Raw genomic sequence first — 55096 nt, forward strand, 5'->3', positions numbered from 1 at the left:
TTCGAGGTTCCGTACGGCTCCCGCCTCGGCGAGGGCCATCACCGTGGCGTCGGGGTCGCTGCTGCGCAGGCGGACCCGGTCGCCCCGGACCTCCAGTCGCCGGACGCCGGGCAGGCGGCCGAGCCAGGCCACCTCGCCTCCGGCGGTTACGCTCACGGTGGTCAGCGCGACCACTCGCTTGATCTCCGCGCTGGTGCCGTCCGCGACCACGCGCCCACAGTTGATCACGACCACGCGGTCCGCCTGCTCGTCGGCCTCGTCGAGGTAGTGGGTGGAGAACAGGATGGTCTTGCCCTTGGTGGCCAGGCCGCGCATGCCGGCCCAGAACTCGCGCCTGGCCTCGACGTCGAGAGCGGCCGTCGGCTCGTCGAGGACGATCAGCTCGGGGTCCCCGATCAGGGCCATGGCGAACCTGACCCGCTGGGCCTGGCCGCCCGACAGCTTGTCCACCCGGCGGTCGGGGAGATCGGTGATCTGCGCCAGGGCGAGCACCTGGCCTAGGGGGAGGGGAGCGGCGTACGTGCCCCCGGCGAAGGTCAGCAGCTCCCGGACGGTGACTCTCGGGATCAGCCCGCCCTCTTGGGGCATCGCTCCCACCTCGCCCAGCCGTACGGCACGCTCGGGGCCGTGGCCGAACAGGGAGACCTGCCCGGAGTCGGGCGGGACGAGGCCGAGCAGCATGCTGATCGTGGTCGACTTGCCCGCGCCGTTCGGCCCGAGGAGGGCCACCGTCTGGCCACGGGGGATGGTGAGCGTAAGGCCGTCCACGGCTCGCACCGGCCCGAAGTTCTTGGTCACCGAGGTCAGTGACACAGCGTTGCTGTCCATGTCCGCAACGGTAGAAAGGCGCGATCATCGCCAGTAGATCCAACGATCCAGCCTTGGGTGGGACAAATGTCCCACCCCTGTGATCTACGTTGTAAAGGGCATCCGCTTCAACGGATCCACCCCAGAAGAACCACCAAATCGACAGACAGGAGAGCACCGGCCGATGGCCGGTGGTCACCTTGCCGGCCTGTTTGAGGGTTTAGGCGGATGGACTTCGGCAGAAAGCTCGAAAGTCTCACTGGAGTGTTCAATGAGAAATTGAAGGCATGGATGCCAGCGAAATGAAGCGGTACGTCTGCGGGGCTTTCGACGGGGTCAAGGCCATCGAGAGCTCCGGCGACACGTTCTTCATGTACGACCCAGACGGTGATCTCCCTGCCGAGCGTCAGCTCCCGTTCGTGACGATCGTGACGGGCGATCACTACGACACCGTCTCCAAGCTGAACAGGCCAAACGCCTACCGGCTCAACATCGGGCTGACCAAGGCGACGTACGCCGCGTGGTTCGGCGCCGCGCCCACGCGACGCGACGCGGACGGCGTGCTGGATACGGGGTTCGACCATGCGGCGGTGGACACGGTCATGCCGCATCCGATCTATGCCTCACAGCACTGGGTGTGCGTGGTGAATCCGGGCGAGGCGACGCTGGAGACCGTCCGGACGTTGCTGGCCGAAGCACATGGGTTCGCGGCTCGTAAGTACGCCAACCATCAGGCTCGGCACGAGCACGGACCAGAGGAGGTCAATTAGTCCGGGAGCTTGGCGCCAGTTTCGTTCCGATGTTCCGCAACCCCGATCCTCGTCCGTGATTCACGCGTGTCCGCGCTCGTGGGCTTGGCCGTGGGTTCGGGCCCGGTCGCCCGTTTGGCGCGGCGTTCCACCAAGGCGGTGAGGAGCTCGTCCCATCGGGCGCCGATGACGTCGAGGTCGTAGGCCGCGGCGGTCTCCAGGCCGTGAGCGGCGAGCCGGCCGCGCAGTTCCTCATCCTCGATGACCGCGCAGATGGCGTCGGCCATCGCGTGGATCTTCCCGGGTTGGACGAGCAGCCCGTCGTGACCATCGGTGATCAGCTCGGCCGGGCCGGTGGGGCAGTCGTAGCTCACCACCGGGACGCCCTTGCTCATCGCCTCCAGGACGACCAGCGGCATGCCCTCGCGCCGGGAGCTGAGCACGAACATGGACGCCTTCTCCAACTCGGCCCCGACGTCCTCGACGGAGCCCTCCAGGAAGACGCGATCGGTGAGGCCGCGCCTGCCGATCGACTCCTGGAGCTTCGCGCGGCGCGGGCCGTCCCCGAAGATGCGCAAAGTCCAGTCGGGGTGCCGAGCCGCGACGTGGGCCCAGGCGCGGATCAGCAGGTCATAGCCCTTGACGTGGCTCAGGCGGCCTACGGTGACGGCGGTCTTGTCCGTGAGAGGGGACGGGCCGCCGCCGAGGCGGGTCACCGCGTTCGGGATCTGCGCCAGCACGGCCGGCCTTTCCCGTAACACGCGCTCGTAATCCCGCAGGTCGGCCCGCGTCAGCGTGACCAGGGCGTCGAGCCTGCCGTACCGGCGGCGGATCCGGGCGCGCACCCCCGGCTCGTGAGAGGCGAGGTTGGCGTGCTCCTGCCCGATCGTGATGATCTCGGGCGGGGCGACCCGGGCGGCGATCAGGTTGAGGCCGGGCCTGGTGGTGATGAGGATGCCCTGGCGGCGTGAGCGGATGTAGCGGACCACTTTCAGGTCGGACCGCAGGGAGAACCTGTGGTAAGCCGCCTCGTCCTTCGGAACCAGCCTGCTGGGGAAGCGCGACAGCAGACCTCTACGCCTGGGCAACCGGTCGTCCAGGTAGCGGATCCGCACTCCAGGCGGAACGGGGAAGAACGGCGTCTCGCGTTCCCGCACCACGCTGACGATCTCGACGTCGTGGGTGCGGGCGAGGTGTCCCGCGAGGTTGAACACCGTCCGGATCGTGCCGCCCATGCCGTTCGCGTGGAGCAACAGGATGCGGACCTCGCGGCCGCTGCGCGGCGGCGCGGTGCGGGCTCGGCGCCGGTCGCGGGCCTCGAGTGCTTTTAGCAGTCCCTTGGCGAGCGCCTTGGCCGGTGCACGCAGCACGGCACGGCGTGAAAACGACAAATCATGCCCCGTTCATGTAGTCGTCGGTCCCCCTTTCCTGTGACGTGGCAGACAGCGTGGATGTTGTTGTGATCTGGATCACACGAGGCGCCAGATGGTGGTGCGCTTGCGCGGGGTGTCTTCCAGGGGCGCCGGCACGGTATGGACGCCGACGCGTTCGAAGCGGTCCGCGGGCAGGTAGGAGCACCCTCGCTCCGGATCGCCGACCAGGACCACGCCCCGGGCTCGCTCCAGGAACGGCATGACCCGGCGGGCCAGCGGCTTCTCGTAGAAGACGTCCCCCGCGAGGACGACGTCCTCGGTGGCGGTGCGGCCGAGCAGGTCCCCTTCGACGAGCGTGACGGTCACGCCGTTGGCGCGGGCGTTCAGGGCGGTCGCGGCGAGTGCGTGCGGGTCGATGTCGTTGGCCGTCACCCGGGCGGCTCCGGCGAGGGCGGCGGCGATGGCCACCAGGCCCGATCCGGTGGCGAGGTCGAGGACGGTCCGGCCCCGGACCAGCTCGGGATGGTCGAGCACGTGCCGCGCGAGCGCCTGCCCGCCCGCCCACGCGTAGGCCCAGAACGGCAATCGCCCCGTCCGCTCCCAGATGGCGTACAGCTGGCCGTCCCGCGCCTCGCCGCCGGGGTCATCAGGGGAGTCCTCGTCGTCGGGCTGGTCGCCGGATGCTTCGCGGCCAGCCGGCGGGGGAGGGAGGGAGGGAGTCTGGTGCAGGAGGATCTCCGGCACGTACGGCACAGCCGCGAGCCTGGTGTGCGCCCGGACGAAGTCCTCCACGCCTGCCGATGGTATCGGGGAGGTCCGGGCCGGCGGGGAGTGACGCGACGAGTTGGGGGTCACTCCTCGATCGCGCCGCCCACGGCTCGCAGGTGTTCGCGGAAGGTGAGGGAAGGCGTCTCCCGGCGGCGGGCGAGGTAGGAGTCGAACCGCACCTGGCCGCGCAGGGAGTCGCCCGCGCGGATCCGGTCGGCTTGGCGTCGCTCGGTGTCGCGGATCTTCTCCGCGAGCCTGAAGAGGTCCGCGGCGCGGGCGGCGGGCACGAAGAGCACGCCGTCGTCGTCGCCCAGGACCAGGTCGTCACGGCTGACGGTCCAGTCGCCCACGGTGGCGGAGTCCATCGCGTCGTGGGGACGGGGATCGAGGCGCAGCGGGCCGGTCGGGATCGCTCCCAGGCTGAAGACCGGCAGTCCGATGGCTCTCATGTCGGCCGTGTCGCGATGCAGCCCCCAGATCACGATGCCCGCCAGCCCGGCCGCCTGAGCCTCCAGGACGACGAGATCGCCGACGCAGGCTTCGTCGAGCCGTCCGCCGTTGTCGACCACCAGCACGTCGCCGGGCTCCGCCCGTTCGAACGCCTCCAGGAAGACGTCGACGCTGCCGGCGTGCCGGGCGGGGGACGCACGCCCGATGAGGCGGCCGCCGGGCACCACGGCGCGCAGGAGCGCGGGCCCGCAGCGCACGGGGAGCTGAGCGCGAATGCAGGCGTCCGCCAGGTGGGCGGTGGTCAGTGTGCCGAACCGCCGCCGAAGGTCTTGCTGATCCATGCCGCGTTTTCCTCCCGCCCGTGCCCTCTGACGCTTCATTGTCCGTGAGGCCCTCGTCGAGGGAAACCGGTATCGGCTAGGGGTCACAGAAGGGTGAGCTGCTCCGGCGCGGAGGCCCTGGTGGGCCGCGGGCGCTGAGGGATCCGGCGGGCGTCGTGAGAGCTCGACCGGCCGATGCCGTACCGCTGGGCCAGCGCCGCGACCTCCTGGGCGAGCCGCTCCTGGTATGCCTTCGGGGCGTAGGCGCCCCTGCCGTACATCTCCATGTAGCGGGGGACGAGCCGGGGGTGCTCCCTGGAGAGCCACGCCATGAACCACTCCCGGGCGCCCGGGCGGAGGTGGAGCGCGATCGGGGCGACGTAGGCGGCGCCGGCCTCGGCGATCCGCCGTACGGTCTCCGACAGCATGGCGGGGGAGTCCGTCAGGTAGGGGAGGATCGGGGCCATCAGCACGCCGCAGCGGATGCCGTGCTCGGTCAGGGCGGCGCAGACCTCCAGCCGTTTGCGCGGGTGCGGTGTGCCGGACTCGACCGCGCGCCACATGGCGTCGTCGACGAAGCCGACCGAGACGGCGGTGCTGACATCGGTCACCTCGGCCGCCTGGGTGAGCAGGTCGAGGTCGCGCAGGATGAGGGAGCCCTTGGTGAGGATCGAGAACGGGTTGGCGGCGTCCCGCAGGGCGGTCAGGATGCCGCGCATGAGCTTGTATCGCCCCTCGGCCCGCTGGTAGCAGTCGACGTTGGTGCCCATCGCGATGGGCTGCCCGGCCCATCTGGGCGCGGCGAGCTCCTTGCGGACGAGCTCGGCCGCGTTGACCTTCACGATGATCTTGGAGTCGAAGTCCTCGCCCGATCCGAGGTCCAGATATTCGTGCGTTTTCCGGGCGAAGCAGTACGTGCAGGCGTGGCTGCAACCCCTGTAGGGGTTGATGGTCCACTCGAACGGCACGCGGCTCTGGCCGGGGACGCGGTTGATGACCGAGCGGGCGTGGATCTCGTAGAACGTGATGCCCCGGAACTCCGGCGTGTCGAAGGTCCTCGTCACCGCCCCGCGCGCGAAGAGCGGGAGGGCCTCGTCGCGCTGACCGTGATCGGTCAGACGCAGATTGTCCCAGCGCATGACATGATTAGAACGCGAGTTCGATGAAGATCGCAACTCACAACGCGCGGTAAATACCGGGTCTTGGATACGGCTAATGATCTTCATGGTTGGGCAGAACGTCGGCACACACCTTGCGTCTTGGGAGAGGTGCCCCATGGCCTGGTCGCAGGACGAAGAGCGGATGCTGGCGATGATCGAGCGGCACCTCACCGATGAGGACCCGAGACTCGCTGCCAGGCTCGAGTCGTTCAACGAGCGGGTGGAGCGTCGGCAGCGCGGGCGGCGCCGGGCGGCCGGCCGCGCCCGCCAGTGGCCACGCCGGTCCACCTTGATCATCGTGGTGAGCTGGCTGTTGATCGCCACGTTGATCGCCACATTATTGATCATGGCTCTCCGCAACGACGCGGCCGCGTTCCCGATGTAGAGACGACCTGGACGTACGGCGGGGCCATGGCGAGGGCAGCCGCCCGGACGAGACTGTCCGCAAATTGGTAAAGACTTTTAACTTGTTTTTCGTTAAAGCTCTTTACTAAAGTGCGGGGCATGCACAGCAGCCATGCCACCCTGAGCACCCTGCGCGAGACCAATGCCGCTGTCGCGCTGGAGGCGATCCGCAGGGATCCGCCGCTCTCCCGGGCCGAGATCGCGCGGCGTACCGGCATGACCAAGCCCACCGTGAGCAGCGCGCTCGACCTGCTGATCGCGGCCGGCCTCGTCAGGGAGACGGAGCCGCCCGGGAAGACCCACTACGGCGCCGTCTACTTCGCCCCCGCCGCGGACGTGGCCTGTGTGCTCGGACTGGACATCGGCGGCCGCTTCGTCAGAGGCGCGCTGGCCGACCTGGACGGCACCATGCGGGCCAGGCACGACGTCCGGATAGGGGATTCGGCGCCGGAGACGGTCATGGCGGCGATCACCCGGATCAGGGACGAGTTCGCCGAGGACGTCCCGATCGAGCTGGTCGTGGCGGGAGTCCCCGGAGTGGTGGACCCCCAGGAAGGGATCCTGCGCGACAGCAACCCGCCCGAGCTGGAGGGGTTCGCGATCGTCGCCGAGCTGACCTCGGCGCTGGGGGTCTCCGCCGTCGCGGAGAACGACATCAACCTGGCCGCTCTGGGGGAGCAGGCCGCCGGGCACGGGCGGGGGGTCAACGACTTCGCCTTCCTGTCCGTCGGCACCGGCGTCGGCGCGGGGCTGGTGCTGGGCGGCCGCCCGCACCGCGGCCACAGCGGCGCCGCCGGTGAGATCGACAACCCTCCGCCGGGTAGCCTCGTGGCCCCCGACAGCCCGTCGGCCGACGCGCTGCTCGGCTGGGCGGCCGATTGGGCGGCGGAGGCGGGCTCGTCCCTGCGCATTACTCCCGAGGACATCTTCGCCGCCGCCCGGCAGGGCGACGAGCTGGCCCGGCGGATCCTCGCCGAGGAGGCGCGGCGCATCGCCGTACGGGTGGCCGACCTCGCCCGCGTCGCCGACGTCGAGCTGGTCGTGCTCGGCGGCGGCATCGGGCTGGCCTGCGCCGAGATCCTGCCCACGATCGAGGCCGCGCTCGGCGGCCTGCTCCCGCGCCCGCCCAGAATCGCCGTCTCCGGCCTCGGCGACGCCCCCGTACTGGTCGGCGCTCTCGCACGCGCGTCGCACCTCGCCTGGCGCCAGGTCGCGACCCGCCTCATCGCCGAGGCCACCGCCACCCGCACCCCCCAACACAAGGAGGCAGTCACATGAAACTCCGAGCCGCAGGGCTTGCCCTGCTCACCCTCACCGCGGTCGTGTCCTTAGCCGGCCCCGCCGCGGCGGCCGACGACCTGATCGCCGGGCACGACTGGAGCCACTTCGCGGGGGCGAAGGTCCAGCCGGACGGCGTGCGGATCACCCCGCTCGACCGCAGGATCGTCGACGTGAACGGCACAGGGGGACAGGCCGATCCGCCGGTCAACCTCCGCGGGCCGCGGCTGAAGGCCGACGGCGACTTCCGGGTCACCGCCGTCATGGACGGCGTCGGCGACAAGGGCGCGTACCTGCAGCTCTACGGCGGCGTCCCGATCATCTACGACGAGTGGCGGCAGGAACCGGCGTCGCTCCGCCTCGGGGTGAAGGGCGGGAAGCTCACGGTCAGCCTCTGGAACGGCGGCTCGGACAAGCCCGCGACCACCAAGTCGTACGGGTCGGGCCTGTCCGGGCGGGTCACCGTGGAGGTGCGCGGCGTCGGCCAGACCTTCAGTTTCTACGCCAACGGCGCCAAGGTCGGCACGCTCGGCAACCCGGGCATCTTCAAGGGCCTGATCTGGTTCGGGGCGGACGCAGAGGTGGGCGGCGGCTGGACGCTCGTCTCGCTGACCGCGCAGGGGGAGGGCGGCGACAACCTGACCGTCGCCGACGCCCCCGCGCTGGCCCAGCCGGTGCTCGCCGACTCCCTGCGCAGGCGCGCCGCCGCCCTGCCCCGTCCGATCGACATCGGCGCGGCCCTGGCGAGCGCCCCGCTGTTCGCCGACGCGGGCTACCGCGCGCTGGCAGGCGGCCAGTTCGACATGCTCACCCCGGAGAACGACTTCAAGCCGCAGTTCGTCCAGCCGCGTAAGGGCGTCTTCACGTTCGAGGACGGCGACGCGCTGGTGGCCTTCGCCCAGGCGAACGGCATGAAGGTGCACGCGCACACGCTGGTGTGGCACGAGGCGCTGCCCGCCTGGATGCGGCAGAACGCCACCAAGCAGACCATGTTCGACCACATCGACGCCGTGGCCGGGCACTTCAAGGGCAAGGTCGCCGAGTGGGACGTGGTCAACGAGCCCATGTCCGACGAGGACGCCGACTACACCAACGGCCACCAGGGCCTGCGCCCCGAAAGCCCCTGGTTCAAGTCGATGGGCGAGCAGTACATCGACCTGGCCTTCCAGCGTGCCCACCAGGTGGACCCGGGCGCCAAGCTGTTCCTCAACGAGTACGGCGCGGAGGCGAACGGCGAGCGCTGGGACGCGCTGTACAACCTGGTCAAGCGGCTCAAGCAGCGCGGGGTCCCGATCGACGGCGTCGGGTTCCAGAACCACGAGTACGAGGCGGGCGACCGCGTTCCCGCCGAGACCTTCCGCGCGCACGTGAAGAAGCTCGCCGCGCTGGGCGTCGAGGTCCGAGTCTCGGAGATGGACGTCCTCGTGAGCTCCAGCCAGCGCAAGATCCAGGCGGACGAGATCGCGGGCAAGCTCAAGGTCTGCCGCGAGGAGCCCACCTGCACCAGCTTCACCACCTGGGGCTTCACCGACAAGTACGGCTCGACCGCGGACGTCGGCAGCTACCCGCCGGCTCCGGGTGACGCGCTTCCCTGGGACTCCGCGCTGAAGCCCAAGCAGGCCTACACCGCGATGCTCAACACCCTCGGCTGACCTTTTCAGCGATTCATTCCACGAACAGTCCCCGGGCCGCCGTCGTTGTCGCGGTCGTTGTCGCGCGCGAATCCTCGGGCCGACCCCTCTCCACCCCCCTTTGAAAGGAGCCCCGGCATGCGAAAAACACTCGCAGGGGCGGCCCTGCTCGCCGTACTCATGACAGGATGCGCGGGCGCCCCGGCGAGCGGGGGCGGCGCGGCCTCCGGACAGCCGGTCACCATCACCTTCTGGCACGGCTGGAAGCAGCCGCACGAGGTGAAGGCGATCGACGAGAGCCTCGCCAGATTCAGGAAGCTCCACCCGGAGATCACCGTCAGGACGGTCTCCAACGTGGCGGACGACAAGATCGTCCAGGGGATCAGGTCGGGCAACGGGCCCGACGTGGTCTCCTCGTTCACCACGGACAACGTGGGGCAGTTCTGCCTTTCGGGGGCGTGGCTGGACCTGGCTCCGTTCCTGGCCAGGTCCGGCGTGGACGTGGAGAAGACGTTCCCGAAGCCCGCGCTGGAGTACACCCAGTATCGGGGCCGGCGGTGCGCGCTGCCGCTGCTGGCCGACGCCTGGGGGCTGTTCTACAACAAGAGGGCCTTCGCCGAGGCGGGGATCGCCCACCCCCCGAGGACGCTGACCGAGCTCGAGGAGGACGCGGTCAAGCTCACCAAGCTCGGCCCGGACGGCGAGATCGAGCGGCTGGGCTTCATGCCGGACTTCCGCGCGTACGAGCAGAGCCCGGGGCACCTGCTGGCCAACTGGAAACCGGCCTACTTCGACGCCCAGGGGAAATCGAACCTGTCGAGGGACCCGGTGATCCAGCGGTTCTTCGCCTGGCACGACCGGTTCGTCAAGGCTCTTGGCGGCTTCGAGAAGCTGGAGAGGTTCCGCGGCACCATGCCGGACGAGTACAGCCCGCAGAACGCCTTCCAGACCGGCAAGGTCGCCATGCAGCTCGACGGCGAGTGGCGGATCGCCAACATGATCGAGGACAAGGTCGACCTCGACTACGGCACCGCGCCCTTCCCCGTCCCCGACAGCCAGGCCACCAGTTACGGCGGCGGCTTCCTCACCGGGACGATCATCGGAATCTCCAGGACGAGCAGGCAGCAGAACGCGGCCTGGGAGCTGGTGAAGTTCCTGACCACCGACACCGACGCGCTGGTGGCCTTCGCCGGTGCCATCAGGAACGTCCCGTCCACCTACGCCTCGCTTGAGGCGTTCAAGGCCGACGAGGGCTTCAGGACCTTCATCGACATGTTCACCAACCCCAACAGCACCGCCACCCCGGCCAGCCCGAACGGCGGCGCCTACATCCAGGCGTTCGACGAGTTCGGGTTCAGGCAGGAGGCGGGCAAGGTGCCCGACCTGGCCGCCGGGCTCGCCGATCTGGACAGGCGCATCGACACCGACATCGCCCAGGTCGGCCCTCGATGAGGTGGCGCGCTCTGGCGTTCCTGTCGCCGTGGCTGCTCGGGGTGGCGATCTTTCTGATCTACCCCCTGGTAGCGACGATCTGGTTCAGCTTCACCTATTACGACCAGTTCAACCCGCCGGTCTGGGTCGGCCTGCGCAACTGGGTCTACGTCTTCACCGAGTATCCGCCGTTCTGGCAGGCCCTGGGCAACACGCTCTGGTTCGTCGTGATCATGGTGGCGCTGCGGGTCGTCTTCGGGCTCGGGCTCGGGCTGCTGGTGACCAAGGTCAAGCGAGGGGCCTCCATCCTGCGGACCGTGTTCTACCTGCCCTATCTCGCCCCGCCCGTGGTCGCCACGATCGGTTTCGTCTTCCTGCTCAACCCGGCGACCGGTCCGGTCGACCAGATCCTGGGAAGCCTGGGACTGCCGGAGCCCAACTGGTTCGGCGACCCGTCGCTGGCCAAGCCGTCCCTGACGCTGCTGGCCATATGGGGCGTCGGCGACCTGATGCTGATCTTCATGGCCGCGCTGCTGGACGTGCCCACGTCGCTGTACGAGGCGGCCGAGCTGGACGGCGCCGGCGCCTGGCAGCGCTTCAGATTCATCACGCTGCCGACGATCCGCCCGGTGATCCTCTTCGCGGTGATCACCGGCGTGATCGCCACCGCGCAGTACTACACACAGGCGCTCATCGCCGGCGCCATGGCCAGCGGCATCCTGCCGGGCTCCGGCAGCAGCTTCGAACCGGGCTACCCCGACGGCTCCACGCTGACCGTGCCGCAGCTCGTCTACAGCCTGGGATTCCAACACTTCAACACCGGGGCGGCGTGTGTGATGGCGCTGGTGCTGTTCGCCGTCTCGATGGGGCTCACCGGCTTCCTGCTGCGCCCCAAGGCCGGACTCGTGGACGCGGGAAGGACCTCATGAGGCGCTCGCTCACCTGGGTCGCCGTGCACAGCCTCGCGATCGCGCTCGCCCTCATGTTCCTGGCGCCGCTGGTCTTCCTCTTCCTCGCCTCGGCGATGAGCGACGAGCAGACCCTCGGCCCGGCGCTGTGGCCGCGGAGCTGGCACTTCGAGAACTACGCCGAGGTCTTCGCCAAGGACGACTTCGTCACCTGGTGGCGCAACACGCTGATCTACGCCTTCGGCGCCACCGCCGCCATGCTGGTCTCCAGCGTTCCGGTCGCCTACGCGATGGCCAGGTTCCGCTTCTGCGGCGAGCGGGTGGCCATGCTCCTGCTGGTCGCGGGCATGATGCTGCCGCCGCAGGTGACCATCGTGCCCCTCTACCTGGTCTGGGCGCAGCAACTCCACCTCAACGGCACCCTGTGGCCGCTGATCCTGCCGCTGCTCTTCGGCGACGCGTTCTCGATCTTCCTCCTGCGCCAGTTCCTCATGACGATCCCGCAGGAGTACTTCGACGCGGCCAAGGTCGACGGCTGCGGCGAGCTGCGAACCGTCTTCAGAGTCGTGCTGCCGATGGCCAGGCCGGCGATCGCCGCCGTCGCGCTGTTTCAGTTCTTCTTCGCCTGGAACGACTACTTCGGCCCGCAGATCTACACCAGCGAGAACCCGGGCGCGTGGACGTTGGCGTACGGCCTGGCCGGCTTCAACAGCGCCCACTCCGTCCACTGGAACCAGACGATCGCCGCCACCCTGCTGGTCATGGCGCCCGTGATCGTCGTCTTCTTCTTCGCCCAGCGCGTCTTCGTGCAGGGCGTCACACTGACGGGAGTCAAGGGATGAAGGTCGCCGAGGGCGGCACGGCTCGCACCTCCGAACTGGTCGGCGGGACCGCCATGGGCGGTCTGATCCCCGGGGCCGTGCTGGCCATCGACGCGGGCAACAGCAAGACGGAAGTGGCTCTGGTCTCGGCGGCCGGCGAGGTCCTGTCCTGGGTCCGCGGCGGCGGATTCCAGCCGCACGGCCCGCTGCTGGGCCACGCCATCGACCTGATCGAGGATCTGGTCATGCGGGCGACGGGGGGTCGCGCGGCGGAGTACGTCTCGGCCTACCTCGCCCACTGCGACCTGCCCGTGGAGCGCCGGCGGCTGTGCGCCGCGATCTCCGTACGCCGCTGGGGGCGAGGCCTGACCGTCGACAACGACACCTTCGCGATCCTGCGGGCGGGCTCGCCCATGCCCTACGGCGTGGCCGTGGTCTGCGGCGGCGGAATGAACTGCGTCGCCGTGAGTCCCGACGGGCGGACGGCCCGCTATCTGGCATTGGGCCGGCTTTCGGGCGACTGGGGCGGTGGGGAGTTCCTCGGCGAGGAGGTGCTCTGGCATGCCGTACGCGGTGAGGACGGGAGAGGCACGCGCACCGGGCTCCAGGAGGCGACGACCGCGCACTTCGGGCTGCCAAGCGTGGAAGCGGTGTGCGTCGCCATCCATCGGGGGGAGCTGGACGGGGCACGGCTGCACGAGCTGGCGCCGCTGCTGTTCCGGGTGGCCGACGCGGGGGATCCCGTCGCGGGCGGGCTCGTGGAGCGGCTCGGGGTGGAGGTGGCCACGATGGCGGCCGCCGCCGTGCGGCGGCTGGACTTCCAGGGGCGGCGCATCCCACTGGTGCTCGGCGGCGGTGTCCTGCGGGTTGGGCACCCCGAGCTGATGGCGCACACCGTCAGGGCTCTCGCCGAGACGGGCCTGGATGCCGACGTGCGGATTCTCGCCGAGCCGCCGATCGCGGGAGCGGCTCTTCACGGCATGGACGTGCTGGGCCACGGGCCCGCCGCGGAACGCCGCCTGCGCGCCGCCCTCGCCAATGGCAGCCCGGCCGACGTCTGACGGTGGGCCTGACGACTGACGGTGGGCCCGACGACGAGGTCCCCGCCGCCGTCGACGAGCGTGCGGGCCGCGCTCCGCGCGGGGGCGAGCGGGCATGGCTCGTGGCGATGACGCGCGCCCGCCTCGAGGTGGGTTAGATGGAGGCTCGTTCCAGAGCGTCAGTGGGGAGCCGTATGCCCGGGGTCGTGTCGTCGGCGGCGGGCGCGGCCGCCGTGTCCGCTGTGGCGCCCGCTGTGGTCCTGGCCGCGGCGCTGCTGCACGCCGTATGGAACGGGCTCGCACACGGCATCAAGGACAAGCTGGCCGGCTTCACCTTGATCAACCTTGCCTACACCGGATGCGGCGCCGTGATGGTCTGCCTGACGCCCATGCCGGACCCGGCGGCGTGGCCGTACATCGCCGCGTCGGCCGTGTCGCAGGTCGTGTACCAGGTTCTGCTGCTGCGGGCCTACCAGCTCGGCGACTTCGGCCAGATGTACCCGATAGCCCGCGGCACATCACCGCTGCTCGTCGCCGTGGTGTCCACGACCGTGCTCGGCCAGGCTCTGCCGGCACGGGACGTCGCCGGGGTGGTGGTGATCTCATGCGGCCTGGCCGGCCTGGCGCTGGCGGACGGGATACCCGGCCGGGCTCAGCTGCCCGCGCTCGCGGCCGCCGCCGGGACCGGCGTGATGATCGCCTTGTACACGATCGTCGACGGCACAGGGGTGCGGCACTCGGGAACGGTCACAGGCTACCTCGCATGGCTCTTCCTCTGCCAGGGGCCCGTTCTGCCGTTGATCGCGTGGGCGCGGCGAGGCCGCTCCCTCCTCGGGCAGCTGAGACCCGTGTCCGGGCGCGGCCTGACCGGCGGCCTGCTGTCCCTGCTGGCGTACGGGCTCGTGGTCTGGGCCCAGACCCGCGGGAACCTGGCCACCATCGCGGCCCTGCGCGAGACGAGCATCGTCATGGCCGCGGTCATCGGCACGCTGGTATTCCGGGAAGGCTTCGGCTACCTGCGCGTAACGGCCAGCGCCACCGTCCTGGCGGGCATCGTCGTCCTGGAGCTCGCCCACCCCTGAGGGGCGTCGGCGGCCCGGGACGCCGGGCGGCGTCAGTTCGACAGTGCGGAGAGCTTTGACGCCAGCCATGGGCGGATGACGGGGAGGACCTGGTCCGGCTGCATCGCCCGCATGTGATCGAGGCCGTCGAGGACACGCACATCCCAGCCGAGGCCTTCGAGCTCGGCGCGGTGCTCCAGGATCGGTCCGGCGATGTCCACTTGGGTGTTTCCCCACCTGGGTCCGTAGTCGATCCGGTCGGCTGATCCGGCGAAGCACAACCTGGGGCAGGTGATCCGGCTCTGGGCGGCCCGGTCGTCGAAGCGCTGAAGTGCCTCATAAAGCGTGACGAACTTTGAACCTGTCACTCAGCCCGGCGACGAGAGAATGGCCGAGTGACGGGTCGGCGCCCCACTTGCGCATCTCCTCGGCCTGCGGGCCCTCGTCGCCGGGCTTGGGATTCACCGGCAGCAGGACGACCGGTCCCGCTCCGTGGATCTCCATCTCGATCACGCGTCCGTCATGGAGCGTCGCGGCTGGCATCGAGCGTCCTCCCATGGTGTTCCGTAAGACTTTTCCGGTGCCGGCGGGGCGTCACGGTGGAGGCGAGGCGTCACGGTCACAGAGTCGAGGTCAGCCGAGGGACTTGAGGAAGTGAGCGGCGACGGGGGCGGCGACCTCGCCGCCCATGCCTCCGGCCTCCACCACGACCGCGAACGCGAGGTCACCGCGGAAGCCGATGAACCAGGCGTGGGTCTCGATCTTCCCGTTGCTGACGAACTCGGCCGTCCCGGTCTTGCCGGCGGTTCCGGAGGGGAGCCCGGCGGCGTGGGCGGTGCCCTTGGTGACGACGGCCCTCATCATCTGGCGCAGCGGTTCGGCGACCCCGCTGGGGAGTTCCTTGGGGGAGGCCTTCTGCTTGAGATCGGGCACCAGCGTGGGGGGCCGCCAGCTTCCGTCGGCCACGGCCGCCGCCACCGTCGCCATCACGAGCGGGCTGGCGAGGATCCTGGCCTGGCCGAACGCCTCGGAGGCGAGCTCGGCGTCGCTGGTGGCCTTCGGCATGCTGCCCTTGGCCGCCGGAACCCCGATGTTCAGCGGCTGGTTGAAGCCGAAGCCGGTGGCCAGGTCGTACAGCTTCCGCGCGCCGAGCTTGGAGGCGGCCAGCGGGGCGAAGGTCGTGTTGCACGAGTGGGCGTAGGAGTCGAGGAACGTCAGCGAGCCGAACGACTCGTGGTCGGAGTTGCGGATGTCCAGCCCGCCGACGTTCGCCTTCGTGGGGCAGGAGACCTTGTCGGAGGGGGAGAGCCCTTCGGCGAGCAGCCCGGCCGCGGTGATCGTCTTGAACGTGGAGCCCGGCGGATACTGGCCGGCCAGCGCCCGGTTGAAGCCGCCCTGGTTGTTCACGACGGCGAGGATCTCGCCCGAGGAGGGCCGGACGGCGACCAGGGAGGCGATCTTCTTCAGGTCGCGCACCGCGTCGGCGGCCGCCCGCTGCACCCGGAGGTCGAGGCTGGTCCGCACGTCCTTGCCGGGGGAGCCCTCGATGGTGTGCAGGGTCTTCTTCTCGGAGCCGGCGACCTGGATCTCGGTGGTGGGGGTGCCGGCGAGCTGCTTCTGGAAGGTCTGCTGCAGGCCCTCACCGGCGCCCACGGCGTCGCCGACGTGGTAGGCGGCCCCGAGCCTCTTGACGTCCTTCGCGGTCGCCTTGTCGAGGTAGCCGACGAGCTGCTGGATCGAGCCGCCCACGTCGCCGCCGTCGATGCGGTCGCCGTTCGCGTCCGTGATCGCGGCGCGCTGCGGCCAGGTGGTCTTGAGGGCCAGGTGCTCCGGGCCGGTCAGCGCGGGGTGGACGGCCTGGGGCGACCAGTCGACCTTCCAGTAGTGGTCCTTGACCTTGAGCTTCAGCTCGCCCTGATAGGTCCAGTCGCCGACGTTCTTCAGCGTGGCGGTGGCGGAGTAGGCCGCGGTGGCGCGGTCGTTCACCGGCGCGCTCACACGGAGCCCGGTCACGGCGACCCCGGTCGCTCCGAGGTTCTTGGTCAACTCGGCGTACGCGGCGTCGAAACCGGGGGACGGCGTCGCGAGCTCGGCCTTCATGGCCGCGAGGTCACCGCGCGTCCAGGCCGCGGTGAAGCGCTGAGCGGTCTCCTGCGGCGTGCCGCGCGTGTGCAGCACGTAGTAAGCGCCTCCGGCGGCGGCCCCCGCCACCAGCACGGCGGCGGCCGACGTGATCGCGACGGTTCGTCCTCGAGGCACGCGCACCCCCCGGTGTCATTGTGTCGGCTCAGCGATCTCATGAGTCCGGTGTGACAGCCGGTATGAGAGCGTTGGACACCGCAGAGCCTAGCGCGGGTGAATCGTCACCCCCACATGGTGAAGACGCTCACGCGGCGCCCTTGACGCTGGCGGCGTACTTCGGGACGTAGTCCTGGCCGGACAGGCCGCGGATGGCCTCCATCACCCGGTCGGTGACCTCGCGGCGGTCCCGGGCCCTGGCGGCGTCGCCGGTGAAGGTCATCGGAGCGCCGAGCCGTATGCCGATGCGGTGCAGCCGCGGCACCGATCTCCCCGGCGGCAGGACCTTCTCGGTGCCGAGCATCGCCACGGGGATCACCGGGGCACCCGTGGTCAGGGTCAGCCACGCGACGCCGATCTTGCCGCGGTAGAGGCGGCCGTCGGGGGAGCGGGTCCCCTCCGGATAGATGCCGAACAGCTCGCCGGACTTCAGCACGTCGACCGCCGTGTCGAGCATGGCCTGCGCGGCGGAGGCGTTCTCCCGGTCGATCGGCATCGTGCCCATGCCGCGCATCCACAGGGCGGTCAGCCGGTTGCCGGTGAAGTACTCGTTCTTGGCGACGAACCGCACCGGCCGGGGAAGCAACGCCGGGAGGACGAAGGAGTCGAGCACCGAGAGGTGGTTCGACGCGAGGATCGCCGGGCCGTGCGCCGGAACGTGCTCGCGGCCCTCGATTCTGGGCCGCCACAGTAGGCGCATCATGGGAACGCTGACGATCTTGGCGGTGCGGTAAAGCACGGGCTCTCCTCCGAAGGGCGTTGCAGACCCACCCTAGGCCGCGCCCGCGCCCGTCACGGTGTGCGGCTCGTGCAAGTCCGCATCCTCCCTTTTTGTACGGCTCCGCCAAGCGCGCCATGTGGGAGAGGCGGGCATGATTCCGGGGCGTTGGAATAAGCACCCCCTGGAGTCCGTTAAGCTCAGTGTGACCGATGTGGTTTGTGTCCCCCGGGCCGCAATTACCGCCTTCACGGAATACCGTTCGGCTGGAGCCGTGTTGTGCATCTCGCCGAGGAGGCGACCGCCACATCGGTCCTAACGTGGGACGCCCCGCGAGACCCAGTGTCTCGCGGGGCGTTCGTCATTGCGGGTGCCGTTCCGGCGCTTGGGCGGAATGCGCAGCGGGCGCGGTGGCGGTCGGTCCATCCGGCCCGCCGGCCGGTTTCATCCGACCCGCTGAAGTGCCTTCTCACGGCGCTCGGCGACACGCGAGCCGGACTCTCGCCGTGCCATCCGGCGCAGCATGATCGGCGGCACGACCAGGCCGAGCAGCGCCCAGGCCCCCAGCACCCCGGCGGTCTCCAGGTGCCGCCAGGATCCGCCTATCTCAACGGCGGCCGCGGGGTCCGGGAGCAGGGCCGCACGCATGCCCAGGCCCAGCCAGTAGACCGGGAAGACCTGGGCGATCCATTGCAGCCACTCCGGCATCGCGGTGATCGGGTAGAAGATGCCGGAGATCGAGATCAGGCCCATGACCGGGAGCGACAGGTAACCCGCGCCGCAGGGGCTGGAGATCAGCGACCCGAGGACGGCTCCGAGAGGCTGGGTCGCCAGGAGCCCCAGGATCAGCACCCAGGCCAGGGTGAGCCAGGAATGGAGACCACCGACGTCGAGTCCGTCGACGATGAGCAGCCCGGGGCCGAGGAGGATCGCCAGGTACGCCAGGACGGTCCCGGAGACGGTGACGAGCTTGCCGGTGAAGTAGCCGCGTATTCCTCCCGGGGTGGCCCTGGCACGCAACAGGGTGCCGTCTTCCCGGTCCGCGGTGAGGTGCTGGATGACGAGGAGCATGCCGAGCGCGATGAACATCCCGAGAACGCTCGGAAGGATCAGCGCGCCGAGGGTGAATCCGCCGGCTCCGACGCTCCTGTCCCGCAGGAGGAAGATGGCCACCAGCGTCGCCACGGGCCAGAACAGGTGGCCGAGCAGTTCGGTGCCCGTTAAGGATTGGCGTAACTCGATGAGGCCGCGGGCGAAGCCCGCGCGGAGCGCCGTCACGGCCGGGGTCATCGGGCCACCTCTTTCAGGTTGCCGGTCTCCGCTGCTCGGCTCAGGCCGGATTCGGCCCGGTGCACCAGGGAGAGGTAGGTGTCCTCCAGCGACGATCGGCGGACTTCGAGGTCGGCGACGGCCTCGCCGTACTGCTTGAACAAGTCGAAGACGAACCTGGTGGACTCGCTGGTCGATCGCGCGAACCGCTGCCCGCCGCGGGTCCAGCGCACCTCGTCCTCGCCCGCGATCTGCCGGGCGAGTTCCTCGGCCGTGCCGTCGGCGACGATCCGCCCACCGTCGAGGATCAAGATCCGTCCGGCGAGCTTCTCCGCCTCGTTGAGGTCATGGGTGGTGAGCAGGATCGTGGTCTCGTCCTCCCGGGCGAGGCGGAGCACGAGGTCATGGAAATCACGCCGGGCCTCCGGGTCGAAGCCCGCGGTGGGCTCGTCGAGGAACAGCAGCTCGGGACGGCCGACGATGCCGATCGCCACGTCGAGCCGGCGCCGCTGCCCGCCGGAGCGCATCCTGACCTCCTTCGCGGCGTGCTCGGTCAGGCCGACCGCGGCGACCAGCTCGTCGGGGTCCCATGGCCGCTTGACGAGCGCGGTGGAATACCGGTGCCGCACCAAGGGGCATTGCTCGCGTAACGCGGACATGGTTGACACGTTCGTGCAACGGGTGATCCTTGCCCGGTTGTCTCGTGACGACGTGAGCGATCTGCTTCCCGGCGTAGACGCCAGCGTGGACGTGACCGCGCTCCGCGAAGAGTTGGCGATGCTCAACCAAAGCGAGGTCGAGCTAGGTCTGTCGGTCGCGCGCCGCACGCTCAGCACGACCGTTGCGGAAGTGGCCCAAGCGGAGATCGACAAGCGCCGTTCGGAGATCCACGCCGAACTGAAGAGCGCCACGGCCGAGAGCCCGCTTGCCGAATTCGCGACCACCGACGACCCCGCCAGGACGTGGAAGGGCCTGACGTTGGGCCGTAGGCGTGAGATCGTGCGCCTGTTGGTGACAGTGACGCTGCTTCCGGTCCGGGGACGGCCCGCAGGTGGGGAGATCGACCCGGACAGCGTGCGTTTCGCGCCGGTACCCGCCCAAGCGGCGTGACCGCAACGCCGAAGGGGCATCCCCGCCAGCGTTCACGGCGCAGGTGCCCCAGGTGGTTCCGCTACTTGTTCAACAGCAGTGCGAGCCGGTCACGCTGGTGATCGGTCAACGGTGGCCAGGTCGCCACCAGAGCACGCGCATAGGCGTCTAAGCCGTCCTGCGAGGGGTCGTGTGCTTTCTCCGCCATGCGCCGCGATCTGTCCCTGTTCGGTTTCCGTTCCCCGTGCCCGCGTTCCGCCGTTGCCGCCGTCTGTCCCTCCGTCTCTCCGCATCCCGCCCCGGCGTCCGTCGAGGCTGGCCACCGCACCAACCCCCCACACCGATCACTCGAAGTGGAGCCTTCGGCACGCCTTCCCGGTGCGACCCACACCGGCCGCCGTCCCCGCCGACCCGCGACCCCGCTCCGCCACCGGCCCAACCGCAAGCGGCCCTAACGGGTGGCTTCGCCATTGCGCTGGCTACTCCGCTCTCACCGCACCCAACGAATCCCGTTACGGCAGGTCGGGCGGCCCGTCGTTACCCGCTTTGGCCCTCAGGTCATCCAGGTACCGCCGGCTATTCCAACAGCCGCAGCGCTTGCTGAACTGATAATTATCGTCCAGTCCACGTGGTCTCCCGTAGTTTGGGTGTGCGTCACCTGGAGAACGAGCGAGCTGTTCCCAAAGTGGCGGGGAGAACAGCCTTGGTTGGTCCGTCCTGCTCCCCTCTAGCCGTCTCTTGTAACCCGCCGACCTGGCGTGCCCATGGCGCTCCTTCACCGCCTGGACGATACTCATCCAATGGACCTGTGGATCCTCTGTGCTCGCTGTCACTCTCATGTGCCTGGTGTAGAGATCGAGGCCACCTCATCGCTGCTGAAGCACGAACCGGATGACTGGCCGCCGGGTGGCATCCCCGGAGCGTCGCAGCGCTGTTGGGTCTGTGGCTTCATGAACGGGCCGGAGGTTGTCCGTGAGTCGCTGGCTGCTCTGTGGCTCATAAATGCCAAACTAGAACGCGCCGAGCGGGAACGACTCCTCGTAACGATCAAAGATCTCGTTAGAACGCAAGCCGATCTTGCAGCGGCCTTGGCCAGGATCGAGAGTGAGCAACCACAGCTCTCTCGGTTACGTCGTTTGATTCCGCATGGGCAGGCAAACGTGCTCGCTTTCCTCGCCCTGGTGATCGGTTTGGCCACGTTGACCGAGAATACCCTTGCAGATCGGGACGATCTACGCGATCTGCTGGTGCCGAAGAATTCTAGTCAGCTCTCATGGATTAGCTATCCAGGAAGAGAAAGTCTGTACCAGCGGAAGCCTGCTTCTTTCGTCGGACAAGCAGCTCTTTCCCCGGGAAGACGGCTATGTGTTGTGAGGGTCAACAGAAACTTCCCTCCACAAAGACCTGCTGAAACATCCTATAGTTTTAATTGGGTGTCTGTAAGTTCCATAACCGGGCAATGGGTTCAGAATGTGTTTGTTCATGGCAATCGGTCGCTGGTGTCTGCATTAATTTTTGTCATCATTGACCCACGGGAATGGTCGGCCCAAACACGCATGATTATCGAGGAATGTCAGGCGGGAAACTCAGTGCTTACTCGCGAAGTCTTGGCGCTGGTACCGGCGTGCGGTCCAATGCTTCGTTGGAGACATCTCGTTAGTGGCAATAGAGGCGACGAGATCCGTATCGATAGCAGTTGGCCGGACCTTGAGCGGAGCACTATCGGTGACCTTCTACCTAAGCCAGGGTCCTAATCGGAGGCTTAAGGTCGAGTCACACCTTTCTTCGCTTAATGCGAGTGAGGATGCTGTGAGTGCCAAGCAAATGGACCACCCGCACGACACACCCACACTAAGCGCTCAATTGCCGGAAGGAATTAGGAACGATCACCTTCCCATTTCCGCTCCGTTCCCGGGCAGCACCGGCGACACATGGGCGAAAAGATTATCGATCTAGGAGTGTCAGACGCCGTATGGCTGCCCTAGTAGGTGGATGGCCTATCTTTTGCCTGACTTCGTGAGTCCGACTTCCTACTGAGGGGGACAATCTATGTGGACGCATCAGTCAGTGACCCCACCCTGACATGGAGACATAGGCCGCAGGGACGAGGAGCCTCAGGGGACGGCGCAGCGGACCAAGGCGGGCCGCCGGAGAAGCGGGAAGCGTGTTTATCCCGAGGGGGCGGAATAGACGTACTAACCCGACTGATCAGCCATAAGTCTTGCCCGCCCCGTTGGGCCCCAGCAGGGCCAGCACCTCCCCGCGGCGCACCTGGAACGTGACATTGCGCAGGACGTCGGTGGTGCCGTACCGCATGCGCAGCCCGTCGACATCGAGCACGACTTCCTCGGCCGTCGTCATCGGCTCACCCCTCATCCGGGCTGTTGAGGTCATCCGGGTTTTCTGGAGTCGGCAGCTCGCCGTCGCCGATGAGCGTTCGCCTCACACGCGCCGTGAGGTCCGCCTGGTCGACGCCGGCCAGGACGAGCGCGCGCGGCACGGTGCCGACCTGGGCCTGCAGGATTCCCAGCAGCACATGCGCCGGCCGCAGGTCCTTCTTGCGGGTCACGGACGCGAAGCCTCGTTCGAGCGCGAGCTTGGCCGACGCCCCCACGCCCACCTGCCGGTCCGGGGCGTAGGTCGGCCGTGGCAGGTCGAAGGCGGCATGGGACACTCCGGCGGCCCTGAGGCTGTGCTCGAACTCCCGGTCCAGCGCGTCGCGGATCGCCTAGTGATCGAGCCCGGCCGAGGTCAGCGCCTCCTGTGTGGCGGGCTCCTGCTCGGCGGCGATCGCCAGCAGGAGGTGCTGCGCCTCCATCGCGGATGATCCGTCCTCGCGGGCTTCGTGTCCTCCCCGCACGATGATCGTGTGGAGGTATCTGTCGAACGCGGTCAGGGCAGGCGGCGAAGGTCTTTCACCTCCACTCGAATCACAGCGCCTCACGGCGCAGACCGAAAACCGTACAGTCCCTAAGAGGCTCAGACGAACTCAAGGGATATTTCTTAGATGGTTACAGCAGGCCGCCGCCGCGGTGGACGACGTGGAGTTTGCCGTCGTACGCCGCGACGGCAGGGCGTTCGACGGAGGTGACAGCGGGGCTGAAGGGGGTGTCGGTGCTCCAGCTAGTGCCGTTGAAGCTGGACCAGTAGAGCTTGGTGTTGCGATTGGTGTAGCTGCCGCGGTGGACGACATACAGCTTGGCGCCGGTGCCGTCGTTGAAGACCGTCAGGGATGGTGAGACGGCGCTGTTGTGGGTGCCCAATGGGGCGGGGCTGCTCCAGCTGCCGCCGCCCATGGTGTTGCGGCGCGCCCAGTAGAGTCTTTCGTCGGAGTCTGGGCCGCGGAAGACGCAGTACAGCTTGTTCTGGAACACGGCGAGTGCCGGACCGTCCGCGCTCTTCTGGCCCCAGGCGTTGCCGTGGTACCAGCCGTTGCCGTTGTAGTACACCGTATGCAGATGGCCGTTGCCCTGGCCACGGTAGACGCAGTACAGGTTGTTCCCGAGAACCGCCAGCGCCGGCGCGGAGGGGCTGGCGTGGCCGCCGATTGGCGTGTCGGCGCTCCAGCTGGTGCCGTCGAAGGTTGACCAGTACAGCTGCTCGTTGTCGTTACTGCCACGGTGGACGCAGTACAGCTTGTTGTCGTAGGCGGCCAGTGCGGGCGCGGCATTACTGAGGGGGCCGGGGAAGAGGGTGTCGGCGCTCCAGTTGGTGCCGTCGTAGTGGCACCACCACATTTGCTGGAAGTCGCCGCTGGTGTGCGCGCAGTACAGCTTGTTGTCGAAGACAGCCAGCGCGGCGCCCGTGCGAGCGGTAGCGGTGGGCAGCAGCGCGCCCTGGCTCCAGGTGCTGGCGTTGGAGGAAGTGGTCAGGCGCAGCCGTTCCTCGTCAGGCAGGGTGAGGCGGATGTGGAGATCGAAACGGCCGATGCCGTTGAAGCCCCAGTGGTCGGTGGCGCCCGGGCGGTTGGCCAGCGCGGCAAGCGCGGGCCGACTGAAGACGATGGTGCGATTCTGCACCAGGTCGTCGTCGTTGCGGAACCACTCGATCAGCGCTTGGACGAGCGCGGTGATGACAGTGAGGTAATCCCCGATGTCCGATCCGCTGCCCTCCCAGTACCAGGCGGGATTGTCCTTGAACTGGTAGGCGATCTGCTGCAGCTTGTCGCCGATCTTCTTCAGGTCTTCGACGAGCTTGTTGTGCCAGGAGGAGGGGCTGTCGTCGGCTTCCCAGCACTGGATGTGGATGGGCAGGCTGTTGCCGACCCGGCCGTTGAACAGGGTGGTGCCCGCGTCGAACACGCGCACCGAACCGGTCTGGACGTCGCCGTACTCCCGCGTCTTGTTCCACTTGTTCCTGGCGGCCTCGTTGGCTGAGGCGTAGGCCCAGTAGATCTCGTCTTGAGGGCCGAACACTGTGTCTCCGGTACTGCGCCGGCATTCGAACCGTTGCAGGTCCAGTCTCAGGTCTATCGGCGGGGGCGAGACCGGGGTCGCGGTGTCAGAGCGGGAGCTGCCGACGACGGTGACGCCGTAGCCGTAGTCGGCCATGGCCTGGAGGAAGTCCTCGCTGTCGAGGGGCTCGTCCTCGGCGAGGGCGTCGATGTTCACGAAGTTCACGTTGGGCAGGGCGCGGAGTTCCTCGCCCAGGGCGGCGATGTCCTTGGCCAGGTCGTCTTGTGTGTAGCCCTCGGCGAGGGGGCGATCGGCCACGGTGGCGGAGAGTATCTGGCGGGTGCCGGCCGTGTTCTCCTCGGTGAAGGTGCGGCCGAACGCACGGACCTCCTCGTCGTCGTCCGCCAGTGGCCGGAGCATGTCGACGAGTTCTTGTTCGAGCTCGGTCAGCTCCAGCCCGGCCTCCAGGCGCGCGGCGCCGCGCAGCATCACCCCGACCAGCAAGAAGACGGCCGGGGGCGGCGTTGCCCGGTGGGCGAGGCGTTCGGTGGCCGGGCGGCCCTGCAGGGTGGCCCGTATGCGGTCCAGTCGCTCCGCGCGCGTGGGATATGGCATGTGCTACCTCCATCACGGCCGGTCCCGCACAGACCGGACCGGCATTGACGTTACGTACCGCAAAGGGTCGATTACACCCCTCGGGTAGGCGCAGACGGGAATTGTCCGCAACCGGCCAACGGGGTGCGGTCACCTCCGCGGCCGATGCCCCGACGGTGGCCTGCCCTCCTACCTCTCACGGCACGCTGCGCAGACGGCAAACCCTCCTCTCCCGCCCGGAGCGCGGCGATAGGCGTAGGGGGTCGAGCAGCAACGGAACGGTCAGTGGCGTTAGCGAGGCGTCGGGGCGCGGCTTACCGCCACTCGCCGTTCCGATCCGGGTGGGGCGTCGAATAGGCGGGAACCTTGTAACGGTTTGATCGCTGTGGGCGACCACCCTGTCGGTTGGCCCTACTTTGCGGGCATGCCGGTGGAGTTCTTGACGGATGATGAGGCTGCTGCGTACGGGCGGTTCGCGGGGCCGCCGTCGCGGGCGGATCTGGAGCGGGTGTTCTTTCTCGACGACGAGGACCGGGCGCAGATTGCGCAGCGGCGCGTTCAGCACATGAGGCTCGGGTTCGCGCTCCAACTGGTGACGGTGCGGTGGCTGGGGACGTTCCTTGAGGACCCGCTGGATGTGCCGGGTGCGGTGCTGGAGTTCGTAGCCGAGCAGCTGGAGATCGAAGACCCCTCGCAGGTGAAGCGGTACGCCGAGCGGCGGGAGACGCCGTTCGATCATCAGCGGGACATCCGGCGGGCGTACGGGTGGAGGGACTTCACCGACGCGGAGGGGGAGTTCGCGGCGTGGGTGGCGGCCCGGTCGTGGACGTCGGGCGACGGCCCGAAGGCGATCTTCACTGACGGAGTGGGGTGGCTGCGGGAGCGCAAGGTGCTGCTGCCGGGCGTGACGACGCTGGCCCGGCTGGTCGCGAGGGTGCGGGACGACACGACGAAGCGGTTGTGGGGTGTGCTGGAGGGGCTGCTGACGGTCGGCCAGCGGTATGTCCTGGACCAACTGCTGGAGGTTCCTGCGGGGTCGCGGGTGTCGGATCTGGAGCGGTGGCGCAAGGGAGTGGCGCCGCGGGCGTCCGGTCCGACGATCATCAAGGCCCTCGACCAGGTGGCGGAGATCGGGAACCTGGAGCTGGCGGAGCTGGGGGCCGAGGGGCTGGTGCCGCCGCGCCGGTTGGGGGAACTGGCCAGGTACGGGATGCGGGCGGACGCCTCGGCGCTGCGCCGTCACCCGGACGGCCGGCGGCTGGCGACGCTGCTGGCCACGGTGCGGCATCTGGAGGGCAAGTCGGTCGACGACACGTTGGAGCTGCTCGATCTGCTGATGGCGACCGAGCTGATGAACAAGGCGCAGAACGCCTCGGACAAGGAGAAGGTCCGCAAGCATCCGAAGCTGGCGAGGTCGGCGGCCCGGTTGGCGGTCGCCGTGGAGGCGTTGTTCGCCTCCGACGGCTGGGGCGGCCCGGTGTACGGGGGCCGACAGGGCAGCCAAGGTGGCCTCCCTCCGACCTGGAGATTCACCTCCACCTGGAGATGAGGGAGGCAGGCCTGCCGGACAATAATCGGCGGGCCTGTCTCCCCCTCCGAGCTGATTCGCGCCCCTGGGCCGGGGGCGCAAATTCGCTGGAGACGGCCGTCCGAGCCCCCGTATCGTGTCCCGGTCAACGGGTGCGGGGTAGCTGGCCCTGTGCGAGCGAAACGGCATGAGAGAGACGCGGACAATGGTCATCAGGACGGAGCGGCTGGTGCTGAGGCGCTGGCGGGGGAGTGACCGGGAGCCGTTCGCGGCGCTGAACGCCGACCCCGCCGTGATGGAGCACTTCCCCGCCACGCTTTCGCGCGCCGAGAGCGACGCCTTCGTCGACCAGGCGGAGGCGAGATTCGACGAGCGAGGGTTCGGGCTGTGGGCCGTGGAGACGGCCGGGACGTTCATCGGGTTCACGGGCCTGTCGGTCCCCCGGTTCACCGCCCACTTCACGCCCGCCGTGGAGATCGGCTGGCGGCTCGCCCGCGCCGCGTGGGGGTACGGCTATGCGAGCGAGGCGGCGAGAGCCGTACTGGACGACGGGTTCGGGAGGCTGCGCCTGGCGGAGATCGTGTCCTTCACGGCCACGGACAACCTTCGCTCACAGGCGGTGATGCGCCGCATCGGCATGACGCGCGACGCGGCGGGCGACTTCGACCACCCGGTGCTGCCGGAGGGCAGCCCGCTGCGCCGCCATGTCCTCTACCGGATCAGCGCGGCCGGGTGGTCCCGGGCATCTTGAGGCGGTCGACCGCCTCGCGGCGGCGGCGTTCGGGACGCCGGTCGTAGCGGGCGGTCGTGGCGGGGGAGGCGTGGCCGACCAGGGCCTGCGTCGTCGCGAGGTCCACCCCGGCGTCGAGCAACTCACCGATGAAGGTGCGGCGGAAGTCGTGCGGCGTCCTCTTCGCCGCTCCCGCCTGGGTGAGACGGCGGGAGACGATGTCGGCGATCGCCTGGCCGGTCATGTGGGACAGCCGGAGCCGCCCGGCCTTGTTGATGGGGCAGAACAACGGCCCGGCTTCGCGCCCGCGCTCCGACAGCCAGAGCTCCACGCGCTCCACCGCCTCGGCGGTCAGGTAGACCAGGCGCTCCTTGTCGCCCTTGCCCCGGACCCGCAGTGATCTGGCGGGCCGGTCGAAGTCGCTCAGCTTCAGTGCGGCGAGCTCGGCCCTTCGGCATCCGGTGGAGTAGAGGACCGCGAGCATCGCGCCGTCGCGCCTGCCAGCGGGGGAGTGGTCGTCCTCGCAGGCTTCCAGCGCGGCCTCGAGGACCTCCGGTGGGACGTGCTGCCCCACGGGAACCCGCGTGTGCTTGTACGACGGCAGGTCGGCGGCCCGCTGGAACTCCTCGCCCGTCATGAGCCCGAGCCGCCAGGCCTCCTGCAGGACCCGGCGCAGGGCCACCAGATGCTTGTTGACGTGCGCCGCGGACCAGCCCTGCTCGCGCATCAGCGTCCGCAGCCGCACCGTGTGCTCGTAGCGGAGCAGCCCCCACGGCTGCCCGGCCCCCGTGGCCTGGGGGTCATCGGTGATGAGCCGGGCGATGCGGTCGAGGCAGCCGCGCATCGTGCGCTTGGACTCGGGGCTCTGGAGAGCGTCGAGGTACACGAAGTAGGGGTCGGGCGCGGGCTGCGCGTCGGGAAGCCGCTCGGGCACGGCAGGGGCGTTCATCACCGCTATCCTAATAGAAATCTACATTGTAAAGGCGCTCGGTAGGAGACAAATCAACATGTGAGCCCAAAACCCTCAGCGAAGGACCCACCCGGGCCGGGAGGCGTACGTGAGCGGCCCGGGAACCGCGGATGCCGTGCCGGGCCGCTCACGTACGGGCAGGCCGGTCAGTCGTCCAGGGCAGCCAGGTCGAGCCGGTGAAGACGGGTCGGGGTCAGCGAGGATGTCCATGGCGACGATCTTCCTGTCGTTGATGGTCAGGCCCATGACCGCCATCGGCCGCCCATCGAGCGCCGTGACCAATCCGACGGCCCCGTTGACGAGCGCCGGCTGGGCGAACCGCTGGAAGCTGAGCGCCTGCCTGGCCACGGCGGCCGCACCGCGAACCTCCCGCAGGCCGGCCGCGGGCGCGGCGCCCTCGTCGACCCGGAGGACGATGCCCGGGTCGAGTACGGCTACCAGCCCATCGAAGTCGCCTCCGCGGGCGGCGGCGAGGAAGGCGTCGACGACCTCGCGGACGCCGCGGCGACGCTCCTTCGGGCCAACGTGCTCCGGTCGATCCTGACGGCGCGCGGGCCCGCCGCGACCCGGCTGCCGCACTCGCCGGGGGAGTCGGTCGCGAGGTTCCGTGATGACGTGAGCGACGTGGTGGAGCTCACCGACGAGTCGGTCGGTCTGGCCGGCGCCACACTCTTCGGCGCGGCCGCCTTGGTCATCATGGCGTCGATCGACCCGGTGATCACGCTGGTGCTGGTGATTCCCATGATCGCGATCGGCGTGCTCAGCCGGTCGATGAGGGAGGTGGTCCGGCGGCTGCACCTGCGTGCCCGGGTGCTCGGCGCGGCCGTCACCGCGTACATCGGCGAGGTCTTCGGTGGCGTGCTGGCGATCAAGACCGCGGGCGCGGAAGAGGCGGCGTTGGAGCGCCTGCGTGCGCACAACCGGAGACGGCGTGACGCGGCCGTGAAGGACCGGCTGGCGACGGACCTGCTGGACGCGGCGACGGGCACGACCGTCGAGATCGGAGTCGGGCTCGTTCTGCTGCTCGCGGCGTCGGCGATGCGCCGGGGTGACTTCACGGTGGGCGATCTCGCGCTGTTCACCAGCTATGTCAGCTGGCTGACGGCGCTGCCGCGCACCATCGGCGTCATCCTCTATTGCCTGCCGCAGGCCGCGGTCGCCACCGAACGGCTCGGCCGGCTGATGGCCTCGCACGAGGACGCCCGCGACCTGTCGCGGAACACCGGCGTCTGGAACCTCCTCCCGTGAGTGCGTCGCCGCCGGAGCGCGGCGACGCGCTGGAGGTGATCGAGGCGCGGGGGCTGACCGTGCGCTTCGGCGGGAGCGGCCGCGGCCTGCACGGGGTCGATCTGCGGGTGAGGCGGGGGTCGTTCACGGTGGTCACCGGCGCCGTCGGTTCGGGCAAGACCACTCTGGTGCGCGCCCTGCTCGGTCTGGTGCCGGTGGACGCTGGGACGATCAGCTGGAATGGCAGGCGCGTCGACGACCCGGGGACGTTCCTCGTGCCGGACCGCGTGGCGTACGCGAGCCAGGTTCCACGGCTGCTGTCGGCCCGGCGCCCGTCTTGACCGCGCGCTGAGGCTGTCGGCGTTGGATGAGGACCTGGCCGGGATGCCGGAGGGGCTGGACACGGTCGTCGGGCCTCGTGGCGGTGGTGTCGCACCGGAGGGCCGCGTTGGAGCGGGCCGATCAGGTCGTCGTGCTCGACCGTGGCCGGGTCGCCGGGCGGGGCCCCCTCGGTGAGCTGCTGCGGAGTTGCCCGGAGATGCGGCGGCTGTGGAGCGAGGAGCTCGTCGTCGAAGCCGAGCAGATTGTCGAAGCCGAGGAGGGGGCTGGGAGCGGGGCGTGACTGTCAGGTCGTCGGTACGCCAGGATCTGTAGGTGTCCGATGCTTGCCGGTTCTGGAGGGGGGTGCGCGTGTCGGCGTTGTCTGCCGTGAGCGGCTCGGAAACGGTGAGGGGACTGCAGGAAAGGGCGGCCCGGGCTCTTCCGGCCGAGCACGTCGAGGATGTTGACGGGTGGTGGCTTCGCCATGCCCCCAGCTGTGCCTGGTGGGTGGGAACGGTGCTGCCGCATGGTGATGCCAGGCCGGGCGAACTGGCGCGCAGGGTCGTTGGGGCGGAGGAGTTCTACGCCGGTCACGGCGCGGCCGCCCGGTTTCAGATCAGCCCGGGAGCGTGTTTAGAAGGGCTCGACACAGTTTTAGCGGAGCGCGGCTACCGCCGTCAGAGCTTGGTATCGTTGCAGGTGGCGCCGACCGCGCGTGTCCTAGAACGGGCGCTGGCAGCCTCACCGCGGGTTCGATTGGACGACCGCCCGACACGCGCATGGTTTGAAATCTGGCACGCCGTGCATGGTGGCGGCTTTCGTTCCGAGTGGGACATGCTCGGTCGCGTGGAGCGGCCGTCCGCCTACGCCTGCGCGATGATCGGGGAGGATGTCCTCGCGGTGGGCCGCGCGGTCGCCGACACCGGCTGGGCGGGAGTGTTCGGCATGGCCACACTTCCCAAGGCGCGCGGGAAGGGCGCGGCCCGCGGCGTGCTCGCCGCGCTGGCCAGTTGGGCCCGCGCACACGAAGCGGACCGCATGTACCTCCAGGTGGAGCGCGACAACATCCCGGCTCTCCGGCTGTACGAACGGATGGGCTTCACCGAACTGTGCGGCTACCACTACCGCACTGCCGCGTCATCCTGACGGTGTACGAGATGTCGAAACGGCGGCGTGCGGAACTCGTAGTGGGTGAGGAGGGGCGGGCAGGACACGCATGGTGAGCGCGAGCGTGAGAAGGCCGAGTGGCACGCCGACGAGGAAGATCGCGCGCCAGCCGAAGCCGGCGATCAGAAGTCCCCCGATGGAGGGGCCCAGTGCGGTGCCGACTGGTTACGCTGAATGTCTTGCTCGAGGAGGGCAGCGTGACGCTGGCGGGAGAACGGCTTGCACTCAGCCCCCTCTGCGATGAGTCGCGTCCTGGTGCGGCTGCGGCGAGCCACGGGTGACCCGCTGCTGGTGCGGGCCGGGCGAGGGCTGGTGCCCACGCCGTGAGCCTTGGAGTTGCGCGAACGTGTGCGTCTCCTGGTCCAGGAGGCCGAAGAGGTTCTGAAGCCGGCCGAGAAGCTTGATCTGGTGACGCTGGAGAGAACTTTCGCGTTGCGCAGCAGCGATGGGTTCGTGGAGAGCTTCGGACCCGAGTTGGTGGCCAGGGTCGGCAGCGAAGCACCTGGTGTGCGACTTGTTCGATGACCGGCTGCGGGATACCCAGCAGATAGGCGTGCGCGGAATCCAGGCCCTTGGGCGCCTACCAATCTCGCGGGCCGTTACGCCTGTGCGTAGTCGCCAGGCCGGCGGTACCTAGATCAATTAACCGGGCTTCGGGGTTCAAGGACCGTTGACCGGTGCGAGCCGGTGGCGGGTTCAGGCGATCAGCAGGCGAAGGCCAAGCTCTGCCGCGTCGAGATCGACGAGGTCTCGGTTGCGTTCGGCCCACCGACTGGATGCGAGGTCATCACGGAGGCTGTGCACCGCGCGCTGCTCGGCGTCCGGCCCGACTCTGGCCCAGACCGATACCCCGCGACGGACATTCTCCTCCAGGTAGGCCTCGAAGAAGCCGTCAGCGCAGTCCCTTCTTGCCGTAGTCTCCGCTCATGCCGATCCGGTACGCCCTCCCGCCCGACGCGGATGTCATGGCCGAGGTCACCTGTGCCGCGTTCGCCGAGTTTGAGGACTTCGACGTCACCCACGAGCAATCCGCCGCCAACTGGCGCCGGAATCTCCTCGGGGAGGCGGCCGAACGGCCTCGGCCGCATCACACCAGGATCGCCGAACTGCCGGACGGGACGGTCATCAGTCTGGTCATGGGCGGCCCGGCGGATCCGGAGCTCGGCCTTGACGCCGAGATCTACGCCCTCGCGGTCCGTCCCGGCCATCAGGGCCATGGCCATGGCCGCGCTCTGCTCCGGGCGGCGGCGGCCGATCTGTCCGCCGACGGGTTCGGCTCGCTGGCGATCCGGGTACGGGCCGTCAACGAACGTGCCCGCCGCTTCTACGCCTCCCTCGGCGGAGTCCTCACGGGCGAGGTGCCACCCGACGAGGTCTTCTACTCCTGGCCGGAGATAGCGGCGCTTCTCTGATCCGGTGGACTGTGCCTTTCACAGCTAGTTGGCCTTGGAGCCGAGGCTGGCTGCTGGTCGGAGCCTCGTGGTCGTTTGTTGTTGCGACGCCCAGGTAGGGGGGCGGCACTGGCGACCTCGCGTGTTCGATGTGGCGGGGCCTGCAGGACCACCGAACGTAGCCGTCGACGGGGCATAGTGGCTGCGGCCTGGCCGTGGGTCATCCAGTGGCAGGGCGGCGCTTGTTCCCCTCCGGTGTGAAGATGAAAGTGTCCCTGAACGGTCCCCTCCCGCAGCGGACGGCGGGAGGACTGTTCGCCCCTACGACCTAAGACCGGCCTCTTCGACGCCCTTGTCCAAGAGGGCGCCTGGGACGCTGCGATGCCAGCATCAACGGGCGTGAGTAGTTGAGGTACAGGAAGTCCCGGTGAGATTGATCCTGGTTGGCCAGTGCCGTGACCGGAAACGTTCACCGGGGTGGTGCTGACCGATCCCAGCGCTGCTGGTGATACGGATCAGGCCGAGGAATGTGGCGCTGTCGGTCCAGAGTCTCCGGGCTGGCTGGTCGCTGCGGGTCAGCCGCGCACTGCAGCCAGGCACTCGTCGTACAGATCCATGATGTCGCCCTTGCCGTCGTTGTCGACCCACGCCATTGATGCGGCGTCCAGGCACGTGAACACCGTCGCGATCACCGCGCGGGCCCTCGGATCCGTCCTGCCGGCAGCAGCGTCCATACGCGCCTTGATGAGCGGCAGCAGGTCCTCCTGGAACCGCAGCCGCTTTTCGAGATAACCGGCACGCTGAGGCTCTGGGAGGCCAGCGCATCCACCCGATCGAGCTGACGCTCCGGGCCTCTACCCTAGCCCGGCGTCGTGGACGATGAGGCTAGCTGAACCCGGTTGTCCAGGGCCGCCTTGGTGAGAATGCGGGAGATGTACCCCTTCACGGTGCCCACGCTCATGTGCAGCTCACCGGCGATCACCGCGTTCGGCTTCCCCTGGCCGACCGCCAGCGCCACCTCGCGCTCCCGCTCACTCAGCCGCGCCAGGACCTGACGGGCGTCGGTACGTCGTCGGCTCTCCTCCTCGGGCACCAGGTGGGCGATCAGCTTGCGCGTGACGCTCGGCGACAGGATCGGCTCCCCCGCCACGACCTTCCGCACGGCGTCCACGATGCCCTCCGGCGGGGTGTCCTTGAGCAGGAACCCGCTGGCCCCCGACCGCAACGCCCTGAACACCAGCTCGTCGGCGTCGAACGTGGTGAGCACCACCACCTCGGGCGCCCCCGCCCGCGCCCGCAGCAGCCGGGTCGCCTCGATGCCGTCGAGGCCGTTCATCCGGATGTCCATGAGCACCACGTCCGGCCCGTGCTCGGCCACGGCTCTCTCCACCTCGCCGCCGTCAGCTACCGCGCCGACGATGTGCAGGTCGGGGGCGCCTTTGAGCATCAACGTCAGACCGGCGCGTACGAGGGCGTCGTCGTCCACGATCAGCACCCGGATCGGCACGCTCGCGTCTGCTCTCACCTGGGCCATGCTAGCCAGGCCCTCACCGCGGCGTAGCCACGCCCTCACCGCGGCCACGGTAGCCGGGCCGCCAGCCGGAACCCGCCGTCCGCCGTCTCCCTGCACTCCAACCGGCCACCGGCCAGCGACGCCCGCTCCGCCAGCCCGGCCAGCCCCGCCCCCGCCCCGGTCCCCGCGAGGGCGGCCGGTCCGCTGTGAAGCGGGTTACGCACCTCGACCACCAGCTCGGCCCCCCTCGTGCCCGACACGAGCACTGTGACGGGCTGACCGGGCGCGTGCTTGCGCGCGTTCGTGAGCCCCTCCTGCACGATCCTGTACGCGGCGCGGCCTACCGCATCCGGCACCTCGGACAGGCGCACCCCTTGATCGCGCAGCTCAACCCGCATCCCGGCCCGCCGCGACTCCTCCACGAGCGCCCCGAGATCCACCCCACCGCCCGACGGCGACCCGGTGTCCGATGGTGGCGGTGGTGCTGGATCGCGGAGGACCGAGATGACGGTCCGTAGCTCCTCCAGCGCCAGGCGGACGCTCAACCGGATCACCCCGGCCGCCTCCGCTACCTCGCCCGGCGTCGCGTCCGCGTTGAACTCCAGCGCCCCCGCGTGCACCGCCAGCAGCGACAACCGGTGAGCGAGCACGTCATGCATCTCCCGGGCGATCCCGAGCCGTTCGGCGCGGCAGGCCTCCTCGGCGCGCAGCCGCTGGTCGGCCTCCGCCCGGCGAGCCCGCTCGGCCAGCGACCGCACCAGCTCCCGGCGGGTGCGCGCCAGCATCCCCCACACAGTCACCGCCACCCCGAACAGCACCCCGACCAGCGCCCACACCGGATACGGCGCAAGCCCGGGCGGCCGCAACGCGAACCTGACCAGCGTCGCCCCCACCCCGCCGCCCCCACCGCGATCGCCACGCGCGGCCGCCGATACAGGGCCGCGATCAGCGCGGCAATCCCCGCCGCCACCGACGCCGAAGCGGCGGGCACCGACAGCGCGATCACCGCCAGCCCCGCGGACACGGGCCACCTTCGGCACAGCCACACCCCCGCGCAGGCCAGCCCGCCACCCACCAGGTCGGCGACCAGGTACCAGCCCGGACCGCCCGCCAGATCCCCCCAGACCACCGCCACCGCTCCGGCGAGCGCGGGCACGAACCCGCCCAGGCCCACGGCCCAGCCGCCCCGCGACCACATCCAGCGGATCCGCACCTCATCCGCGCTGGTCAGGAACACAACCGCCGATCGTAGCCCGCCTCGGAGCCTCGCGTAAGCAACCGAGGTCACCCGTGGACCACAACCAAAGTCACCAAGAGGTGGCCGGAGTGTCTGGCGGAAGCAACCTGGGCTGGCCACGTTCCGGCCGTCCGCCAGCAGAGGCAGGCTCCCACCGCCCGGCACGCTGGCCCCATGAACGCACCCGACGTACCAAAGGGCGGCCGACGCGCCGCGTTGCTGCTCGCGGTGATCACCCCGGTCATCGCCGAGCTCACCCTGGGCAACCCGCCGCTCAGCCAGATCTGGCTGATGCTCCTGTGGATCCCGATCTACGGTGCCGGCACGGTGCTGATCCGGGAGCTGGTACGACGGCGCCGCGGAGGCTGGCCGTCGATCCTGCTGCTCGGACTGGCGTACGGCATCGTCGAGGAGGGACTGGTGTTGCAGGCGCTCAGCAGCCCCACCATGTACGGGGTGGCCGGGTGGGCGCCGAGGTTCCTCGGGCTGAACAGCGCTTATGCCGAGCTCAACCTGCCCTACCACGCCGTGTTCAGCGTGGCGCTGCCGATCCTCCTGGCCGATCTGGCGTTCCCGTCCCTGCGCGACCGGCCGTACCTGAAGCGGACGGGGGTCGTGGTGGCCGGAGTGGTGTTCGTGCTGGGCGGGCTGTTGCTGCGGGGGACCGTGGCGACCTCCATCGACCCCGGCTACCAGGCACCGGTCGCGGTGCTGGCGGGGTGCGTGGCCGCCGTGGCACTGCTGGCAGTGGTGGCCCTGCGCGTACTCCCGCCCACTGCCCCCACAACGCCCGGTGCGCGCGAGGCGTCCCCTGCGCCCGCGACGTCCGCTACACCCGCAGCGCCGACTGCGCCCGAAGCGTCCGCTGCCTTCCAATCGACGGTGGACGGTACGCGGGTCGGGGCGGTTCCCGGACCCGCGGTGGTGGGGGTCTTCGGGCTGTTGGCGGGGTTCGGGTATCTGGCGCTGCTGTTCCCGTTCGGCGGGGCCGGTCAGCCCGCCTTCACCCACGGCGGCTGGGTGGCAGCGCCGATGCTGGGCGCGGTGTTGGCCGGGTGGCTGGTACGCCGGTGGACGGGGAGCGGCGGGTGGACGGACCGGCACAGCCTCTGCTTGGCCGGTGGGGCGTTGGTGGGGCACACCGCGTTCGGGGTGGTGGCCAACGCCGCCACCCTCGCCGACAAGCTGGAGCTGTGCACTCTGGGGCTGGTCATGGTCAGTCTGCTGGCGCTGCTCGGCGGCCGACGCCCGGCCCCGATGCCGACGAAATAGCCCGAAAAGATTCTTCCGCCAGATGTAGAGAACGTCGCCACGGCTTCGACCCACCTGCGAAAGCAAAGAGAACAGGAGCCGGACATGCGTAAGATCATCTTCTGGGTGCACACCTCGATCGACGGCCACATCGACGGCCCGAACGGCGAGTTCGACTGGCCCGTTATGGGCGAGGAACTGTCGGCGTACTCCGAGGCGCTGGGCGACCGTTCCGACACCTTCCTGTACGGGCGCGGCGTCTGGGAAGGCATGGTGGCCTTCTGGCCGAATGCCGAGTCGATGTCGGACCACCCGCACGTCCTGAAGTTCGCTCCTCGCTGGCGCGACACGCCGAAGATCGTCTTCTCGAGGACACTGAAGGAGACCGACTGGGCCACCCGGATCATCGGCGACGACCTCGCTGAGCAGGTCGCCGGGCTCAAGCGACAGGACGGCAAGGACCTGCTGCTCACCGGCGGCTCCAGCCTGGCCGCCGCGCTCACCGACCACGGCCTGATCGACGAGTATCACATCGCGGTGCACCCGGTCGCGCTGGGCGGTGGCCGGCCGCTGTTCGTCCCGCGCGACGAGCGGCTGGGCCTGCGGCTGGCCGAGTCGCGTACCTGCGATTCGCAGGTGGTGGTGATGCGGTACGACCGCGTCTAGGGGTGTCGGTAAGACTGGTGTCACCAGGTACACGCGATTGAGTTCGCCCAGCTCAGCGGGACCTTATTGATCGGTGGGCAGGTGCCCGACGGCCTCTTCGAGGTCGGCGTGGGTGGGCAGCGTGTATCGGCGGGTGGTGTCGAGTCGGGCGTGTCCGAGCAATTCGGCGACCACGACGATGTCGACGCCACTGCGCAGCAGGTTGGTGGCGAAGGTGTGCCGCAGGGTGTGCGCGGAGACGAACGGCTCACCGTCCTCGTCGACCAGGTCGGCGTCGAGGGCGATCTCGTCGATGAGCTGGTCGACGGCGCGGGCGGTCAGGCGGCCGCCGCGGCGGTTGAGGAACAGCGCCGGGGTGTCGGCGCCGGGCCAGTCCGCGCGCTGGCGTTTCCAGTCCCGGACGGCGTCGCGGGCGGTGGCATCGAGCAGCGGGATCGTACGGGAGACCATGCCCTTACCGGAGCCGACTTTGACCTTGCCCTTGCGGGCGGAGATCGGCACGTCCTCGACGTCTAGGTCGACGAGCTCGGCGACGCGTACGCCGGAGTAGAACAGCAGCCGGCCGATGGCCCGGTCGCGTGCGAGGGGGCGGGGTTCGACCGCGCGAAGGAACCGTTTCTGTTCGCGGGCGGTCAGGGAGCGGGGGGCGAGCTTGGGGGCGGCGTCGCGGCGGATCTTCACTGGGCCGAGCCCGAGGTGCTCGTAGAAGTGGTCGAGCGCGGTGATGTGCGCGTTGACGGTGTTGTCGGCCCGGCCGAGCACAGTCTTGAGGTGGGTCTTGTAGTCGCGGACGGCGAAGTCGCGGCCATGGCCGTCACCGAGGGGATCGCCGTCGGGGTCACCGGTGTCCAGCCAGGCGAGGAATCCGCGGACGCGCGAGTCGTAGGCGCGTCGGGTGTCGGCGTCCAGGGGGGCGCGGTCGAGCACGGCTGCGTAGCTGGCGTAGACCTCCGCGAAGACCGCGGGCACACCGGTGCGCCGTCCCGCCACCGGACCCCCTCGTGATATCAGAAGCTCTTCTGCCGCCCTAATCATACCAATCCCCCGCAATATCAGAAGCAGGGTCTAGGTTTGTCTTCTGATATTGACTAATATCAGAAGAAGGTCCGAGAGAGGAACCATGACCGCTCAAAAACCTGTTGGCGGACCATGGTGACCACTGCTAGATTTCCGGTGGCCGTGTGAGAGAACGAGGAGGTGGTACCCATGAACGTATCGACATGGGTGCTCCCCTCTGGGTCACGGTCGGGCGATAGGTCGTCCGGGAGCGCCGTTCAAGAGCACTCCCGAAAGGCACGACCATGCGATTCACTTCTGAACAGCGCCTCGATGACGGCGTCCTCGAACGCGAATTCACCCTCGGCGAGATCCCCGGCATCCTGTGGACGCCCGCATCCGCATCCGCATCCGCACCGGTCCCGCTGATCCTGCTCGGCCACCCCCCGCTCGGACTGCACAAGATGTACCCCCGGCTGGTGGCGCGGGCCCGGCACTCTGTGGCGGAGGGCTTCGCTGCGGCCACCATCGAGCTCCCCGGGAGCGGTGACCGGCCCCGTTGGGCCGCCGCCGAGCAGGCCCGCGCCGACCTGCGCAGGGTGATGGAGGCCGGCGAGCCGGTCAGCGACGAGATCATCGACGCCCTCATCCTCCCGCTCGTCGACAAGGCGGTCCCGGAATCGCAGGCCGCCCTGGACGCCCTCCTTTCGCTGCCCGAGATCGGCGGCCCGGTCGGGTACTCGGGGGGAGTGATCTCCATCGGCATCCGGCTTGCGGTGGTCGAGCCGCGCATCGTGGCCGCCGGCTTCTTCGCCGGGAGTTTCGTGCCTCGCACCATGTTCGAGGAGGCCCGACAGGTCACCATTCCGCTGCATGTCCTGCTGCAGTGGGATGACGAAGGGAACGACCGACAGGCGGCCCTGGACCTGTTCGACGCCTTTGGCTCCAAGGAGAAAACGCTGCACGCCAACATGGGCGGGCACACCGGTGTCCCGCAGTTCGCAGGGGAGGACGCGGCCGGGTTCTTCGCCCGGCATCTGCGCTAGCCGCGGGCCGGGGCCTCGCCGCCAGGCCAGCAGCAAACGATAGGCGGCGCCGGCCAGCACGCCGCTCATCGAGGACAGGCCCCGGACCTCCTCGATGGCGGTGGCCAGCAGATGCACAACCGCCCCGATCGCGGCGGTACCGGCCATCGGCGGTACCGGCCGGTCGGGGCGGCGCCCGGCCACCACCGCCTCCATCAGTTGGGCCCACGCCGCCAACTCGCTAGAGCCGAGATCACGCCGTCGGGAGGTCGGGCGCGGCATCCAGCGGGGTCAGCTGGATCGCCCCGGCGCCGCGCCGTTCGGCGATCTTCAACCAGGCCAGGCCCTTGCCGCCGAGGGCGTCGTTCAGCGCCGACAGCTCGGCGTCCATCTCCGAGCGGAGCTGGTCGATGAACACTTGCGGGTCCAGCGGCTTGCGGAGCTTGGCGTAGTTCTCCGCGCGGTTGGCCTCGAAGTCGGTGGGCAGGTCGTCGTCCGGGTTGCGCCACCGGTCGCGCCCACCACCCAGATCTCCTTGCAGCGCAGCTTCTCCCGCAGCGTCTGGAAGACGCCGCACTCGTACACGCTGCGCAAGATCCGCTGACGGCGTTTGCTGTCGGCCCGGTACATCAGCTCCACCAGCTCAGCCGGGACGATCCCCTCCACCGGGACGTTCTCACCGAGCGCGTAGCACTTGACCCGGTTGGAGACATCGGCCTTGTACCGCTTGATCAGCGCAAGGGCCTGCATCATCGGCGCGTGCACGGTGATGGTCGACCCGAACTCCAGGACCTCAATGATCTGGATCAGGCGGTCCGGTAGTGATTGGTGTAGGAGGCCTTGAACACCCGCTGCTTGTGCTGCCGGCAGGAAGTGCCCTTGGCCTTGTACTCGTGCAGCAGGTTGATCAGCGTCTTGTAGCCGCCCGGCACTGCCGGGTAGATGACGTCCTCGACCCGTGACTCGGGCGACTCCAGCGCGGCCTCGGTCATCTTGAACAGGATGTTCTCCTTGCCCGACACCCGCTTCAGCTCCGCCACGAACTCCTCGGTGACCTTGGTGTCGGCGCGAGCGTTGATCCGCTGTACCGTGGAGATGAGCAGGTCGACCAGGGTGTCGGTGATCTCCCGGGCCCGGCAGTACGAGTAGGCAGCCAGCAGCGTCACCTTGATGTCGTGCGGGTGCGACCGCAGGTGCGAGGGGGCCTCGGCCGCCACCCTGGCCCGCCAGGCCGCCCGCACCTTCGGCGCGACGTCGGCGAACAGGTCGTCCGGCAGCCCGACCGCGCGGATCGCGGTCAGTTTGAACACCTCCTGCTCGATCGTCTTCACGCTCACGTTACCTGGCTCTTCCCGGATCACCGCGAAAACATCGACCCCGGCCGCCTCCGCGGCGCCGAACAGCGCGCCATCGTCCTCGTCCTGGCCCTCGGCGTCGTCGCCGGGATCGGCGCTCTTGGCGATCAGCGCGAGCAGCCGCTGGATCGACTCGGCCGGGACACGGCCGACGATCCGGGCGGTCTGGGTCTGCTCGGCCTGCCGCAGCGCCGTCCCGATGATCCGGCGGACGCGGTCCCGGGTCGGCGGCTCAATCCGCCCCTCCCGCAGGTGCGCCAGTAGCTCGGCGCGGACCCGGTCGACCTGCCGCTCCTTCTCACACACCCTGACGGCCAGCCAGTCCCCGGCCTTGTCAGCGTCGGCAACCGAGCACTCACGGAACCCGAAATACTTGCGGATGTCCGTGCGATGCGCCTTGATCGTCCGGCCATCCACTCATACAACCCCAGCTCAGACGCTGCAACGTCAACCAGGCGGGCGACGTAGGCGACGGCCTGGTCGGGGATCTCGGCACGGCCCGCCGGGAACCTGCCGTGCACCGCGTAGAAGCGCAGCAACAACGCGAACCCGAGTTTCGTCGCACCCCGCCGGCCCGACAGTTGCTCCAGCTCGTCCCCGACCAGCGTCCAGTTCCCGACGAGCTCGTCCTCGTCCAGCACATGAGCCACGCGGCATCCGGACCTCTCACGAAACGGGCAGCCGAGCGGCCCCCGCAACCCTCACGAATCCGGATCAATACTGGCCGCGCACGATCACCCACGCCCGACGATCAGGGAAAGTCCCTCCACGGCTCTTGTGAAGCCGTCGCTGAGCTGAGCGAACTCAATCGCGTGTACCTGGTGACACCAGTCTTACCGACACCCCAACAGCCGCCGTGACGTGGAGGAGCGCGGACTGATGCGCGGTTGAGCCGTGGCGGATGCGTCGCCTCGGCGGGGCCGACATCCGCGCATCGCATGGTGATGGGCACGCGCCCTGGTGAAGGCGCGGACAAGTCCGTCATGGAGGTGCCCAATCATGCGTTCCGCCCGCCGCGACCGCGTCCGCCCGTTGCCGCGGGCCGTCCTCGCCTACCTCGCCCTCGTGGTCGCCGCCGGTGTGGCCGGCTGCCTCGGCCCGTCCAGCGGGGACCGCGTGCCCGCGCCGCGACACGTCACCGGCATCGCGCTGCCGTGGCCCGCCGACGGGCAGGCCGTGGTCGAGGTGGCCGGCGAGGGCGTCCTCGGATCCAGCGGCTCGATGACGCCGGTGCCCATCGCGAGCGTGACCAAGGTGATGACGGCCTACGTCCTGCTGCGGGGCCATCCGCTCAGGGACGGCGAGGAGGGCCCGCTCATCGAGGTCGACGGGACGGCCGCAGCCGAGTCGCTGTCGGCGACGGAGTCCACCGTCCCGGTGAGAGAGGGACAGCGGCTGTCCCTGCGGCGGCTGCTGGAGCTGATGATGATCCCGTCCGGCAACAACGTGGCCCGGCTGCTGGCCCGATGGGACGCCGGGACGCAGGAGGGGTTCGTGCGGAAGATGAACGCCGCCGCCCGCGTCCTCGGCATGGCCGACACCGTCTACACCGGCGCCAGCGGCTACGAGGACTCCACGGTGAGCACGGCGTCCGACCAGGTGAAGCTGGCCGGCGAGGCGATGCGGAACGAGGTGTTCCGGCGGATCGTCGCCACCACGCGGACGTCCCTTCCCGGCGATCCGCGCGTGATCCGCAACACCAATACGCTGCTGGGCAGGAACGGGGTGATCGGCATCAAGACCGGATCCGGCACGCGGGCCGGCGGCAGCCTGATGTGGGCCGTCACGGTCGGATCGGGCGACGGGGCGCGTCTCGTCCTCGGCGTCGTCCTGTCCCAGAGGGTCGGCGCCGCCCCGGAGGCGGCGAAGCAGGCGGCGCTCGACGCGAGCGACAGGCTGATCACGGCGGTGCGTGCGGCCGTGCCCCGGCTGGTCGCGGCCGGCCGGACGGCAGGCGTGCCGGTGCGATGAGCACGCGCGCCGCCGACGTACAGTACAACGTGGACACCAGCGGTGAATCCGCCCGGCGAGGAGCCGCGCGGTAGTGGACAGGACGACCCCCGACGCGCCCGTCACCCTGCTGCTGGTGGAGGACGACGACGTCATCCTCAAGACGGTCACGATGGCGCTGGGGCGCTACGGCTACCGCGTGTCGACCGCCGGGGACGGCCTGAGCGGCCTGGAGGCCTTCCAGGACGGCGGACACGACCTGCTGCTGCTAGACGTCATGCTGCCGGGCCTTGACGGCATCGGCCTGTGCCGCAAGGTCAGGGAGTCCAGCCTGATGCCGATCCTGCTGATGTCGGCCCGGGGCGACGCCGTGGACGTGGTGTCGGGCCTGGAGGCGGGCGCGGACGACTACGTCGTCAAGCCGGTCGAGATCTCCGTGCTGGTGGCCAGGATCCGCTCCCTGCTGCGGCGGGCGGCCTTCACCCCGCGGGAGACGGCGTCCGCCGCCGGCGCCCCGGAGGATGGGGCCGTCGGATCCGCGCTCACCTTCGGCGACCTCACGGTCGACACCGCCGCCCTGGAGGTGTGGCGGGCGGGGCGGCCGGTCGCGCTCGCGCCCACGGAGTTGCGGCTGCTGCTGGAGTTCGCGGCCAACCCCGGGCTCGTCCTGGATCGCCAGACGTTGCTGCGTGACGTCTGGGACTACGGCTGGGACGGCGACACCCGCGTGGTCGATCTCTGCGTCCAGCGGCTGCGCAAGAAGATCGGCGCCGACCGGATCCAGACGGTCCGCGGCTTCGGCTACAAGCTTCGCCGGTCATGAACCCGACCTCGTTGCGGTGGAAGATCGCCGCCCTCGTCGCTGTCGGATGCTGCGCGGTCACGGCCGTGGTCGGGGTGCTGGTGCATCGGGCGACCTTCGACCGTTCGATGCGCCTCGGCGAGGGCGACGCGCTCCAGGCCCTCACGCAGATCGAGCAGGAGTACGCGCGCACGGGCACGGCCCCCGCGGACGCCCTCAAGGAGCCGGACGAGCTGCCGGCGGAGCTGCGGCAGCGGCTCGCGTCCGCGCGTCCGGAGCCGGCCGCCCTCCTCCCCGTGTTCGCCCGGATCACCTGCTACGTCGAGGAGCGGCCCGGCCAGCCCTGGATGTGGGCGGCGGAACCTGTGGGCGACCAGGTGCTCGTCGCACGGATCGAGATGGGCTCGGAGCTGCGCAGCCTGGAGGCGCTCGACCGCCACATGGTGCTCGCCGCGCTCGCCGCGCTCGGCGTCCTCCTCCCGGTGACGGTCCTGGCGGCCGAGTTGCCGAACCGCCGCCTCCGGCGCGTGGCCGCCACCGCGCGGCGCATCGCGGACGGAGATCTGGACGCCCGGACCGAGGCGCGCGGACGCGACGAGATCGCCGACATCTCCGCTGCCGTGGACTCGATGGCGGCGAACCTGCAGCGCCGGCTGCTCGCCGAGCAGCGCTTCACCGCCGACATCGCGCACGACCTGCGCACCCCGCTGATGGGGCTGCTCACCGCCACCGAGCTGCTGCCGGAGAGCGAGGCCACGGACCTGGTCCGTGACCGCGTCCGCGTGCTGCGGTCGCTGGTCGAGGACCTGCTGGAGGTCTCCCGCCTCGACGCCGGCGCCGAGGAGGCCGAGCGCCTCCCGGTGCCGCTCGACCGGCTGATGGCCGAGTCGCTGCGCAGGCTGGGTCTCACCGCCGAGGTGAGCGTGGTGGGCGACCCCGTGGCGGAGACCGATCCGCGCCGTCTGGACCGGATCGTCGCCAACCTCGTGGTCAACGCCCACCGCCACGGAGGGCCTCCGGTGGAGATCGGCGTGAGCGGCCGGACGATCGTGGTCCGCGACCACGGCCCGGGCTTCCCCGGCGAGCTGCTAGCCGACGGGCCCCGGCGTTTCCGGACCGGCAGGGCGGAACGCGGCGGGGGGCACGGCCTCGGCCTGACCATCGCCGTCGGCCAGGCTCGGGTCATCGGCGCCCGGCTCCGCTTCGGCAACGCCCCGGACGGCGGCGCGATCGTCACGCTCGAGCTGCCGGGCTGACGACGTATCCTCGAAACGGAGCAGGCACTCCATTTGTGGGGGGACCGTTACGACGTTCTGGCCGGACCGCGACGACACCCGCTATGCCGACCAGGTCCGGCGCCGGCCCCACGCCGAGCGGGCCCGGCCGCCGTCATCGTGATGGACGCGGCCGCGCTCACCGAGGCGGTCGCCCCGGACTGGGCGCCCCCGCACGCGCGGACCGTGCTCGACACCGGCACCCCTCGACACCGGCACCCACTGCCTGCAGCGGGTCGCGGCGCAGCTCGGCGTCGTGGTCCACCCCGCGGTCGTGAGCCTACAGGGCCGTGAAAGGCGGGCCTTCGCCGACACGATGCGGCTCGCGGTCGGGGCCGGTCTGCCCCGAGAGCGGGACGAGCAGACGGCGGAGATTGTCTTCCAGGGCCTAACTTGCTCTGCTGTTGATCATGGGTTTGGTTGGTGTTTGGGTCTGGCCGTGTGCGGTCGGGTTCCAGGGGGAGTTTCGCGAGTTTCGAGAGCCTCCTACGCGCGCGTGTACGCGCGTAGGAGCACCGAAAACCCGGGGGAAGGGGAACGCCCCGCCTGCCGGGCTGTGACCCGGGGCGGGCGTGTGATGCTGTCGCGTGGCGTCCGGGGCCGATAGCCGCAGTCCCGGGCGCCGCCTTACCGGGGCGGGTACCGGGGGTTGAGGAACACCACAAGACCCAGGTCAAAGCGCCCGAAAGCCCCGACAGCGCTTAGCGCCGGTTTTCGTTCCGATGTTCCTCAACCCCCGCATCCCGCAGAGCCGTGAAGCGCCCCATCCAGGACTGGCTACAGAAAGTTACCTATCGATCACTCTGGAGATAGATGTTCATCGTGAGACGTCAGGCGACAGTGACTCTGGATAGACCGCCCCCAGGTGTCGTCTCGCATCAAGGAGTCCTGTGCGTCGCTTCGCCAAGCCCACAAGCCCGACCGTCCTGGCCGTCTCTCTGGCCGCCTGCCTGACTGCCCCGCTGGCCCCAGCTGCGGCCGCGCCTGCCTCGCCCCACGGCCATCCGGCCAGAGCAGCCAAGGCGGCGGTCACCGACATTCGGGAGGTGGTGAACCAGACGAGTCAGTACCTAACCGTCCACAAGGGCGAAGGCAGCCAGGTGTTCGCCCAGAAGACCCTCGACCCCAACAGCCGGACCACCGATTCGATGTGGATTCCCTGGGTCGGTAATGAGAACGAGATGGACAAGAGCATCGATGTCAACCTGGGCCTCACCGTTCCCTACTGGATTTTCCAGGACTACTGGAACGGCAGCAACCAGATCAAGTTCAGTAAGAACCACAGCTACCGCGACAGCGTCCCCGTGCCCGGCAGCAACACCGGAGGCGGCAGGAAACGCCTGACGATTCGGCCCGACGGCTCGCCCTACCTGGAGAGCATCAACTAGTCCCGCGGGATTCGCCAGGCCTGCTCCCGGCCTCACCGCCCCCGCCTGCGCCGACCCGCTGCACGCCAGCGGCGGGCGGCCTCCTTCGAGCCGGGCCGCGCAGTGGCACCGTCCCCGTACGACCAGCACCTGCATTCAGAGCCACAGACCCACGAAAGGCATCACCATGCCGTCCTTGCGCCCGCTTCTCACCGCCGCCGTCTTGCTCACCGCAGCGGCGCTTTCCACCGCCCCGCCAGCTGCCGCCACATCCCACTCCCCACACAACCTGGACAACGTCCAGGTCAAGGCGGCCAGGGCGGCGGTCACCGACATCCGGGAGATCGTGAACACCCTCCAGGTGCAGGTGCAGATCGCCAACAACGAATCCGGGCAATGGTTCACGATCCAACCCAACAGCCGCTGGACCGGCTCCATGTGGGTTCCCTGGGTCGGCAATCAGGACGAGTTGAAGAGCAAGAGCATCACCGTGCTCTACACCGACACCGGCAGCGACTACGGGTACTACCTGTTCCAGGACTACTGGGACCCCGGCGACAAGGTCAAATTCACCTCGGTAGTTCGGCCCTCCTACAAGGGCAGTTACTTCGTCGGGGGCGACAGCACCGGCGGCGGCCGAAAGCGCCTCATCATCGGCAAGGGCAGCTTCACCATGGAGAAGACCACCTGAACCTTCAGGACCTCCGACGGCGCCGACACCATGGACCTGTGAGGCTCGGGCGGGCGATCGGCCCGCCCAAACACGCGCGCGTGTCCGCGTAGACCTGTCGCAAAAGTCGCGAAACTGGGTCGGCAGGGTCCTGCCCCCTTTTGTCTTCCGTACGTGCGGATGGAAGCGCCGGGGGGAGCGGGGGCGGCGTGGTCCTGGTGCTCGTTTGCCGTACGGCTCCGCGCGGACGGCCCGATTTCGACGCGCTCGGCGAGCTCCTCCGAGGACGCGGAAACCCCGGCACTGCTACTGGTCCTTTCGTGGTCACGCGCGGCGGCGCTGCCGGCGCTGGTTGTCCCAGGCGTGCTTGACGTCGTAGATGAGGTCGGTGACGGCCTTGTCGCGGGTGGCGGGGCGTTTGCCGCCGCCGGCCCCGGTGCCCAGGTGCCAGGCGAGGCTGCCGCCGCGGCGGCGGGCTTCCCAGCCGGAGCGGGTGCCCCGGGCCGACAGGTGCGGCTGGACGGTGCCGAGCAGTTCCCCGGCGACGATGACCCAGTAGGAGCCGTCCACGTCGCCGCTCTTGACGACCTGGACGGCGGCGAACTCCTCATCGGTGTACCAGCGGCGGCGGCGTACCGGGTCACGGTCGGAGGTCCAGGGTTTCGTCACGTCGGTTTCGCCGCGATCTTCGCCGTGACACGGCCGCGCCTTGGCCCTGGCCGTGCCCGCCGTGCCCGCCGTGCCCGCCGGTCCGGACGCGGCCGCCGTGCGGTCGGCGTCGACGGCCTCCGGCACAGGCTCGGGGGAGGGTTCCGTCACGGCGGTTTCGTCACGGCCGGGTCGCGAGCGTGCGGCGCTGGGTCCTTGCGGGCTGGCCAGCTCGGCGAGCGTGGCGAGCGCCGTCAGAAGCGAACGGGCGACCCTGGCGTGGAGCTCACCCCGCAGGAGGCGCAGATCGCGCGGCTGGCCTGCGACGGGCACACCAACCCGGAGATCGCCGCGCGGGTGTTCCTGAGCCACCGCACCGTCGAATGGCACCTGCGCAAGGTCTTCACCAAGCTGGCCATCACCTCGCGCAAGGAGCTGGCGCGGGCGCTGCGGGCCGTCGAACCGGCGACCGCCTGAACCCGCGCCCCCAGTAGGGGGCCAGGGTAGGACCAGGGACTGTCACGGGCGCGAGAGGCGGCGGCCGCGCGCGATCGTGAAGACATCATCCCCCAGGCACTCGGACCAGCGAGCCCGGCGGCCACCCCAAGGAGCAGAGATGTCCACCAAGGCCACCCCCACCGCAGACACGCAGACCGCCGCCGTCACGACCGCTTCCCGTCCCCTTCGCAAAATCGTCACCGTCGCGCTGGCCGCCGTGGCCACCGCGGCTACCCTGCTGGCCACCGCCCCCAGCGCCAGCGCGCAGGGCAACTGCACCCACTACGGACAGGAGGGCTGGGGACAGATGTTCACCAACAACAACTACCAGGGCGACTGCTTCGAGTGGTCGTTGGGGGCAGATATAGAGCTCCCCGCCTACATGGCGAACAAGGTCTCTTCACTGCGGACCTGGTCTGGCTGGCCGTTGTACGGCGTGACCCTGATTGACTGGAGCACGGGCTCCAGGTTCCATGCCGGGCCTAACGAGTGGTGGCCGAGCCTGCCCGCGTGGGCCAACGACACCGCTGATCACGTGCAAGCCTGAACCCCCGCTGGCGGGCGTACGGGTGGACCGACTTTCAAGCTCGCCGTACTGGTCTGGCATAGCATGTGGCCGTCGACGGCAGCCTCCACCGACGCCCACCTCTGCCACTGCGGGCGAACGCCCTTCTCCCCGGCCCCGCACCCGCGCCTGGACCACCTCAGGTCCGGCTTGGCCAGGCGCGCGCCGCCGCGCGGTTCACAGGAGGGCGCGCAGGACGGGCTGGAGCGCGCGATGGAAGGTCGGGTACGCGAATGCATCTCGGCCAGTGTCCGGATCGGGACCTGCGCGTGGATCGCCGTCACCAGCGCGGCGAGCACCTCACCGCCCGAGCTGCCGACCACGGTGCCGCCCACCAGTGTCCCTCGGTCGGCGTCCGCGACCAGCTTGATCGGGCCGCTCTCCCCGGCGATCCAGCCGCGGGGCCCAGGTCGCCGGTCGCCGTCCGGACGTTCACGCCGCGTTCGCGGGCCGCGGCCTCGCTCAGCCCGACCGAGCCGACCTCGGGGGCGATGAAGGTGACACGAGCGACGGCCCGGTAGTCGGCCCACGGGCCGTCGGCGCCGGTGAGGTCCCGGATGACCACGTTGGCCTGGTACATCGACATGTGCGTGAAGGCGCCCTTGCCGCCGATGGCCCAGAGGCCCTCGGCCACCCGCATCCGCTCATCCGCATCCAGCACCCGCGCCCGAGGATCCAGCCCGGGGTGTTCCAGGCCGAGATCGGCCAGGTTGGTGCGCCGGCCCGCCGCCACCAGCAGCCGCTCGGCCTGGAGCACGCCGTCGGCCAGGCCGATCCGGAACCCGTCGCCGTCGTGCTCGACGCGCTCGGCCCGCGCCGCCGTACGCACCACGACGCCCTCAGCGGCGAAATGCCTTCGCCACGGCCGCCGAGGCCTCCGGTTCCTCGACCGCCAGTAGCCGGTCGGCGGCCTCGATCACGCTCACCTCGACGCCGAAGGCGGCCAACGCCTGCGCGATCTCGCAGCCGATCGCGCCGCCGCCGAGCACCGCCAGCGAGGCCGGCAGCTCGGTCAGCCGGACGATGTCCCGGTTGGTCCAGTACGGGGTGTCGGCCAGGCCGGGGATCGGCGGCGCGGCGGGGGAGGTCCCGGTGTTGAGCACGATGCCTCGCCGGGCGGTGTAGGAGGTCTGCGATCGTCGGGGCCGGTGACGGTGACCATGCTGGGCGCGGTGATCCGGCCGCGTCCGCGCGCGAAGACGCCGCCGGCCTCGACCAGCCGGTCGACGGCGACCTGGTCGTTCCAGTCGTCGTTGGCCTCCTCGCGGATGCGGTTGGCGACCGGCTTCCAGTCCGGGACCACGGTCGCCGTTCCGGCGTGGCCTTCGACGAGCCGGGCCGCGCGCAGCCTGTCGGCCGCGGCGATCATCATCTTGGTGGGCACGCACCCGTAATACGGGCATTCGCCGCCGACCAGGCGCTCCTCCACGCCCACCACCGACAGTCCGGCCTTTGGCCAGGCTCCCGGCCACTTGCTCACCGCCGGGGCCCAGGCCGATCACCACGACATCGCATTGGCTGGTCTCGCTCATGTCCGCGCACCCTTCCGGTCGCCGTCTTGTTCTTCGACCATGCCGCACCTGCTGTGGCGCCGCACCCGTGCCGCCCACGGGCCTTCACCCCGGTGCCGGGGCCAGGGACTGTCCCTGGTGCGAGGGGACCGCCGCCGCAGGAGGCTGGGGATGTTCCCGCCGAAGGAGGGCGACCATGACCACCTCGCCGATCAGTCCCACGACCGTCATCGTGGACGGGCTCACCATCCGTTACGCCGACAGTGAGCCACGCGGCCCGCACGCGCTGCTGCTTAGCCCTTGGCCCGAGAGTTTGTACGCGTTCGAGCCGATGTGGGCGGAGCTAACGGCCGGTGCCCACGTGATCGCCGTCGACCTGCCCGGCTTCGGACGCTCGCAAGGCCGCCCGGACGTGCTCACCCCGCGCGCCACCGGCGCGTTCCTGATCCGGCTTCTGGACGCGCTGGGGCTGGACCGGGTGCACGTCGTCGGCCCGGACGTGGGCACCAGCGCCGCCCTGTTCGCGGCAGCCAGCCAGCCGGACCGCTTTGACAGCCTCGTCATCGGCGGCGGAGCCGCATCAGCGCGGCTCGTCCTCGGCGAGCCGCTCGCGAGCTGGGTGTCACAGCCCGACATCAGCTGGTATGAGCAGAACGCCGACCAGGTCATGCAGATGACCCTCAACAACATCCTCCCGGCCACGCCGCTCGGGCGGCACGTGGCGACGGACTATGTCGCCTCCTATGCCGGCTCCGGTTCGCCGAGTCGATGCGCTACGTCCGCACCTACCCGGCCGAGCTCGACGCGCTCGAACCGTTGCTCCCGGCGATTCGGACACCGGTCCGGATTATCGCCCCCGAGCGGGACCTGGTCGTCCCGCGCGCCCACGGCGACTACCTCGCCGCCCGGCTGCCCAACAGCACGCTCGACGTCGTCGAGGCCGGGCACTTCGCCTGGGAGGAAGCCCCGAAGGCCTACGCCTCCCTCGTCCTGGACTGGTGGGACCGCCACCAGCCCGCCGAAACCAGAAGGTGACCACCATGAAGCAGACGGACCTGAAACTCGAAGCCGTCGTGATCCCCGTCGCCGACGTCGATCGCTCCAAGAAGTTCTACCAGGACCTGGGCTGGCGCCTGGACGCCGACTTCGCCTTCGACAACGGCTTCCGCGTCGTCCAGGTGACCCCGCCGGGGTCACCGGCATCCATCCAGTTCGGCACCCGGATCACCACCCAGCGACCTGGCACCGCCGAAGGCGTCTACCTGGTCGTCTCCGACATCGCCGCCGCACGCGAGCAACTCGTGGCCCTCGGCGCCGACGTCAGCGACGTCTTCCACCCGGACGCCCCGGGCGCGCAGTTCGGCCAGATCCCCGACGGCCAGGCCGACGGACCGGCGCCCGAGCACGCCAGCTACGGCTCCTTCGCCACCTTCCGTGATCCGGACGGCAACGCCTACCTGCTCCAGGAGGTCACGCACCGGCTCCCCAGCCGTGTCGAGGGCGCCGCCACCGAGTACGCCTCGGTGAGCGACCTGGCCGGCGCACTCAGGAGGGCCGCCGCTGCGCACGGCGAGCACGAGGCCCGCAACGGCGGCGCGTTAGACGAGAACTGGCCGCAGTGGTACGCGGCCTACATGGTCGCCGAACACCACGGCGACGACCTGCCCAAGTGAGCACTAGAATCGCGATGTGGCAGCAGCGCCGACCCTGCGAGGACGCCAACGCGAGCGTGACCTCCTGGACCAGGCGCTGCGGCACATCAGGGGTGGCGAAAGCGCGACGCTCGTGCTGCGTGGCGAGGCCGGGACGGGCAAGACCACGCTGCTGCACTACCTTGAAAGCCAGGCCACCGGGTGCCGGATCGCCCGGGTGACCGGCGTCGAATCGGAGCTGGAGCTGCCCTTCGCGGCCCTCCACCAGCTCTGCGCCCCGATGCTCGCCTCGGCCGGCGCGCTCCCCGAACCCCAGCGGCACGCGCTGAACGTGACGTTCGGGCACGAGGCCGGAGCCCCGCCCGGCAAGCTCATCCTGGGTCTGGCGGTGCTCAGCCTGCTCGCCGAAGCGGCCAGCGAGCAGCCGCTCGTCTGCCTCATCGACGACGCCCAGTGGCTCGATGCGCCCACCAGGCAGGTGCTCGGATTCGTCGCCCGCCGCCTGCTCGGCGAATCGGTACTGCTGATCTTCGCCGTTCGCGAGCCGTTCCCGGACAACCTGCTGGCCGGTCTGCCGACCTTGGCCGTTGAGGGACTTGAGGACGCGGACGCCCGCGAACTGCTGGCCGCGACGAATCCGGGCCGACTCGACGCCCAGGTGCTCGACCGGATCGTGGCCGAGACCCGCGGCAACCCCTTGGCCCTGCTGGAGCTGTCGCGCAGCGGCCGGGCCGAACTCCTGGGCGGCTTCGCGCTCCCCGCGGTCAGCGCCGGCGCCCTGCAGGAGCGCTACGAGCGACGCATCCGCGCCCTGCCCGAAGCCACCCAGCGGCTGCTCCTGCTGGCCGCGGCCGACCCCACCGGCGACGCCGGCCTGCTCTGGCGCGCCGCGCAAGGGCTTGGTCTCGGCTCGCAGGTGGCGGTTGCGGCCGAGGAGGCGCAACTCGTCGAGATCGGCCGGAACGTACGCTTCCGCCATCCGCTGATGCGCTCGGCCGCCTACGCCGCAGGCCGTACCCAGGACCGGCGTGCCGTCCACCACGCGCTCGCCGACGCCCTGGACGCCGCAGGCGACCGGCAACGCCGAGCCTGGCACCTGGCCGCCGCCAGCGAGGGACCCGACGACCGGCTCGCCACCGAACTCGCCGACGCCGCACAGGGCGCGAACGCCCGCGGCGGGGTCGCCGCGGGCGCGGCGCTGCTGCGGCGTTCGGCCGAGCTGACCATCGAGCCCGCGCTCCAGGTGGAGCGCACACTGGCGGCAGCCCAGGCCAGCCTCGACGCCGGCCACTTCGCCTCAGTGCTCGCCCTACTCGCCAGAGCCGCAGCGCTGCCCACCGACGACCTGCAAGGCGCCAGGATCGACCTCCTGCGCGGCCTCACCGACCGCGCCGCCCGCTCCGGGCGGGAAGCTCCGGCCGCACTGCTGCGCGCCGCTCGGCGGCTCGAACCCCTGGACACCAGGCTCGCCCGGCACACCTTCCTCGACGCCTGGGGAGCGGCCCTCGTCGCCGGATCGCTGGCCCAGCCCGGCAGCGATCTGGCCGCCGTCTCCGCCGCCGCCCGGACCGCACCCCCGGCACCCGGCGCGGCGAGCGCCGCCGACCACCTGCTCGACGGCTTGGCCGCGCTCATCACCGACGGGACGGCCGCGGCGCATCCGCTGCTGCGCGAGGCGGTCGCGGAGTTCTTCAACGACACGGTGCCGCCCACCCTGTGGCTGCACTGCGGCGTGCTGGTCGCCAACGCGGCGCTGTCGCTATGGGACTACGACCGCTGGGAGGCCGCCAACGCCCGGCACGTCGAACTGGCCCGCGAGGCGGGCGCGCTCGCGCCGCTGGCCAACGCACTGAACGTACGGCGGGTCATCGCGCTGTGGCGCGGAGACGTGGAGCTCGCCCGCGAGCTGGGCCTGGAGGAGTCGACGGTCAAACAGGCCACCGGCACGCTCAGGGCCTCCTACGGGGATCTGTTCCTGCTCGCCTACCAAGGCCACGCGGCCCAGGCGCTTCCGCTGCTCACCGAAGCCGCCGAAGAGGCGACCGCGCGCGGGGAAGGTCTCGGCCTGTACTTCACCGACCGGGCCACCGCCCTGCTCCACCTGGGCCTCGGCCACTACGCCGAAGCCACGGCAGCGGCCGGACGCGCCGCGACCGGCGAGCTCGGCCCGTTCACCGCGCTAGCGCTGCCCGACCTGGTCGAGGCCGCGGTACGCAGCGGCGCGACCACGATCGCCGAAACGGCCCTCGATCGTCTCGATGCCTACACCGCAGGCTCGACGCTGGGATGGGCGCGCGGCCTGCAGGCTCGCTCACGCGCTCTCCTCAGCGACGGCGAGGAGGCCGACCGGCTCTACGCTCAGGCGGTGGAGTATCTCGCCCGGACCCGGCTGAGGTTCGAACTGGCCAGGACCCAGCTGTTGTACGGCGAGTGGCTGCGCCGCCAACGCCGCCGCTCAGACGCCCGCACCCAGCTGAAGCAGGCGTTCGCGGACTTCACCGAGATGGGCGCCGACGGCTTCGCCGAACGGGCCAGGCACGAACTGCTGGCCACCGGCGAGAAGGTCCGCAAACGTACCGCCGACACCGTCGACGATCTCACTCCGCAGGAGGAGCACATCGCCCGTCTGGCCAAGGCGGGCCGTACCAATATGGAGATCGGCGCTGAGCTGTACATCAGCGCTCGCACCGTCGAATGGCACCTGCGCAAGATCTTTGCCAAGCTCGGCGTCAGCTCACGCAGGCAGCTCCGTGACGCGCCGATCCCCTCGCTCGGCCGGACGCGCTGAGGCGGACAACCCGGTCAGCGCGGTGGCTATGACCCGTCGTACGACCTCCTGTTTCTCACCCACGGGAGCCGCGTAGTCGATCGCAGCCCGGGCGGCCGTCTCGCCGACCGTACGCCTCAGCGCCCATGCCGCCAGATACACCGAGGCCAGGCATCCGCCCGCGGTCGCGATCGCGCCCTCGGCGTGGAACGGCGCATCCAGCACCCTCACCCCGCGCTCCTCAAGCCACGGCCTGGTGATGGTGTCGGTGCAGGCCGGAAGAACCGTTGCTGCGCCGCTTGCGTGAGGCGCAGCAGGCGGCGCTGGCCGAGCCGGCGGGGTCGGGCGCCGGCCTGCTGCTGGAAGGGGTCGTGCTGCGGTTGCAGGCGGACCTGCGCTGGCTGGATGCCTGTGAGCGGGCCTGGTCCAAGGTCGATGACGAAGTTGAGGGTGGATGAACGTGTCAAGTGCCGCGGTCCGGGCCTGCGGCCTGGTGAAGACGCATGGTCAGGGGCAGAGCCGGGTCCGCGCGGTGGACGTGGTCGACCTGGAGGTTCCTCAGGGACAGATGCTGGCGGTGATGGGGCCGAGCGGCTGCGGGAAATCCACTCCGCACGTTCATCCGCAGAACGTTGAGCTCCTCCTTCCGTGGCCATGCCGTTCCCGTGGTGGGAGTGACTCGGCCTCAGAGTTCGCGGGCGCAGAGGTACGCGTCCAGGTCGGCGGCGCCCTTGAGCATGGCGCGGCCCCGGGCGGACAGGCGGGCCTGCCAGTCGCGCAGGGTCGACTCCAGCGGGGCGACGCCTCCGGCGTAGCGGACCTGAGCGATCAGCGGGGCGATCTGCTCCAGCAGGTAGCCGCCCCGCCTGAGCTGGTGGGCCAGCCGGACGTCCCGTACGTCGGCCGCGCTGTAGATCCGGTAGCCCGTCTGCGGATCGCGGCGCGGCCGGACCAGCCCGGCGTTCTCCCATTTGCGCAGGGTGGCAGGGCGGATGCCGAGCCTCCTGGCCAGGGGGCCGATGAACGTGTCGCCGCGCTCCTGCGGCACGGGCGCCAGATCGCGGAGCGCGGCTTCGACGGCCTGGAGGGTGCGGCGGTCGTCGAGGAGCTGGCCGTGGCTCTCGTCGATGAGCCGCAGCGCGTCCTCGGTGGCACCCCGGTTGACCGCCTGCATGATCGACGTGGCGGTCTGGTGACCGTGCCCGGGCACGAGGGCGAGGAACGCGCGCAGGGCTTGCGCGTGCAGCGGCGTATAGGTGCGATAGCCGTGGACGGTGCGTTCGGCGGCGGGCAGGATGCCGGCGTCCTCGTAGTTCCTGATCGCCTGGGTGGACAGGCCGTGCTCGCGCGCCAGGTCCACTGGCCTCATGGATGCATCACCAATTGAAGGTCCATCGCGATGAGAGCGGGGAATTTCAGGGAAAGTTTACACTGAGTGTTCAGCGATACCG

General features: G+C 69.8%; 62 protein-coding genes and 3 pseudogenes (1 of these 65 running past the window's edge). 35 read left to right on the plus strand and 30 right to left on the minus strand.

The window, feature by feature from the left end:
* Positions 1 to 828, minus strand: partial view of an ABC transporter ATP-binding protein gene (locus tag ABH927_RS00505; protein WP_370017392.1) — the 5' portion only. It extends 60 nt beyond the left edge of the window; only the first 828 of its 888 coding nucleotides appear in the window; it begins with the start codon at positions 826 to 828; the stop codon falls past the left edge of the window.
* A gap of 266 nt (positions 829 to 1094) precedes the next feature.
* On the opposite strand from ABH927_RS00505, the gene ABH927_RS00510 reads away from it, so the two are divergent.
* Positions 1095 to 1577: a DUF6194 family protein gene (locus tag ABH927_RS00510; RefSeq protein ID WP_370017393.1), complete on the plus strand. Its 483-nt coding sequence runs from the start codon at positions 1095 to 1097 to the stop codon at positions 1575 to 1577.
* Here ABH927_RS00510 and ABH927_RS00515 read toward each other — a convergent pair.
* The 4 genes from ABH927_RS00515 to ABH927_RS00530 all read right to left on the minus strand — a co-directional run bounded on the left by ABH927_RS00515 (position 1574) and on the right by ABH927_RS00530 (position 5606).
* Positions 1574 to 2926, minus strand: a complete 1353-nt coding sequence (locus ABH927_RS00515) for a glycosyltransferase family 4 protein (protein WP_370017394.1) — start codon at positions 2924 to 2926, stop codon at positions 1574 to 1576. The two genes, ABH927_RS00510 and ABH927_RS00515, sit on opposite strands and share 4 nt — an antisense overlap.
* A 99-nt stretch (positions 2927 to 3025) precedes the next feature.
* Entirely contained in the window at positions 3026 to 3721 is a 696-nt protein-coding gene (locus tag ABH927_RS00520) for a methyltransferase (RefSeq protein WP_370017395.1), read from the minus strand.
* Positions 3722 to 3780: 59 nt separating this feature from the next.
* A complete protein-coding gene (locus tag ABH927_RS00525; protein WP_370017396.1) occupies positions 3781 to 4488 on the minus strand; it encodes an RraA family protein in 708 nt (235 codons plus the stop codon).
* An 83-nt stretch (positions 4489 to 4571) separates the two neighbouring features.
* Positions 4572 to 5606 carry an Rv2578c family radical SAM protein gene (locus tag ABH927_RS00530; protein WP_370017397.1) on the minus strand — a complete coding sequence of 345 codons (1035 nt, stop codon included), beginning with the start codon at positions 5604 to 5606 and terminating at the stop codon, positions 4572 to 4574.
* Between the two features lie 136 nt (positions 5607 to 5742).
* On the opposite strand from ABH927_RS00530, the gene ABH927_RS00535 reads away from it, so the two are divergent.
* From ABH927_RS00535 to ABH927_RS00575, 9 genes are all read left to right on the plus strand, one after another.
* Positions 5743 to 6012, plus strand: a complete 270-nt coding sequence (locus tag ABH927_RS00535; protein ID WP_370017398.1) for a DUF3040 domain-containing protein — start codon at positions 5743 to 5745, stop codon at positions 6010 to 6012.
* Positions 6013 to 6131: 119 nt separating this feature from the next.
* On the plus strand, positions 6132 to 7310 hold the full coding sequence (locus tag ABH927_RS00540; protein WP_370017399.1) for an ROK family transcriptional regulator: 1179 nt from the start codon (positions 6132 to 6134) through the stop codon (positions 7308 to 7310).
* Positions 7307 to 8962, plus strand: a complete 1656-nt coding sequence (locus ABH927_RS00545) for an endo-1,4-beta-xylanase (RefSeq protein WP_370017400.1) — start codon at positions 7307 to 7309, stop codon at positions 8960 to 8962. The genes ABH927_RS00540 and ABH927_RS00545 overlap by 4 nt, the downstream gene beginning before the upstream one ends.
* Positions 8963 to 9079: 117 nt before the next feature.
* A complete protein-coding gene (locus tag ABH927_RS00550; RefSeq protein ID WP_370017401.1) occupies positions 9080 to 10393 on the plus strand; it encodes an extracellular solute-binding protein in 1314 nt (437 codons plus the stop codon).
* Complete coding sequence (locus ABH927_RS00555; RefSeq protein WP_370017402.1) at positions 10390 to 11301, plus strand: carbohydrate ABC transporter permease; 912 nt, start codon at positions 10390 to 10392, stop codon at positions 11299 to 11301. The genes ABH927_RS00550 and ABH927_RS00555 overlap by 4 nt, the downstream gene beginning before the upstream one ends.
* A complete protein-coding gene (locus ABH927_RS00560; protein ID WP_370017403.1) occupies positions 11298 to 12122 on the plus strand; it encodes a carbohydrate ABC transporter permease in 825 nt (274 codons plus the stop codon). The genes ABH927_RS00555 and ABH927_RS00560 overlap by 4 nt, the downstream gene beginning before the upstream one ends.
* Entirely contained in the window at positions 12119 to 13162 is a 1044-nt protein-coding gene (locus ABH927_RS00565; protein WP_370017404.1) for an N-acetylglucosamine kinase, read from the plus strand. Before ABH927_RS00560 ends, ABH927_RS00565 begins: the two co-directional genes overlap by 4 nt.
* A gap of 2 nt (positions 13163 to 13164) precedes the next feature.
* On the plus strand, positions 13165 to 13299 hold the full coding sequence (locus tag ABH927_RS00570; protein WP_370017405.1) for a hypothetical protein: 135 nt from the start codon (positions 13165 to 13167) through the stop codon (positions 13297 to 13299).
* Positions 13300 to 13335: 36 nt separating this feature from the next.
* Positions 13336 to 14223, plus strand: coding sequence for an EamA family transporter (locus ABH927_RS00575; RefSeq protein ID WP_370017406.1), 888 nt, complete (start codon positions 13336 to 13338; stop codon positions 14221 to 14223).
* Positions 14224 to 14255: 32 nt separating this feature from the next.
* Here the strand turns inward: ABH927_RS00575 and ABH927_RS00580 are convergent, their stop codons facing one another.
* From ABH927_RS00580 to ABH927_RS00605, 6 genes and pseudogenes are all read right to left on the minus strand, one after another.
* Positions 14256 to 14570 carry an alpha/beta fold hydrolase gene (locus tag ABH927_RS00580; protein ID WP_370017407.1) on the minus strand — a complete coding sequence of 105 codons (315 nt, stop codon included), beginning with the start codon at positions 14568 to 14570 and terminating at the stop codon, positions 14256 to 14258.
* The gene (locus ABH927_RS00585; protein ID WP_370017408.1) at positions 14539 to 14745 is read right to left on the minus strand and encodes a hypothetical protein; all 207 of its coding nucleotides are present in this window, start codon (positions 14743 to 14745) and stop codon (positions 14539 to 14541) included. Before ABH927_RS00585 ends, ABH927_RS00580 begins: the two co-directional genes overlap by 32 nt.
* 90 nt (positions 14746 to 14835) lie before the next feature.
* Positions 14836 to 16461, minus strand: a complete 1626-nt coding sequence (locus tag ABH927_RS00590; RefSeq protein ID WP_370017409.1) for a penicillin-binding transpeptidase domain-containing protein — start codon at positions 16459 to 16461, stop codon at positions 14836 to 14838.
* Positions 16462 to 16588: 127 nt separating this feature from the next.
* Positions 16589 to 17239, minus strand: coding sequence for a lysophospholipid acyltransferase family protein (locus ABH927_RS00595; protein ID WP_370017410.1), 651 nt, complete (start codon positions 17237 to 17239; stop codon positions 16589 to 16591).
* A gap of 423 nt (positions 17240 to 17662) precedes the next feature.
* Positions 17663 to 18508, minus strand: coding sequence for an ABC transporter permease (locus tag ABH927_RS00600; protein ID WP_370017411.1), 846 nt, complete (start codon positions 18506 to 18508; stop codon positions 17663 to 17665).
* Positions 18505 to 19104 (minus strand): annotated as a pseudogene (locus ABH927_RS00605) (ATP-binding cassette domain-containing protein); the annotation flags it as partial. The pseudogene ABH927_RS00605 and the gene ABH927_RS00600, both read right to left, overlap by 4 nt.
* 40 nt (positions 19105 to 19144) lie before the next feature.
* Here ABH927_RS00605 and ABH927_RS00610 point away from each other — a divergent pair.
* Positions 19145 to 19597 carry a hypothetical protein gene (locus tag ABH927_RS00610; RefSeq protein WP_370017412.1) on the plus strand — a complete coding sequence of 151 codons (453 nt, stop codon included), beginning with the start codon at positions 19145 to 19147 and terminating at the stop codon, positions 19595 to 19597.
* 779 nt (positions 19598 to 20376) lie between these two features.
* Complete coding sequence (locus ABH927_RS00615) at positions 20377 to 21330, plus strand: hypothetical protein (RefSeq protein WP_370017413.1); 954 nt, start codon at positions 20377 to 20379, stop codon at positions 21328 to 21330.
* Between the two features lie 454 nt (positions 21331 to 21784).
* Here the strand turns inward: ABH927_RS00615 and ABH927_RS00620 are convergent, their stop codons facing one another.
* From ABH927_RS00620 to ABH927_RS00630, 3 genes are all read right to left on the minus strand, one after another.
* Positions 21785 to 21937, minus strand: a complete 153-nt coding sequence (locus ABH927_RS00620) for an ATP-binding cassette domain-containing protein (protein ID WP_370017414.1) — start codon at positions 21935 to 21937, stop codon at positions 21785 to 21787.
* Between the two features lie 4 nt (positions 21938 to 21941).
* Entirely contained in the window at positions 21942 to 22250 is a 309-nt protein-coding gene (locus tag ABH927_RS00625; protein WP_370017415.1) for a hypothetical protein, read from the minus strand.
* Positions 22251 to 22587: 337 nt separating this feature from the next.
* Entirely contained in the window at positions 22588 to 24585 is a 1998-nt protein-coding gene (locus ABH927_RS00630) for a hypothetical protein (RefSeq protein WP_370017416.1), read from the minus strand.
* A 418-nt stretch (positions 24586 to 25003) separates the two neighbouring features.
* Here ABH927_RS00630 and ABH927_RS00635 point away from each other — a divergent pair, with 418 nt between their 5' ends.
* Both ABH927_RS00635 and ABH927_RS00640 read left to right on the plus strand, forming a co-directional pair.
* Positions 25004 to 26113, plus strand: a complete 1110-nt coding sequence (locus ABH927_RS00635) for a DUF4158 domain-containing protein (RefSeq protein ID WP_370017417.1) — start codon at positions 25004 to 25006, stop codon at positions 26111 to 26113.
* Between the two features lie 184 nt (positions 26114 to 26297).
* Positions 26298 to 26843 carry a GNAT family N-acetyltransferase gene (locus ABH927_RS00640; RefSeq protein ID WP_370017418.1) on the plus strand — a complete coding sequence of 182 codons (546 nt, stop codon included), beginning with the start codon at positions 26298 to 26300 and terminating at the stop codon, positions 26841 to 26843.
* Here ABH927_RS00640 and ABH927_RS00645 read toward each other — a convergent pair.
* Both ABH927_RS00645 and ABH927_RS00650 read right to left on the minus strand, forming a co-directional pair.
* A complete protein-coding gene (locus tag ABH927_RS00645; protein ID WP_370017419.1) occupies positions 26812 to 27771 on the minus strand; it encodes a tyrosine-type recombinase/integrase in 960 nt (319 codons plus the stop codon). The genes ABH927_RS00640 and ABH927_RS00645 overlap by 32 nt on opposite strands.
* A gap of 75 nt (positions 27772 to 27846) precedes the next feature.
* Entirely contained in the window at positions 27847 to 28371 is a 525-nt protein-coding gene (locus ABH927_RS00650) for a hypothetical protein (protein ID WP_370017420.1), read from the minus strand.
* Here ABH927_RS00650 and ABH927_RS00655 point away from each other — a divergent pair.
* The 4 genes from ABH927_RS00655 to ABH927_RS00670 all read left to right on the plus strand — a co-directional run bounded on the left by ABH927_RS00655 (position 28318) and on the right by ABH927_RS00670 (position 30486).
* Positions 28318 to 29040, plus strand: a complete 723-nt coding sequence (locus tag ABH927_RS00655; protein ID WP_370017421.1) for an ABC transporter transmembrane domain-containing protein — start codon at positions 28318 to 28320, stop codon at positions 29038 to 29040. The two genes, ABH927_RS00650 and ABH927_RS00655, sit on opposite strands and share 54 nt — an antisense overlap.
* The gene (locus tag ABH927_RS00660; RefSeq protein WP_370017422.1) at positions 29037 to 29360 is read left to right on the plus strand and encodes an ATP-binding cassette domain-containing protein; all 324 of its coding nucleotides are present in this window, start codon (positions 29037 to 29039) and stop codon (positions 29358 to 29360) included. Before ABH927_RS00655 ends, ABH927_RS00660 begins: the two co-directional genes overlap by 4 nt.
* An 86-nt stretch (positions 29361 to 29446) precedes the next feature.
* Positions 29447 to 29641 (plus strand): hypothetical protein, encoded by a 195-nt coding sequence (locus ABH927_RS00665; protein ID WP_370017423.1) that lies wholly within the window; start codon positions 29447 to 29449, stop codon positions 29639 to 29641.
* 545 nt (positions 29642 to 30186) lie between these two features.
* Positions 30187 to 30486, plus strand: coding sequence for a GNAT family N-acetyltransferase (locus ABH927_RS00670; RefSeq protein WP_370017424.1), 300 nt, complete (start codon positions 30187 to 30189; stop codon positions 30484 to 30486).
* On the opposite strand, the gene ABH927_RS00675 is transcribed toward ABH927_RS00670, so the two are convergent.
* The gene (locus ABH927_RS00675; RefSeq protein ID WP_370017831.1) at positions 30478 to 30657 is read right to left on the minus strand and encodes a hypothetical protein; all 180 of its coding nucleotides are present in this window, start codon (positions 30655 to 30657) and stop codon (positions 30478 to 30480) included. The two genes, ABH927_RS00670 and ABH927_RS00675, sit on opposite strands and share 9 nt — an antisense overlap.
* Positions 30658 to 30726: 69 nt before the next feature.
* On the opposite strand from ABH927_RS00675, the gene ABH927_RS00680 reads away from it, so the two are divergent.
* Entirely contained in the window at positions 30727 to 30834 is a 108-nt protein-coding gene (locus tag ABH927_RS00680; protein ID WP_370017425.1) for a LysR family transcriptional regulator, read from the plus strand.
* A 599-nt stretch (positions 30835 to 31433) separates the two neighbouring features.
* Positions 31434 to 31919 (plus strand): GNAT family N-acetyltransferase, encoded by a 486-nt coding sequence (locus tag ABH927_RS00685; RefSeq protein WP_370017426.1) that lies wholly within the window; start codon positions 31434 to 31436, stop codon positions 31917 to 31919.
* Positions 31920 to 32473: 554 nt separating this feature from the next.
* Here the strand turns inward: ABH927_RS00685 and ABH927_RS00690 are convergent.
* From ABH927_RS00690 to ABH927_RS00705, 4 genes are all read right to left on the minus strand, one after another.
* Positions 32474 to 32632 carry a hypothetical protein gene (locus ABH927_RS00690; RefSeq protein WP_370017427.1) on the minus strand — a complete coding sequence of 53 codons (159 nt, stop codon included), beginning with the start codon at positions 32630 to 32632 and terminating at the stop codon, positions 32474 to 32476.
* 125 nt (positions 32633 to 32757) lie between these two features.
* A complete protein-coding gene (locus ABH927_RS00695) occupies positions 32758 to 33423 on the minus strand; it encodes a response regulator (RefSeq protein ID WP_370017428.1) in 666 nt (221 codons plus the stop codon).
* A gap of 44 nt (positions 33424 to 33467) precedes the next feature.
* The gene (locus ABH927_RS00700; RefSeq protein ID WP_370017429.1) at positions 33468 to 34247 is read right to left on the minus strand and encodes a sensor histidine kinase; all 780 of its coding nucleotides are present in this window, start codon (positions 34245 to 34247) and stop codon (positions 33468 to 33470) included.
* Entirely contained in the window at positions 34208 to 34648 is a 441-nt protein-coding gene (locus tag ABH927_RS00705; protein ID WP_370017430.1) for a hypothetical protein, read from the minus strand. The genes ABH927_RS00700 and ABH927_RS00705 overlap by 40 nt, the downstream gene beginning before the upstream one ends.
* Before the next feature lie 174 nt (positions 34649 to 34822).
* Between ABH927_RS00705 and ABH927_RS00710 the strand changes: the two genes are divergently transcribed.
* Both ABH927_RS00710 and ABH927_RS00715 read left to right on the plus strand, forming a co-directional pair.
* Entirely contained in the window at positions 34823 to 35920 is a 1098-nt protein-coding gene (locus ABH927_RS00710) for a hypothetical protein (protein WP_370017431.1), read from the plus strand.
* 84 nt (positions 35921 to 36004) lie between these two features.
* A complete protein-coding gene (locus tag ABH927_RS00715; protein WP_370017432.1) occupies positions 36005 to 36565 on the plus strand; it encodes a dihydrofolate reductase family protein in 561 nt (186 codons plus the stop codon).
* A 63-nt stretch (positions 36566 to 36628) separates the two neighbouring features.
* On the opposite strand, the gene ABH927_RS00720 is transcribed toward ABH927_RS00715, so the two are convergent.
* Positions 36629 to 37555 carry a tyrosine-type recombinase/integrase gene (locus tag ABH927_RS00720; RefSeq protein ID WP_370017433.1) on the minus strand — a complete coding sequence of 309 codons (927 nt, stop codon included), beginning with the start codon at positions 37553 to 37555 and terminating at the stop codon, positions 36629 to 36631.
* Positions 37556 to 37866: 311 nt separating this feature from the next.
* On the opposite strand from ABH927_RS00720, the gene ABH927_RS00725 reads away from it, so the two are divergent.
* A complete protein-coding gene (locus tag ABH927_RS00725) occupies positions 37867 to 38607 on the plus strand; it encodes an alpha/beta hydrolase (RefSeq protein ID WP_370017434.1) in 741 nt (246 codons plus the stop codon).
* Between the two features lie 232 nt (positions 38608 to 38839).
* On the opposite strand, the gene ABH927_RS00730 is transcribed toward ABH927_RS00725, so the two are convergent.
* Positions 38840 to 39163 carry a hypothetical protein gene (locus ABH927_RS00730; protein WP_370017435.1) on the minus strand — a complete coding sequence of 108 codons (324 nt, stop codon included), beginning with the start codon at positions 39161 to 39163 and terminating at the stop codon, positions 38840 to 38842.
* 229 nt (positions 39164 to 39392) lie between these two features.
* A pseudogene (locus ABH927_RS00735) lies at positions 39393 to 40591 on the minus strand (DUF4158 domain-containing protein).
* Positions 40592 to 40940: 349 nt separating this feature from the next.
* Between ABH927_RS00735 and ABH927_RS00740 the strand changes: the two are divergent.
* From ABH927_RS00740 to ABH927_RS00760, 5 genes are all read left to right on the plus strand, one after another.
* A complete protein-coding gene (locus ABH927_RS00740) occupies positions 40941 to 41912 on the plus strand; it encodes a D-alanyl-D-alanine carboxypeptidase family protein (protein ID WP_370017436.1) in 972 nt (323 codons plus the stop codon).
* A 73-nt stretch (positions 41913 to 41985) separates the two neighbouring features.
* The gene (gene cseB / locus ABH927_RS00745; protein ID WP_370017437.1) at positions 41986 to 42714 is read left to right on the plus strand and encodes a two-component system response regulator CseB; all 729 of its coding nucleotides are present in this window, start codon (positions 41986 to 41988) and stop codon (positions 42712 to 42714) included.
* The gene (locus ABH927_RS00750) at positions 42711 to 43949 is read left to right on the plus strand and encodes a sensor histidine kinase (protein WP_370017438.1); all 1239 of its coding nucleotides are present in this window, start codon (positions 42711 to 42713) and stop codon (positions 43947 to 43949) included. Before cseB ends, ABH927_RS00750 begins: the two co-directional genes overlap by 4 nt.
* A gap of 908 nt (positions 43950 to 44857) precedes the next feature.
* Positions 44858 to 45355: a hypothetical protein gene (locus ABH927_RS00755; RefSeq protein ID WP_370017439.1), complete on the plus strand. Its 498-nt coding sequence runs from the start codon at positions 44858 to 44860 to the stop codon at positions 45353 to 45355.
* Positions 45356 to 45530: 175 nt separating this feature from the next.
* Complete coding sequence (locus tag ABH927_RS00760) at positions 45531 to 46025, plus strand: hypothetical protein (protein ID WP_370017440.1); 495 nt, start codon at positions 45531 to 45533, stop codon at positions 46023 to 46025.
* A 303-nt stretch (positions 46026 to 46328) separates the two neighbouring features.
* Here the strand turns inward: ABH927_RS00760 and ABH927_RS00765 are convergent, their stop codons facing one another.
* Positions 46329 to 46823 (minus strand): hypothetical protein, encoded by a 495-nt coding sequence (locus ABH927_RS00765; RefSeq protein WP_370017441.1) that lies wholly within the window; start codon positions 46821 to 46823, stop codon positions 46329 to 46331.
* Positions 46824 to 46868: 45 nt separating this feature from the next.
* Here ABH927_RS00765 and ABH927_RS00770 point away from each other — a divergent pair, with 45 nt between their 5' ends.
* The gene (locus ABH927_RS00770; protein ID WP_370017442.1) at positions 46869 to 47129 is read left to right on the plus strand and encodes a helix-turn-helix transcriptional regulator; all 261 of its coding nucleotides are present in this window, start codon (positions 46869 to 46871) and stop codon (positions 47127 to 47129) included.
* A gap of 139 nt (positions 47130 to 47268) precedes the next feature.
* Positions 47269 to 47697, plus strand: a complete 429-nt coding sequence (locus ABH927_RS00775) for a hypothetical protein (protein WP_370017443.1) — start codon at positions 47269 to 47271, stop codon at positions 47695 to 47697.
* Here the strand turns inward: ABH927_RS00775 and ABH927_RS00780 are convergent.
* From ABH927_RS00780 to ABH927_RS00790, 3 genes are read right to left on the minus strand one after another with little or no spacing between them, the layout of a single operon-like run.
* Positions 47682 to 48050: a hypothetical protein gene (locus ABH927_RS00780; RefSeq protein WP_370017444.1), complete on the minus strand. Its 369-nt coding sequence runs from the start codon at positions 48048 to 48050 to the stop codon at positions 47682 to 47684. The two genes, ABH927_RS00775 and ABH927_RS00780, sit on opposite strands and share 16 nt — an antisense overlap.
* Positions 47996 to 48547: a hypothetical protein gene (locus ABH927_RS00785; protein WP_370017445.1), complete on the minus strand. Its 552-nt coding sequence runs from the start codon at positions 48545 to 48547 to the stop codon at positions 47996 to 47998. Before ABH927_RS00785 ends, ABH927_RS00780 begins: the two co-directional genes overlap by 55 nt.
* Before the next feature lie 7 nt (positions 48548 to 48554).
* Positions 48555 to 49247 (minus strand): FAD-dependent oxidoreductase, encoded by a 693-nt coding sequence (locus ABH927_RS00790; protein ID WP_370017446.1) that lies wholly within the window; start codon positions 49245 to 49247, stop codon positions 48555 to 48557.
* Positions 49248 to 49422: 175 nt separating this feature from the next.
* Here ABH927_RS00790 and ABH927_RS00795 point away from each other — a divergent pair.
* From ABH927_RS00795 to ABH927_RS00810, 4 genes and pseudogenes are all read left to right on the plus strand, one after another.
* Positions 49423 to 49788: pseudogene (locus ABH927_RS00795) on the plus strand (alpha/beta fold hydrolase); the annotation flags it as partial.
* 206 nt (positions 49789 to 49994) lie between these two features.
* Complete coding sequence (locus tag ABH927_RS00800; RefSeq protein WP_370017447.1) at positions 49995 to 50261, plus strand: alpha/beta fold hydrolase; 267 nt, start codon at positions 49995 to 49997, stop codon at positions 50259 to 50261.
* Positions 50262 to 50266: 5 nt separating this feature from the next.
* Positions 50267 to 50899: a VOC family protein gene (locus ABH927_RS00805; RefSeq protein ID WP_370017448.1), complete on the plus strand. Its 633-nt coding sequence runs from the start codon at positions 50267 to 50269 to the stop codon at positions 50897 to 50899.
* Positions 50900 to 50915: 16 nt separating this feature from the next.
* The gene (locus tag ABH927_RS00810; protein WP_370017449.1) at positions 50916 to 53666 is read left to right on the plus strand and encodes an AAA family ATPase; all 2751 of its coding nucleotides are present in this window, start codon (positions 50916 to 50918) and stop codon (positions 53664 to 53666) included.
* Here the strand turns inward: ABH927_RS00810 and ABH927_RS00815 are convergent.
* On the minus strand, positions 53613 to 53876 hold the full coding sequence (locus tag ABH927_RS00815; protein WP_370017450.1) for a hypothetical protein: 264 nt from the start codon (positions 53874 to 53876) through the stop codon (positions 53613 to 53615). The two genes, ABH927_RS00810 and ABH927_RS00815, sit on opposite strands and share 54 nt — an antisense overlap.
* Positions 53877 to 53932: 56 nt before the next feature.
* Between ABH927_RS00815 and ABH927_RS00820 the strand changes: the two genes are divergently transcribed.
* Complete coding sequence (locus ABH927_RS00820) at positions 53933 to 54103, plus strand: hypothetical protein (RefSeq protein WP_370017451.1); 171 nt, start codon at positions 53933 to 53935, stop codon at positions 54101 to 54103.
* 227 nt (positions 54104 to 54330) lie between these two features.
* Here the strand turns inward: ABH927_RS00820 and ABH927_RS00825 are convergent, their stop codons facing one another.
* The gene (locus ABH927_RS00825) at positions 54331 to 55014 is read right to left on the minus strand and encodes a TioE family transcriptional regulator (RefSeq protein ID WP_370017452.1); all 684 of its coding nucleotides are present in this window, start codon (positions 55012 to 55014) and stop codon (positions 54331 to 54333) included.
* Positions 55015 to 55096: the final 82 nt, after the last annotated feature.

The sequence above is a fragment of the Planotetraspora sp. GP83 genome, assembly GCF_041262585.1.
Taxonomy (GTDB): Bacteria; Actinomycetota; Actinomycetes; order Streptosporangiales; family Streptosporangiaceae; genus JAOEGB01.

Bases quoted from the DNA above. Each gene is read 5' to 3' on its own strand.
- ABH927_RS00510 (WP_370017393.1), top strand. From the start codon at position 1,095: ATGGATGCCAGCGAAATGAAGCGGTACGTCTGCGGGGCTTTCGACGGG.
- ABH927_RS00525 (WP_370017396.1), bottom strand. From the start codon at position 4,488: ATGGATCAGCAAGACCTTCGGCGGCGGTTCGGCACACTGACCACCGCC.
- ABH927_RS00530 (WP_370017397.1), bottom strand. From the start codon at position 5,606: ATGCGCTGGGACAATCTGCGTCTGACCGATCACGGTCAGCGCGACGAG.
- ABH927_RS00535 (WP_370017398.1), top strand. From the start codon at position 5,743: ATGGCCTGGTCGCAGGACGAAGAGCGGATGCTGGCGATGATCGAGCGG.
- ABH927_RS00540 (WP_370017399.1), top strand. From the start codon at position 6,132: ATGCACAGCAGCCATGCCACCCTGAGCACCCTGCGCGAGACCAATGCC.
- ABH927_RS00545 (WP_370017400.1), top strand. From the start codon at position 7,307: ATGAAACTCCGAGCCGCAGGGCTTGCCCTGCTCACCCTCACCGCGGTC.
- ABH927_RS00550 (WP_370017401.1), top strand. From the start codon at position 9,080: ATGCGAAAAACACTCGCAGGGGCGGCCCTGCTCGCCGTACTCATGACA.
- ABH927_RS00555 (WP_370017402.1), top strand. From the start codon at position 10,390: ATGAGGTGGCGCGCTCTGGCGTTCCTGTCGCCGTGGCTGCTCGGGGTG.
- ABH927_RS00560 (WP_370017403.1), top strand. From the start codon at position 11,298: ATGAGGCGCTCGCTCACCTGGGTCGCCGTGCACAGCCTCGCGATCGCG.
- ABH927_RS00565 (WP_370017404.1), top strand. From the start codon at position 12,119: ATGAAGGTCGCCGAGGGCGGCACGGCTCGCACCTCCGAACTGGTCGGC.
- ABH927_RS00575 (WP_370017406.1), top strand. From the start codon at position 13,336: ATGCCCGGGGTCGTGTCGTCGGCGGCGGGCGCGGCCGCCGTGTCCGCT.
- ABH927_RS00585 (WP_370017408.1), bottom strand. From the start codon at position 14,745: ATGCCAGCCGCGACGCTCCATGACGGACGCGTGATCGAGATGGAGATC.
- ABH927_RS00600 (WP_370017411.1), bottom strand. From the start codon at position 18,508: ATGACCCCGGCCGTGACGGCGCTCCGCGCGGGCTTCGCCCGCGGCCTC.
- ABH927_RS00610 (WP_370017412.1), top strand. From the start codon at position 19,145: ATGGTTGACACGTTCGTGCAACGGGTGATCCTTGCCCGGTTGTCTCGT.
- ABH927_RS00615 (WP_370017413.1), top strand. From the start codon at position 20,377: ATGGACCTGTGGATCCTCTGTGCTCGCTGTCACTCTCATGTGCCTGGT.
- ABH927_RS00620 (WP_370017414.1), bottom strand. From the start codon at position 21,937: ATGACGACGGCCGAGGAAGTCGTGCTCGATGTCGACGGGCTGCGCATG.
- ABH927_RS00630 (WP_370017416.1), bottom strand. From the start codon at position 24,585: ATGCCATATCCCACGCGCGCGGAGCGACTGGACCGCATACGGGCCACC.
- ABH927_RS00640 (WP_370017418.1), top strand. From the start codon at position 26,298: ATGGTCATCAGGACGGAGCGGCTGGTGCTGAGGCGCTGGCGGGGGAGT.
- ABH927_RS00645 (WP_370017419.1), bottom strand. From the start codon at position 27,771: ATGAACGCCCCTGCCGTGCCCGAGCGGCTTCCCGACGCGCAGCCCGCG.
- ABH927_RS00685 (WP_370017426.1), top strand. From the start codon at position 31,434: ATGCCGATCCGGTACGCCCTCCCGCCCGACGCGGATGTCATGGCCGAG.
- ABH927_RS00690 (WP_370017427.1), bottom strand. From the start codon at position 32,632: ATGGACGCTGCTGCCGGCAGGACGGATCCGAGGGCCCGCGCGGTGATC.
- ABH927_RS00710 (WP_370017431.1), top strand. From the start codon at position 34,823: ATGAACGCACCCGACGTACCAAAGGGCGGCCGACGCGCCGCGTTGCTG.
- ABH927_RS00715 (WP_370017432.1), top strand. From the start codon at position 36,005: ATGCGTAAGATCATCTTCTGGGTGCACACCTCGATCGACGGCCACATC.
- ABH927_RS00725 (WP_370017434.1), top strand. From the start codon at position 37,867: ATGCGATTCACTTCTGAACAGCGCCTCGATGACGGCGTCCTCGAACGC.
- ABH927_RS00740 (WP_370017436.1), top strand. From the start codon at position 40,941: ATGCGTTCCGCCCGCCGCGACCGCGTCCGCCCGTTGCCGCGGGCCGTC.
- ABH927_RS00750 (WP_370017438.1), top strand. From the start codon at position 42,711: ATGAACCCGACCTCGTTGCGGTGGAAGATCGCCGCCCTCGTCGCTGTC.
- ABH927_RS00775 (WP_370017443.1), top strand. From the start codon at position 47,269: ATGTCCACCAAGGCCACCCCCACCGCAGACACGCAGACCGCCGCCGTC.
- ABH927_RS00790 (WP_370017446.1), bottom strand. From the start codon at position 49,247: ATGAGCGAGACCAGCCAATGCGATGTCGTGGTGATCGGCCTGGGCCCC.
- ABH927_RS00800 (WP_370017447.1), top strand. From the start codon at position 49,995: ATGCGCTACGTCCGCACCTACCCGGCCGAGCTCGACGCGCTCGAACCG.
- ABH927_RS00805 (WP_370017448.1), top strand. From the start codon at position 50,267: ATGAAGCAGACGGACCTGAAACTCGAAGCCGTCGTGATCCCCGTCGCC.
- ABH927_RS00825 (WP_370017452.1), bottom strand. From the start codon at position 55,014: ATGAGGCCAGTGGACCTGGCGCGCGAGCACGGCCTGTCCACCCAGGCG.